Annotated in this window: 36 protein-coding genes; 26 read left to right on the top strand and 10 right to left on the bottom strand. The window is 71.4% G+C overall.

What is annotated here, in order from left to right:
- Nucleotides 1-206: 206 nt before the first annotated feature.
- Both ACWDS7_RS13500 and ACWDS7_RS13495 read right to left on the bottom strand, forming a co-directional pair.
- Nucleotides 207-1,922, bottom strand: a complete 1,716-nt coding sequence (locus tag ACWDS7_RS13500; RefSeq protein ID WP_451929511.1) for a PH domain-containing protein — start codon at nucleotides 1,920-1,922, stop codon at nucleotides 207-209.
- Between the two features lie 194 nt (nucleotides 1,923-2,116).
- Nucleotides 2,117-2,716 carry a PH domain-containing protein gene (locus ACWDS7_RS13495; RefSeq protein ID WP_370879709.1) on the bottom strand — a complete coding sequence of 200 codons (600 nt, stop codon included), beginning with the start codon at nucleotides 2,714-2,716 and terminating at the stop codon, nucleotides 2,117-2,119.
- A gap of 143 nt (nucleotides 2,717-2,859) precedes the next feature.
- On the opposite strand from ACWDS7_RS13495, the gene ACWDS7_RS13490 reads away from it, so the two are divergent.
- The 4 genes from ACWDS7_RS13490 (at nucleotide 2,860) to ACWDS7_RS13475 (ending at nucleotide 8,152) form a co-directional block, all read left to right on the top strand.
- Nucleotides 2,860-3,834 (top strand): ATP-binding cassette domain-containing protein, encoded by a 975-nt coding sequence (locus ACWDS7_RS13490; protein WP_306867529.1) that lies wholly within the window; start codon nucleotides 2,860-2,862, stop codon nucleotides 3,832-3,834.
- Nucleotides 3,831-4,637 (top strand): ABC transporter permease, encoded by an 807-nt coding sequence (locus tag ACWDS7_RS13485; protein WP_451929510.1) that lies wholly within the window; start codon nucleotides 3,831-3,833, stop codon nucleotides 4,635-4,637. Before ACWDS7_RS13490 ends, ACWDS7_RS13485 begins: the two co-directional genes overlap by 4 nt.
- A 76-nt stretch (nucleotides 4,638-4,713) precedes the next feature.
- Nucleotides 4,714-7,830 (top strand): DEAD/DEAH box helicase, encoded by a 3,117-nt coding sequence (locus tag ACWDS7_RS13480; protein WP_451929509.1) that lies wholly within the window; start codon nucleotides 4,714-4,716, stop codon nucleotides 7,828-7,830.
- Nucleotide 7,831: 1 nt separating this feature from the next.
- Entirely contained in the window at nucleotides 7,832-8,152 is a 321-nt protein-coding gene (locus ACWDS7_RS13475) for a hypothetical protein (RefSeq protein ID WP_451929508.1), read from the top strand.
- Between the two features lie 41 nt (nucleotides 8,153-8,193).
- On the opposite strand, the gene ACWDS7_RS13470 is transcribed toward ACWDS7_RS13475, so the two are convergent.
- The gene (locus tag ACWDS7_RS13470; RefSeq protein WP_451929507.1) at nucleotides 8,194-11,574 is read right to left on the bottom strand and encodes an AfsR/SARP family transcriptional regulator; all 3,381 of its coding nucleotides are present in this window, start codon (nucleotides 11,572-11,574) and stop codon (nucleotides 8,194-8,196) included.
- Between the two features lie 120 nt (nucleotides 11,575-11,694).
- Between ACWDS7_RS13470 and ACWDS7_RS13465 the strand changes: the two genes are divergently transcribed.
- From ACWDS7_RS13465 to ACWDS7_RS13435, 7 genes are all read left to right on the top strand, one after another.
- Nucleotides 11,695-12,261, top strand: coding sequence for a YbhB/YbcL family Raf kinase inhibitor-like protein (locus ACWDS7_RS13465; RefSeq protein ID WP_306867516.1), 567 nt, complete (start codon nucleotides 11,695-11,697; stop codon nucleotides 12,259-12,261).
- A 183-nt stretch (nucleotides 12,262-12,444) separates the two neighbouring features.
- Nucleotides 12,445-13,986, top strand: a complete 1,542-nt coding sequence (locus ACWDS7_RS13460) for a hypothetical protein (protein ID WP_451929506.1) — start codon at nucleotides 12,445-12,447, stop codon at nucleotides 13,984-13,986.
- Between the two features lie 72 nt (nucleotides 13,987-14,058).
- Complete coding sequence (locus ACWDS7_RS13455; RefSeq protein ID WP_451929505.1) at nucleotides 14,059-16,302, top strand: SulP family inorganic anion transporter; 2,244 nt, start codon at nucleotides 14,059-14,061, stop codon at nucleotides 16,300-16,302.
- A gap of 175 nt (nucleotides 16,303-16,477) precedes the next feature.
- Complete coding sequence (fxlM, locus tag ACWDS7_RS13450; protein ID WP_451929504.1) at nucleotides 16,478-17,671, top strand: methyltransferase, FxLD system; 1,194 nt, start codon at nucleotides 16,478-16,480, stop codon at nucleotides 17,669-17,671.
- A gap of 46 nt (nucleotides 17,672-17,717) precedes the next feature.
- Complete coding sequence (locus ACWDS7_RS13445; protein ID WP_451929503.1) at nucleotides 17,718-18,074, top strand: STAS domain-containing protein; 357 nt, start codon at nucleotides 17,718-17,720, stop codon at nucleotides 18,072-18,074.
- A 155-nt stretch (nucleotides 18,075-18,229) separates the two neighbouring features.
- The gene (locus tag ACWDS7_RS13440; RefSeq protein ID WP_306867504.1) at nucleotides 18,230-18,628 is read left to right on the top strand and encodes an STAS domain-containing protein; all 399 of its coding nucleotides are present in this window, start codon (nucleotides 18,230-18,232) and stop codon (nucleotides 18,626-18,628) included.
- 67 nt (nucleotides 18,629-18,695) lie between these two features.
- Nucleotides 18,696-19,475 carry an SDR family NAD(P)-dependent oxidoreductase gene (locus ACWDS7_RS13435; protein ID WP_451929502.1) on the top strand — a complete coding sequence of 260 codons (780 nt, stop codon included), beginning with the start codon at nucleotides 18,696-18,698 and terminating at the stop codon, nucleotides 19,473-19,475.
- Between the two features lie 61 nt (nucleotides 19,476-19,536).
- Here ACWDS7_RS13435 and ACWDS7_RS13430 read toward each other — a convergent pair whose 3' ends face one another.
- The gene (locus tag ACWDS7_RS13430) at nucleotides 19,537-20,157 is read right to left on the bottom strand and encodes an L-threonylcarbamoyladenylate synthase (protein WP_306867496.1); all 621 of its coding nucleotides are present in this window, start codon (nucleotides 20,155-20,157) and stop codon (nucleotides 19,537-19,539) included.
- A gap of 253 nt (nucleotides 20,158-20,410) precedes the next feature.
- On the opposite strand from ACWDS7_RS13430, the gene ACWDS7_RS13425 reads away from it, so the two are divergent.
- The 5 genes from ACWDS7_RS13425 (at nucleotide 20,411) to ACWDS7_RS13405 (ending at nucleotide 25,355) form a co-directional block, all read left to right on the top strand.
- Nucleotides 20,411-22,828: a sensor histidine kinase gene (locus ACWDS7_RS13425; RefSeq protein ID WP_451929501.1), complete on the top strand. Its 2,418-nt coding sequence runs from the start codon at nucleotides 20,411-20,413 to the stop codon at nucleotides 22,826-22,828.
- Complete coding sequence (locus ACWDS7_RS13420) at nucleotides 22,825-23,256, top strand: roadblock/LC7 domain-containing protein (RefSeq protein WP_306867492.1); 432 nt, start codon at nucleotides 22,825-22,827, stop codon at nucleotides 23,254-23,256. Before ACWDS7_RS13425 ends, ACWDS7_RS13420 begins: the two co-directional genes overlap by 4 nt.
- Nucleotides 23,253-23,651, top strand: a complete 399-nt coding sequence (locus tag ACWDS7_RS13415) for a DUF742 domain-containing protein (RefSeq protein WP_306867490.1) — start codon at nucleotides 23,253-23,255, stop codon at nucleotides 23,649-23,651. The genes ACWDS7_RS13420 and ACWDS7_RS13415 overlap by 4 nt, the downstream gene beginning before the upstream one ends.
- On the top strand, nucleotides 23,632-24,231 hold the full coding sequence (locus tag ACWDS7_RS13410) for a GTP-binding protein (protein WP_451929500.1): 600 nt from the start codon (nucleotides 23,632-23,634) through the stop codon (nucleotides 24,229-24,231). Before ACWDS7_RS13415 ends, ACWDS7_RS13410 begins: the two co-directional genes overlap by 20 nt.
- Before the next feature lie 140 nt (nucleotides 24,232-24,371).
- Complete coding sequence (locus ACWDS7_RS13405) at nucleotides 24,372-25,355, top strand: DUF1838 family protein (RefSeq protein ID WP_451929499.1); 984 nt, start codon at nucleotides 24,372-24,374, stop codon at nucleotides 25,353-25,355.
- Between the two features lie 50 nt (nucleotides 25,356-25,405).
- Here ACWDS7_RS13405 and ACWDS7_RS13400 read toward each other — a convergent pair whose 3' ends face one another.
- Complete coding sequence (locus ACWDS7_RS13400) at nucleotides 25,406-25,996, bottom strand: winged helix-turn-helix transcriptional regulator (RefSeq protein WP_451929498.1); 591 nt, start codon at nucleotides 25,994-25,996, stop codon at nucleotides 25,406-25,408.
- A gap of 193 nt (nucleotides 25,997-26,189) precedes the next feature.
- Between ACWDS7_RS13400 and ACWDS7_RS13395 the strand changes: the two genes are divergently transcribed.
- Entirely contained in the window at nucleotides 26,190-26,708 is a 519-nt protein-coding gene (locus tag ACWDS7_RS13395; protein WP_306867479.1) for a pyridoxamine 5'-phosphate oxidase family protein, read from the top strand.
- 202 nt (nucleotides 26,709-26,910) lie between these two features.
- Here the strand turns inward: ACWDS7_RS13395 and ACWDS7_RS13390 are convergent, their stop codons facing one another.
- On the bottom strand, nucleotides 26,911-29,373 hold the full coding sequence (locus tag ACWDS7_RS13390; protein WP_451929497.1) for an FtsX-like permease family protein: 2,463 nt from the start codon (nucleotides 29,371-29,373) through the stop codon (nucleotides 26,911-26,913).
- Nucleotides 29,367-30,104: an ABC transporter ATP-binding protein gene (locus tag ACWDS7_RS13385; protein WP_451929496.1), complete on the bottom strand. Its 738-nt coding sequence runs from the start codon at nucleotides 30,102-30,104 to the stop codon at nucleotides 29,367-29,369. Before ACWDS7_RS13385 ends, ACWDS7_RS13390 begins: the two co-directional genes overlap by 7 nt.
- 275 nt (nucleotides 30,105-30,379) lie before the next feature.
- On the opposite strand from ACWDS7_RS13385, the gene ACWDS7_RS13380 reads away from it, so the two are divergent.
- From ACWDS7_RS13380 to ACWDS7_RS13340, 9 genes are all read left to right on the top strand, one after another.
- Nucleotides 30,380-30,847 carry a hypothetical protein gene (locus ACWDS7_RS13380; RefSeq protein ID WP_451929495.1) on the top strand — a complete coding sequence of 156 codons (468 nt, stop codon included), beginning with the start codon at nucleotides 30,380-30,382 and terminating at the stop codon, nucleotides 30,845-30,847.
- Nucleotides 30,848-31,420: 573 nt separating this feature from the next.
- Nucleotides 31,421-32,764, top strand: coding sequence for an ABC transporter substrate-binding protein (locus tag ACWDS7_RS13375; protein WP_451929494.1), 1,344 nt, complete (start codon nucleotides 31,421-31,423; stop codon nucleotides 32,762-32,764).
- Nucleotides 32,765-32,886: 122 nt separating this feature from the next.
- Nucleotides 32,887-33,810 (top strand): carbohydrate ABC transporter permease, encoded by a 924-nt coding sequence (locus tag ACWDS7_RS13370; RefSeq protein WP_306867464.1) that lies wholly within the window; start codon nucleotides 32,887-32,889, stop codon nucleotides 33,808-33,810.
- On the top strand, nucleotides 33,807-34,634 hold the full coding sequence (locus ACWDS7_RS13365) for a carbohydrate ABC transporter permease (protein WP_451929493.1): 828 nt from the start codon (nucleotides 33,807-33,809) through the stop codon (nucleotides 34,632-34,634). Before ACWDS7_RS13370 ends, ACWDS7_RS13365 begins: the two co-directional genes overlap by 4 nt.
- Entirely contained in the window at nucleotides 34,631-36,379 is a 1,749-nt protein-coding gene (locus ACWDS7_RS13360; RefSeq protein ID WP_306867458.1) for a glycoside hydrolase family 36 protein, read from the top strand. The genes ACWDS7_RS13365 and ACWDS7_RS13360 overlap by 4 nt, the downstream gene beginning before the upstream one ends.
- A complete protein-coding gene (locus ACWDS7_RS13355) occupies nucleotides 36,376-37,371 on the top strand; it encodes a LacI family DNA-binding transcriptional regulator (protein ID WP_451929492.1) in 996 nt (331 codons plus the stop codon). Before ACWDS7_RS13360 ends, ACWDS7_RS13355 begins: the two co-directional genes overlap by 4 nt.
- A 77-nt stretch (nucleotides 37,372-37,448) precedes the next feature.
- Nucleotides 37,449-39,392 carry a hypothetical protein gene (locus ACWDS7_RS13350; RefSeq protein ID WP_451929491.1) on the top strand — a complete coding sequence of 648 codons (1,944 nt, stop codon included), beginning with the start codon at nucleotides 37,449-37,451 and terminating at the stop codon, nucleotides 39,390-39,392.
- 318 nt (nucleotides 39,393-39,710) lie between these two features.
- On the top strand, nucleotides 39,711-40,352 hold the full coding sequence (locus ACWDS7_RS13345) for a hypothetical protein (RefSeq protein ID WP_451929490.1): 642 nt from the start codon (nucleotides 39,711-39,713) through the stop codon (nucleotides 40,350-40,352).
- A 166-nt stretch (nucleotides 40,353-40,518) separates the two neighbouring features.
- Nucleotides 40,519-41,343 (top strand): hypothetical protein, encoded by an 825-nt coding sequence (locus tag ACWDS7_RS13340; RefSeq protein WP_451929489.1) that lies wholly within the window; start codon nucleotides 40,519-40,521, stop codon nucleotides 41,341-41,343.
- Nucleotides 41,344-41,921: 578 nt separating this feature from the next.
- Here the strand turns inward: ACWDS7_RS13340 and ACWDS7_RS13335 are convergent.
- From ACWDS7_RS13335 to ACWDS7_RS13325, 3 genes are all read right to left on the bottom strand, one after another.
- The gene (locus tag ACWDS7_RS13335; RefSeq protein WP_451929488.1) at nucleotides 41,922-42,167 is read right to left on the bottom strand and encodes a hypothetical protein; all 246 of its coding nucleotides are present in this window, start codon (nucleotides 42,165-42,167) and stop codon (nucleotides 41,922-41,924) included.
- Nucleotides 42,168-42,736: 569 nt separating this feature from the next.
- Complete coding sequence (locus ACWDS7_RS13330; protein WP_451929487.1) at nucleotides 42,737-43,303, bottom strand: DUF4291 domain-containing protein; 567 nt, start codon at nucleotides 43,301-43,303, stop codon at nucleotides 42,737-42,739.
- Nucleotides 43,304-43,378: 75 nt separating this feature from the next.
- A partial coding sequence (locus ACWDS7_RS13325) for a transposase (protein WP_451929486.1) occupies nucleotides 43,379-43,717 on the bottom strand: 339 nt, incomplete at its 5' end.

The following is a 43,717-nucleotide window of genomic DNA, read 5'->3' as shown; positions in this document are numbered from 1 at the left end:
GGCAGCCCACCGCACGGGCAGATCACAGTGCCCCGCCGTACACGTGGCAGTCACGACCGCCCACCGCACGGAGCGGTCACGGCCATCCACCGCACGGGCAGGTCACAGTGCCCCACCGTACGGAGGGATCATGACCGCCCACCGCACAGGCAGATCACAGTGCCCCGCCGTACGGAGGATCATGACCGCTCCGCCGGTCAGGCGGGTCAGGGCCGGGTGGTGGCTCCGTCAGTGCCGAACGGGGCGAGCCAGCCGGGCGTGACCTCGGCGGCGAAGGCCACGCCCTCGGCCTCGCCGACGTCGATCGCCTCGTAGCCGCCGGTGCCCGCGCCGACTCCGGCGACCACGGTCAGCACTCCGGCACGCCGCTGGAACCACGTCTGCCGGAGGGTCCAGCCGACCACGGCCCGCTCCTCCACCACGGCCTGGGAGCGGCGCAGCGACCCCGACCGGACCGACAGGCGGGCCCCGTCGTAGGTGTGGCCGAGAGAGCGGTAGCGGTCCAGGCCGAGCGGGACGCCCAGCGCCGCCAGGAGCAACGCCGGCAGCGCGAGCCCCCACCAGAGCGGGGACCACGTCACGGCGGCCGCCGCCGCGCAGGCGGCGACCACCAGCCACGGGAAGACCGCCCGGAACAGCCGGCGCCTGCGCGCCGCCGCCGGGTGGGGCCGCAGCCCGGTGGCGATCGGGCCGATCGCCTCGCCCACCACGTCGAGCACCATGGCCCGCGGCACCACCGGCATCAGCTGCCCCCGGGTCTCGGAGTCGCCGAGACCCGTCACGATCGCCCACGCGCGGGCGAGGCCCGCCCATCGTTCGGCCGGCCCCTCCACCAGCTCGAACCCGCGCACCCTGCGCCGCTCCAGCGACACGCTGCGGCGGGTGACCAGGCCACGCTCGGCGATGAGATAGCCCTCCCTGGCGCGCAGGGTGAAGTCCCAGTTGAACACGGCGTACATGATCGCGCCGACGACCGGCATGGCGAGCACCAGCAGCACCAGGGCGCCGACGAGGAGGGCGGGGTGCCCCCAGAGCCACTCCCCCGCGCTCACCACGGCCCGTCCGTCGATCTTGAGCTCCGAGCCCCACTGGAAGGCCAGGCCCACGGCACCGGCCACCAGCGCGAACGGGGTCAGCAGGTAGGCCCCCGACAGGGGGCCGTAGGCGAGCCACTTACGCGGCACCACGAAGAACACCCGCTCGGGAGTCGTCTCACCGATCTCGTGACGGACCGTGGCGGGGACGGCGGTCCCCGCGGGCACGCCGGAGTCCGTCACGGCATCGTCGGCCGGGCCGGGCCCCGGGAGCGCGGGATCCGGCCCCGCGGCCGCCCGGGCGGCCTCCTGCGCCTGGGCCCGCCGCGCCATCCGGGCGCGGGCGTGCCACAGGAGCACGGCCTTGAGCCGCTCGGCCTCCTCGACGGTCACCCCGTCGAGCTCGCCCTCCTGCTTCTCGTCACCGCCCGCCCCGGTGTCGATCCTCAGCACCGCGATGCCGAGCAGCCGGTGCAGGGGCGGGTTGCTGACGTCGACGCCCCTGATCCGCTCCAGCGGGATCGTCCGTACCGACCTGCTGACCAGCGCCCGGGTGAGCTCCAGCCGGTCGCCGACGACCTGGTAGGTGAAGGTGGCCCAGCGGACGGCGGCGTAGACGACCGAGCCGATGACGCCGAAGGCCGCCCACCCGAACGAGCCCGGCGAGAAGCCGCCGATGAACAGGACACCGGCCAGCGGCAGGAAGAGCGAGGGCAGCATCCGGATCGGATCCGTCAGCAGCACCTTGGGGCTGAGCCGCAGCCTGGGGCCGGTCGGCGGGCCGTACTCCCCGGCCTGCGGGCCTGGCGGCGGGCCACCGGGCACAGGGGGCGCGGCCTGCGGACCTGTCGACGGGTCACCGGGAACGGCCTGCGGACCGCCAGGCACGGAGGGCGGCTCCGGGCCGGAGTCACCCGGCACAGGGTACGGGGCCTGCGGGCCTGGCGGCGGGCCGCCGGGGGCGGCCTCGGAGCGGGCCTCGCCCCGCACACCCGGCTCCCCCGGAGGGCTCTGCCGCCCTGGAGGCGCCACGGGCTGCCCGGGAGGCGGCGCGGGAGGACTCTGCCGCTCGGGGGGTTCGGTCATGTGGCGTCGTCCCTCAGCTCCTCGGCCCGCCGGGCGAGCTCCTCGGCCAGGGCCGCGGCGACCTCGTAGTCGAGGCCCTGGATCGTGGACGACCCCGCGTGGGAGGCGGTGCGGATCTCGACCGTGGCCAGCCCGAGCGTCCGCTCCAGCGTGCCCTGCGTCTTGTCCACCGTCTGGATCCGGCTGACCGGGACGAAGGCCCACTCCCTGCTGATCCACCCGGACCGGGCGTAGACCACGTCCCCGCTGAGCTCCCACCGGTGCACGGCGTAGCGCCAGAAGGGCTCGACGATCGCGGCCGGCACGACGAGCACCGCCACCACGGCCGGCAGCCACCAGACGCCGTCCAGTGCCCAGCCGGGCAGCCAGGACCACCGGCCCCCGTCGGCCCACCGGGCCAGCAGGAAGGATCCGCCCACCAGCACGACGGCCCAGAACGCCTGTTCCAGCAGCCACAGCGTGACGGCCTTGCGGGAGACCGGGTTGGCCGGGGCGCGCAACGGGACGCGATCGCCTCCCGGGGGCCGCGCACCCGCCCCGCCTGCCGCCGGGGCGCCGTTCGTGACATCCCTGTGCTCATCGGCTCGGTCGCTCACGCTGTCAGCCTAGAGGGTCCCGGCCGACGGCCCCTCGTGTCAGCGATCTGTCAGCGGCACCCACCGGGGTCAGCGGGCGATCAGAGAAGTGTCAGTGGAGCCATGCACTCTGGTGGCCCGATCACTAGGAAGAGGTGCCGATCATGCGATACGCCATTCAGGCGGAGGGTCTGGTGAAGCGTTACGGGGAGACCCGCGCCCTCGACGGGGTCGATCTCCTCGTGCCGCAGGGACGGCTGCTCGGTGTCCTGGGGCCCAACGGGGCGGGCAAGACCACCGCCGTGCGGATCCTGGCGACGCTGCTCCGCCCCGACGGGGGCAGGGCGTCGGTCGGCGGGTTCGACGTGACGGAGCAGGCCCACCAGGTGCGGTCGCTGATCGGCCTCACGGGACAGTACGCCGGGGTCGACGAGACGCTCACCGGCGTGGAGAACCTGGTGATGCTCGGCCGCCTGCTCGACCTGTCGCGGGCCGACGCCCGGGCGAGGGCGGCCGAGCTGCTGGAGCGGTTCGAGCTGACGCACGCCGGGAGCCGGGCGGCCAAGACCTACTCGGGCGGCATGCGCCGCCGCCTCGACCTGGCGGCCAGCCTGGTGGGACGGCCCCAGGTGCTGTTCCTCGACGAGCCGACCACCGGCCTCGACCCGCGCAGCCGCACCGAGCTGTGGAGCGTGGTGCGCGACCTCATGGCCGACGGGGTGACGGTGCTGCTCACCACCCAGTATCTGGAGGAGGCCGACCAGCTCGCCGACGACATCGTGGTGTTCGACCACGGCAGGGTGATCGCCTCGGGCACCTCCGACGAACTGAAGGCGACCACCGGGGCGCAGGTCCTGGAGGTCCGGCCGCTCCGGCCCGACCAGCTCGACCTGGTCGTCCAGGTCGTCGCCGACGTCGTCGGCGACACCCCGGCACAGGCCGGCGGGAAGGTCGTGGCGTCGGTGCACGACCCCGCGGTGGTGCCCGCGATCGTGCGGCGGCTGGACGACCTCGGGGTCGTCGCCTCCGAGCTCGCCCTGCGCAAGTCCAGCCTCGACGAGGTCTTCCTGGCCCTGACCGGTCACCCCGCCGAGGACGAGCCCGCCGGAACCATGAAGGACGAAGAGGTGTTCGCATGACCACGACGACCGCACCGGTCCCGGCCGCGGCCAGGCGTCCCGGCCTGTCGGCCGGGTTCCGCCAGACGATGACGCTCACCTGGCGCAGCCTGGTGCAGATCAAGCACAACCCCATGGAGCTGCTCGACCTGAGCGTGCAGCCGGTGATGTTCCTGCTGCTGTTCACCTACGTGTTCGGCGGCGCCATCGCCGGGAGCACGGGAGACTACCTGCAGTTCGCGCTGCCCGGCCTGATCGTGCAGAACGCGCTGTTCGCCACGTTGACCACGGCGATCGGCCTCAACACCGACATCACCAAGGGCGTCTTCGACCGGCTGCGCAGTCTGCCGATCGCCCGCACCGCGCCGCTGGCCGGCCGGATCGTCGCCGACACCGCCAAGCAGCTCTGGGCGCTGTTCCTGTTCCTCGCGATCGGCACGATCCTGGGCTTCCGGATCCAGACCGGGGTGACCGGCGTGCTGGGCGCGGTGGCGCTGCTGCTGGTCTTCGCGCTGGCGATGTCCTGGATGTCGGTGCTCATCGGCCTCAAGGCGAAGGATCCGGAGAAGGTGCAGATCTTCGCGTTCTCCCTGATGATGCCGTTGACGTTCACCAGCAACGCGTTCGTGCCGACCGACACGATGCCCGGCTGGCTGCAGGTGTGGGTGAACGTCAACCCCGTGACGCAGCTCGCCGACGCCGTCCGCGGGCTGCTGCTCGGCGGCGAGGTCGCCGGACCGGCGGTCAGCTCGCTGCTGTGGGCCGCCGCGCTGGCGGTGGTCTTCGCTCCCCTGGCGATCCGCGCATTCCGCAGCCGGGCCTAATCTGTCGGGACGCCGCGGACAGCCGGAGGCGGCCCGACCGCCGCGGAGACATATCGAAGAGAACCGGAGTGATCGCGTGTTGGTGGTTCACGGCGCATGGGTGGACGGGCGGCTGGGGGTCTGGGCGGAGGACACCGCCCGGGCCCCCGGCCCCGCCTCCCGGGCCACGCTCCGCCCCCATCCGTTCGCGGCCCCCGCGGCCGTCCTGGCCACGGCTCTCGGCGTGACCGGCCCGGGCGCGACGGCCGCCGGGGAGACCTCCGCCGGAGGCGGGACCGGGACCGAGATGGGGCGCGGGGCCGAGGAGCGCGAGCTGACCATCCTGCTCCCCGGCTCCACCAGGGGCCCGCTGCCCTCGCCCGAGTCCGGGCTCACGGGCTCGGCGCGCAACCCGAGGATCTCCGCCTGGCGCGTCCCCGCGCTGCTGCTCCCCCCGGCCGGGGCGCTCCGCCTGCTCGGCTCCCTGTCCGGTCCGGAGGCGGGCGCGAGCCGGTCCGGCCTCGGCTCGGAGGAGACGGACGGGGGCGCGCAAGGGCTCGAATGGGGTCCCGGGCTCTCCCTGCGCTACTTCGCCGTGGTCGCCGAGCACGCGCGCGCCCTGGTGCGGCGCGGCCGGATCCTGCCCCAGCTCGTCCTGGAGGACGGCGGCCGGGCCGCCCGCTGGCGGCCCGTGCTCACCGGCGCCGACCCGGCGGCGCTCGGCGACCTCGCCGCGGCCATGCCGCCGGTCTGCAGGGCGGTGGCCGGGGAGCGCCCGGCCAAGGACGTGCTGCACGAGGCCCTGGGCGGCCTGGTGGACGGCGCGGCGCGCCTGGCGCTGCCCGACCGTCTCATCCTCGGCCACCGGCCGGGGGCCAAAGCCCCCCTGCCCGACCGCTGGCTGTACGCGCTGACCGGCGAGGACGCCGCGCTCCCCGGCGCCAGGCCCGCCGAGGTGACGCCGCTCGCCGACGCGCTCGACGCGTGGTACGCCTCGGCGCACGAGCTGGACGGGCCGGTCCGGGCCTGCTTCCGGCTCATCGAGCCCGCCGGGGAGGGCGCGTCCTGGAAGGTGGAGTTCGGCCTCGCCCCCAGCCCCGCCGGCCCCGGCGACGCGGACGGGACCGGGGAGGCGGCCGGTTACCTGTCCGCCGACCGGATCCGGGCCGGGGAGCGGGCCCCCTGGCTGCCCGAGCGGCCGCAGGAGGTCCTCCGCGCCGACCTGGCCCGGGCCGTCCGCCTCCACCCCGACCTCTACAGCGCGCTGCGCGACCCCGAGCCGTCCGGCCTGGCGGTCGAGACGGCCTGGGCGTTCTCGTTCCTGCGCAACGGCGCCCCCATGCTGAGGGCCGCCGGCTACGGCGTGCTGCTGCCGGCCTGGGCGGGGCGCCAGGGGCTGGGCCTGAAGCTGACCACGCGGACGGTCGCCGGCGAGGAGGGGACCGGCCTGGACCGGCGGGTGAGTTTCCGGCTGGACGTCGCCATCGGCGACCACACGATCACCGAGGAGGAGCTGGCCGGGCTGGCCCGGCTCAGGATCCCCCTGGTCCAGGTCAAGGGCCAGTGGATCGAGCTGGACGACCAGCAGCTCAAGGCGGCACTGAAGGTCGTCGAGCAGCGCGGCGCCGGCGAGCGGACCGTGGGCGAGGTGATCCGTGAGGTCGTGGAGGGCGGTGACGAGGACCTGCCGCTGGTCGCGGTGGACGCCGACGGCCTCCTCGGCGATCTCCTCTCCGGCGAGGCCGAACGCCGTCTCACCCCGGTCGGCGTGCCCAGGGGCCTGAAGGGGACGCTCCGCCCCTACCAGGAGCGCGGTCTGTCATGGCTGAGCTTCCTGTCGGATCTGGGACTGGGCGGCATCCTCGCCGACGACATGGGGCTCGGCAAGACCGTGTCCACCCTCTCCCTGCTCCTGTCCGAACGCGAGGGCGGCACGCCCCCTCCGACGCTGCTGATCTGCCCGATGTCACTTGTCGGCAACTGGCAGAAGGAGGCGGCCAGGTTCGCCCCCTCGCTGCGGGTCCAGGTCCACCACGGCGGCACGCGCAAGCGGGACGGCGAGCTGGCGGCGGCGGTGCGGGAGGCCGACCTGGTCGTCACCACCTACGGCACGGCACTGCGGGACCTGGGAGCGCTGGCGGCCCTGGAGTGGGGCAGGGTGGTCTGCGACGAGGCCCAGGCGATCAAGAACAGCGGGGCGCAGCAGTCGCGGGCGGTGCGGTCGATCCCGGCCCGCACCCGCCTGGCGCTGACCGGCACCCCGGTGGAGAACCGCCTGTCGGAGCTCTGGTCGATCATGGAGTTCTGCAACCCCGGGCTGCTCGGCCCGGCCAAGCGGTTCCGCAAGCGCTACCAGGAGCCGATCGAGACACGGCGCGACGAGCACGCCACCCGGGCGCTGAAGCGGGCCACCGGGCCGTTCGTGCTGCGGCGGCTCAAAACCGACCGGTCGATCATCTCCGACCTGCCGGAGAAGCTGGAGATGAAGGTCTGGTGCACGCTCACCCCGGAGCAGGCGGCGCTGTACAGGGCCGTGGTGAACGACATGCTGGACAGGATCGACGGCTCCCGGGGCATCGAGCGCCGGGGCAACGTGCTGGCCACGATGACCCGGCTCAAGCAGATCTGCAACCACCCCGCCCACCTGCTCAAGGACGGCTCGCGGCTGGCCGGCCGGTCGGGGAAGCTCGCCCGCCTGGAGGAGCTGGCGGAGGAGATCGTCGAGGAGGGGGACAAGGCTCTGGTGTTCACCCAATACACCGAGTTCGGCTCCCTCCTGCAGCCCTACCTGGCAGCCCACCTGGACCGGCCGGTGCTGTGGCTGCACGGCGGGCTGTCCAAGAACCGGCGGGAGGAGCTGGTGGAGCGCTTCCAGCGCGACGACGAACCGATGCTGTTCCTGCTGTCGTTGAAGGCGGCCGGCACCGGCCTCAACCTGACGGCCGCCAACCACGTGATCCACGTGGACCGCTGGTGGAATCCCGCGGTGGAGGACCAGGCGACCGACCGGGCCTTCCGGATCGGCCAGACGAGGAACGTCCAGGTCAGGAAGTTCGTCTGCGTGGACACACTTGAGGAGCGGATCGACGAGATGATCGAACGGAAAAAGGCGCTCGCCGAGAGCGTGGTCGGCACCGGCGAAGACTGGATCGCCGACCTGTCCACCGAGCAGCTGCGCGAGCTGTTCCAGCTCGGCCCCGGGGCGGTGAGCTGACATGACCGACGGCGACGACGCGCTCTCACCGGCCGCCCCCTGCGACGGTCCCGGCCCCACCGCCGGACCGGCGCCGGAGGCGCTCCCCGACGGACCCGGCCCCGTGACCGCCGGACCGACCTCGGAGGCGCCCTTCGACGGGCGGCTGGCCGGCTTCTACTCCCCCGGCGCCTCGCTGAGCCGGCTGCGGCCGCGGCCGGACGCCGCGGCGGCCCCCACGGACCTGCTGCTGCGGGCGCTGGAGCCGCCACCGGTCAAAGTACGGCACATCCCCCTCCTCGACCTGCTGCGGAGGCACTACCGGGAGCTGGGCGGCGAGTAGGGCGCCCCGCCGCCGCGCGCCTGACCCGCGCGGCGGCGCGTCTAGCCCGCGAAGGCGATGATCTCCTCCCGGGACAGCAGGCGGCCGCGCTCGTAGCAGCGGGAGTATTCCAGCCGGCCGAGCGCGGCGACCGTGCGCTCGGTGATCCGCACGTGGTCGAAGTCGACCACCGCGTCGATGCCCCGGACCGCCGCCGCGCCGCCCAGGAGCACGGCCGCGGTGGCCGGGGCGCCCTCCGACAGCACCAGTCCGGCGCAGCCGATCAGCACCAGGCCCAGCACGGCCACCTCCCGCGTCTCCGCGGCCTGCGCCAGCGCGGTGCCGAGCAGCCGCCGGCCGCGGACCAGGTCGCCCTCCTGCTCGGCCAGCAGGCCCAGCGCCGTGTTGATCGAGGCCCGGGCGTGCAGCGGGATGCTGGGGGTCTCGTCGATCATGCGCATGGCCTCGGCGTAGTAATGCCTGGCCTCGTTGAGCTTGCCGTCCTCGCGGGCGAAATCTCCCCGGGCGCTGAGCAGGTTCAGTGCGGCGATCCGGTCCCCGTTGCCGATGGCGGCGTGGAGGGTCTCCTCCAGGAGCTCCTCGGCCGCCGCCCGGTCTCCCGCGAGGTTGAGCCCGAGCGCCAGGCGCCCCCGCATGTAGGCGACCTCCTCGACCGCGCCGATCTCCTCCATCAGGGCGAGCGCCTCGTGGACCTCCTTCAGCGCCCGTTCGGGCTCGCCGTGCAGGAAGTCCAGATCCGACAGGGAGGCGAGCACGTTGGCGACGCCCCAGCGGTCCCCGATGGCCCGGAAGTCGCGCAGGGCGGCGGACAGCTCGGTCCTGCTCTCGGGGATACGGCCCGCGAACAGGTGCTCGAACCCCCGGAACAGCCGCGCCGAGGCGGTCACCCAGGGGTCGGGGTGGGCGAACATCTCGTCGAGATAGAGGCCGTTGTCCGTGTTCAGGCCTGAGAACAGCGCGAGGACCGGGCCCGCCATCACGACCAGGGGGTGCCACGGCCGGGGCAGCGTCTCGGGCGCCAGCCGTACGACCTCCTCCAGCTCGGCCCGCGCCGTGTCGAGCTCGATCCCCGCGCCCACCGCGTTGGACCCGTAGGAGGCCCGGGCCAGGGCCAGCGAGGCGGGGTCGGCGCCGTCCCCGGCCAGCCTGAGCACCTCCCGGGTGCGGTGGGCGCCCTCGACCCGGTAACCGCGCAGCCACCAGTACCATCCCAGGGCGCCGACCAGCCGCAGCGCCAGGTCGGTCCGGGTCGCCTCGACGGTCCAGCGCAGCGCGGCCGACAGGTTGTCGTGCTCGGCGGCCATCTGGGTGACGGCGGCGAGCTGCCGGTGATCGCGGAGGCCGGGATCCGAGGTCTCGGCCAGCTCGGTGAAGAACATCGCGTGGGCCAGCCGCACGCGGCCCTGCTCACCCGACTCGGCCAGCCGCTCGGCGGCGTAGGCGCGGATGGTCTCCAGCATCCGGTAGCGGACGACGGTGCCGTGGCTGTGGGCCACCACCAGGGACTTGTCCACCAGCCGGGCCAGCACGTCGAGCACGTCGGCCCGGTCCAGGCCCTCCCCCGAGCAGATCTCCTCGGCGCAGTCGAGAGCGGCGCCCCCGGCGAAGACGGACAGGCGGCGGGCCAGCACCCGCTCCTGCCCGTCCAGCAGGTCCCAGCTCCATCCGACCACCGCGCGGAGCGTCTGGTGGCGGGGCAGCGCCGTACGGCTGCCGCCGGTCAGCAGGCGGAAGCGGTCGTCGAGCCGGTGCGCGATCTGCTCGGCCGACAGCGAGCGGAGGCGGGCGGCCGCCAGCTCGATGGCGAGCGGCGTGCCGTCGAGCTCCCGGCAGATCCGCACCACCGCGTCGGCCTCGTCCTCGGGCCGGTAGCCGGGCCGGACGGCCGCGGCGCGCTCGGCGAACAGGCGGACGGCCGGGTAGCCGAGGGCCTCGCCCGGGTCCCCGCCGCTCGGCGGGAGTCCGAGCGGCGGCACCGGCCAGGTCAGCTCTCCGATGATGCCGAGGGGTTCGCGGCTGGTGGCCAGGATGCGTACCCCGGGACAGCTCGCCAGCACCCGGTCGGCGAGCTCCGCCGCCGCCTCGACCACGTGCTCGCAGTTGTCCAGGACGATCAGCAGCCGTTTCCCGGTGAGTCCCGAGACGAGGCGGGACAGCGGATCGCGGGGGGCGGGCACGGGGATCGCGCCGGGGCCGGCGGCGGACGTCGGCGGCGGAGGGTCGCGCAGCTCCAGCGCCGAGAACACGGTCTGCGGGACCTCCGACGGCTCGGCCACCGGGGCGAGCTCGACCAGCCACACCCCGTCGGGCATCCGGCCGGCGACCGCCTCGGCCGATTCGACGGCCAGCCTGGTCTTGCCCGCGCCGCCGGAGCCGAGCAGGGTGACCAGCCGGTTCTCGGCGAGGAGTCCGGCCGTCCGCGCCAGGTCGCGCTCGCGGCCGACGAAGCTGGTGAGCCTGGCCGGCAGGTTGCCCCGCCGCGGGGCCTCGCCGGGCGCTGGGAGCCCCGGACCGCTCCCGCCGGACGGCGGGGCCTCCGGGCCGCTCCGGACCGGTGAGCCGCCTCCCGCGGGCGGCGGGCGCCGGCCGTCCTCGCCGGGCGGCGGGATCTCCGGGCCGTCCTCGCCGGGCGGCGGGGCCTCCGGGCCGCTCCGGGCCGGAGGCCGGGGCCGCGGGCCGCTCTCGGCCCATTCGCGGCGCAGCATGGCGAGGTGGAGGCCGGCCAGCTCGGGTGAGGGGTCCACGCCGAGCTCGCCGGCGAAGACCAGCCGGGCGTCCTCGTAGGAGGCCAGAGCCTCGACATGGCGGCCCGAGCCGTACAGGGCGCGCATGAGCTGGCCGCGCAGCCGCTCGCGCAGCGGGTGGGCGGCGATCAGGGCGGGCAGCTCCGCGGCGGCCTCGGCCTGCCGTCCGAGCAGCAGGTCGGCCTCGAGGCGGTCCTCGACGGCGGCCAGGCGGAGGGTCTCCAGCCTGGTGATCGCGGCGGCGACGGCGTCGTTGCCCGCCAGGTCGGCCAGGGCGGGCCCGCGCCACAGCGCGAGCGCGGCCCGGAGCGCGGTCGCGGCGTCGGCCGGGGCGCCCGCCCCGAGGGCCGCGCGGCCCTCGGCGGCCAGCCGGGCGAACCGGTGGGCGTCCACCCGGTCGGGATCGACGGCCAGCCGGTAGCCGGCCGCGTCGGCCTCCACCAGCCCGCGCTGATCGCCCAGCGCGCCGCGCAGCCGGGAGATCAGGGCCTGCAGCGCGTTGCCCACCGCGTTCGGCGGGCGCTCCTCCCACACTCCGGCGACCAGCCGACCGACGGGCACGGTCCGGCCGGCGTCGAGAAGGAGCAGGGCGAGGAGGGTCCGCAGGCGCTGCCCGGCGATCTCCGCCGCCTCTCCTCGCCGGCGGATCTCCAGGGGGCCGAGGATGGCGAAGGTCATTTCCGCGTCCAACCTCACCCCCTCCATCCTTCGATTCTGTCCGATTCCCGGGCATTTCCGAGCCATGGAACCTCGCGATCCGGTCTGCGCATCTTCCAGACCCGCGTAGCATCATCGGGCATGGGGCAGCCGAATACGTCTACGCGCCGCCCGCGGCGGACCGTCGGAACGGTGCTCGCCGCGGCGTTCGTCGTCGTCTCCTCCGGCTGTGGGATGGTGGGCAGCTCCGCCTCGGCCGACAGGCTGCAGCTGGAGCCGATCAACGTCTCGAGTCCTCGGTTGAAGGACGGCGCTCCGCTGCCGTCCGACTACTCGTGCAACGGCTCGGTCGGCAACCCGCCGCTGCGCTGGTCGGGGGTGCCGGACAGCACGAAGTCCGTCGCGATCGTGGCCGACAACAACGCGCGCGCCGGTGGAGAGGTGAACTGGGTCGTGTTCGACATCGACCCGCGTACCAACGAACTGGCCGAGAACAGCGTCCCGGTGGGAGCTGTGGAAGGAAGCACGACAGGCGGCAAGGTGGGCTACTCCCCTCCATGTCGCGCCCGGGAGAACTATCGTTTCACTGTCTACGCGCTCGACGGCAAGGTCGACCTCAAAAAGGGCGCCTCCCTCGACAAGACCTTGAAGAGCATCGCGGACAAGACGATCGCCTGGGGACGGCTCACCACGGCGCACATCGAGTGACAGGCCAAACACCGGAGGTATTAATGGTTACCAATTCTTCACTTAGGGTGTGACAACGCTCATAGTGGTCCGACACAATCAGATCCAATGTCCGTGCGCAGGTGATGCAAGGGGGCAGGTCGCGTCGATGGCCGCGCGACCTCACCGGCGCCGCTGGAAGGCCATGGCCTTGAGGGTGGTGCAATGATCGCGGTCGTAGTAAGTCTGGTCGCCGTCGTGCTCCTCGTGCTCGTCGTCGTGGCACTGGGAATGCGGTCGATGAACCGCAGGGAGAGCGCGCTCCCTGCGGAACGCCTGCGCGAGATGGCGGAGAAGGAGGCGCAGACCCCCACCACGTCCATCGACGACTTCGCCACGCGTGAGCCGAAGATGAACCATTTCTCGCCCGACCTCACCCCGTTCGACGAGCCCAAGCCGCCGCGCCCGCCGCGCCCGGCGGGCTCGCGCGGCAAGCGAGGCGTGAACGAGTTCGGCCAGGCCGACGACTACGACGACGACTACTGGACGCGGCTCCAGGCTGACGAGGGCGGTTTCGGAGGGTCCTTGGCAGCTCGGATGGGCGCCAGCCGTCCCGTCGGCGAGGACGGCCCGCCCCGGGCGGACGCCGAGGCGACCATGCAGGTGCCGCTGCCGAACCGCTCCCAGACTCCCCGGGCGGACGCCGACGCGGTGACCGTGCAGGCCCCGCTGCCCAACCGGACGCCGCCGTCCCGCCCCCCGGCCGCGCCCGCGCCGGCCGTCGCCTCCTCCTCCCTGCCCTCGGGCCTGGCCGACCTGGTCGGTCCGGTCCAGCCGGAGCCGGCCCCCACGACCGCCGCGCTCGCCGAGCAGAAGACGGTGACCTTCGCGGCCCCCACGCCCGGCGCCTTCGGTGAGGGCCGCGCCCCGCGCCCGAACACCCCGCGCTCCCGCAGGAGCAGCCGCGGCTCCGCCTCGGGCGGCGCCCCCGGCAAAGGCACGCCCTCCCGGCCCGACCCGTTGAGCGACCCGCTGGGCGGCTCCTACCCGCGCGGCACCGGCCCGGTGACCTCCAGCGGCTCGATGCCCGCCCGCGGCGCGACCGGCGGGCCCCTCGGCCCCGAGGCCGGCGCCGGACCGCTCCCCCCGATGCCTCCGATGGGCCCCACGACCAGTGGCGGTTTCCCCGCGTCACCGAGCGCGGACCCGCTCGCGGCGCCGTACGGCGCGGCGCCCGAACCGCCCAGGCCCATCTCCGACAACCCCTGGGCCCAGGCCACCGCCCCGGGCTCCGGAGGATGGCCGGCCGCCAACACCGCCGACATCCTCGACGACCCGGCGCCGTCCTACAGCTCCTACCAGACGCCGGTCCACAGCGCTCCGCCCGCGGCCTCCTACGAGGTCAGCTCCGGCTGGGCCACCATCGACGACGACGCGCTCACCGGCCCCACCCCGGCGCTGTCGACCCCGACGGGACCCTCCCGCAGCGTCTCCCCCTACGACGACCGCACGGCCGAGGCGCGGCCGGGGCCGGGGCCGGGCTACGGCTACGATCCCGCCCAGCGCGCCACCCCGGCGGCCCCGGCCGCCTGGCCGGAGCCCGCCTCCGGCGGCGGTGACGGCGCCAACGCGGCCTGGCCCAGCTACGGCGATCTCTACGGCACCGGTCCCACCGGGAGCGCCGCCGTCCCCGAAGATCAGGGCCGCGGTTCCCGGGGCAACCACCACCGGGCACAGGAGCCGGACTACCCCGACTATTACCGCTGATTTCTCCCGCTCTATGTAAAGGCCGCTGATAACCGCCCAGGCGGAGGGGGCCGACACCATAAGGTCTGCCCCATGGGGACGGACACGAAGAGTTACACGCCGCTCACAAGCAGTGGCCTTGCATCCGTGCTACGGCACGACCTGCCCGCCTCCCTGGTGGTCTTCCTGGTGGCGGTGCCCCTCTCGCTGGGCATCGCGGTGGCCTCAGGAGCACCACTGGCGGCCGGGCTCATCGCGGCTGTGGTGGGTGGCGTGGTGGTGGGCGCCCTGGGCGGTTCGACCGTCCAGGTGAGCGGCCCCGCCGCCGGTCTCTCACTGGTGGTCGCCGAGCTGGTCATGAGGTACGGCTGGCGCGCCACCTGCATGATCACCTTGATGGCGGGCGCCCTGCAGCTCCTGCTGGGGCTGTTCCGGGTCGCCCGGGCGGCGCTGGCGGTCTCCCCCGCCGTGGTGCACGGCATGCTCGCCGGGGTCGGCGTGGTGATCGCCCTCTCCCAGCTGCACGTCGTGCTGGGCGGCAGCCCGCAGCGCTCGGCGGTCGGGAACCTGATCGAGCTGCCCCAGCAGATCGCCGACAACCACAGCCACGCGGTCTTCACCGGCCTGCTCACCATCGCGGTCCTGGTCGGCTGGGCCCGCCTGCCGCAGCGGCTGCGGATCGTCCCGGCGCCGCTGGCGGCCCTGTTCGCCGCCTCGGTGACCGCCGGGACGCTCGGCTGGGACGTCACCAGGGTCGACCTCTCCGAGAGCCTGAGCGGGTGGACCGCGCCGCTGTGGCCGCGGGACGACTGGCACGGGATCGTCGGAGCGGTGCTGCTGGTGGCGCTGCTGGCCGGGGTGGAGTCGCTGCTGTCGGCGGTGGCCGTCGACAAGCTGCACAGCGGCAGGCGGGCCGATCTGGACAAGGAGCTCACCGCCCAGGGCGTGGCCAACATGGTGACCGGCGCGCTGGGCGGGCTGCCCGTGGCCGGGGTCATCGTGCGCAGCACCACCAACGTCCGCGCGGGGGCGCGCAGCCGCTGGTCGACGGCCATGCACGGTCTCTGGATCCTGGTGTTCGCGCTCTGCCTGGGCTGGACGATCAAACTGATCCCCATGGAGGCACTGGCCGCGCTGCTGGTCTTCATCGGCGTCCAGATGGTCAACGTGGGGCATCTGCGCAACCTGCGCGGCCACGGCGAGGTCCCCGTCTACGTCGTCACCATGGCCGGGGTCGTGCTGATCGGTCTCGCCGAGGGCGTGCTGATCGGCCTCGGCCTCGCCGCCCTGTCGGCGCTGCGCCGCCTCACCTGGATCAGCGTGCGGGCCAGGCCCGAGTCCGACGGCCGCTGGCACGTGCTGATCGGCGGCTCGCTGACCTTCCTGGGCGTGCCGCGGCTCACCTCGGAGCTGCGCGCCGTACCGGCCGGAGCCGCGGTGGAGCTGGACCTGAACATCGACTTCATGGACAACGCGGCCTTCGAGGCCATCCACACCTGGCGGCAGGACCACGAGCGCGGCGGCGGCACCGTCGACATCGACGAGATCCACGACGAGTGGTACGCCATGGCCGCCAGCGGCGCCCGGATGTTCCCGGCCAAGACCCCGCCGCGGGCGCCGGAGCGCTGGTGGCTGCCCTGGGCCCACCGGCGGCGGAGGCGGCCCGTGCCCACGGGCCCGCTGGTCCCGGCCCTGCCCACGACGGCGGGGGACAGCCCCGCCGTGCCGGACCTGCTGGCCGGGGCGCGGGAGTTCCACCGGCGCACGGCTCCGCTGGTCCAGCCGTTCCTGTCGGCGATGGCCCGCAAGCAGGAGCCCTCGCACCTGTTCATCACCTGCGCGGACTCCCGGATCGTGCCGAATCTGATCACCGCCAGCGGCCCCGGCGACCTGTTCACCGTCCGCAACATCGGCAACCTGGTGCCGCGGCTGGGGTCGGCGCCGCCGGACGACTCGGTGGCGGCGGCGATCGAGTACGCGATGGGCGCGCTCGACATCCGGACCATCACGGTCTGCGGCCACTCCGGCTGCGGGGCCATGGCCGCGCTGCTGGAGGGCGGCGAGAAGATCCACGAGCTGCCCGCGCTCGGCCGCTGGCTCCGCCACGGCGACCACAGCCTGGCCCGGTGGGCCGCCTCCGGAGGCGACGACGACGGACCGCTGGACCGCCTGTGCAGGTCCAACGTGATCCAGCAGTTGGACAACCTGCGGACCTACCCCCAGGTGGACCGGCTCGTCCACGCCGGGCGCCTGCAGCTGGTGGGCCTCTACTTCGACATCGGCACGGCCCGGGTCCATGTCCTGCAGCAGCCCCCGCTCACGGCCAGCCCGCTGTGAGCGTACGGCTCACGCCAGGGGTGAAGGCGTGTGATCCCGGCCGGGACGGGACTCCGGCGCGCACGGCTCCGTCCGGGCGCGGCATGATCCGCCCGGTACGGGACCGTCCGCCCGGCCCGGTCCGGACGTAGGATCCGTCCGAGCGCGGGAAGGGCGAGGCTCCTGGAGGTCGGCGATGACTGACTGGCGTGAGCTGCGGGAGGAACTGGTCGCGCAGGTGTGCGAGCGCGGGATCAGCCGGGCCGTGGCCGGTGCGCTGCGGGCGGTGCCTCGGCACGTGTTCCTGCCGGAGGTCCCCCCGCACACCGCGTACCGGGATGACGCCATCGTGACCAAGCGCGATGCGGAGGGCAGGCCGATCAGCTCCTCCTCGCAGCCGGCGATCATGGCCTTGATGCTCGACCAGCTCGGCCTGGAGCCGGGACAGCGGGTGCTGGAGATCGGCGCGGGGACGGGCTACAACGCCGCGCTGCTGTCGCACCTGGTGGGACCGGAGGGCCGGGTCGTGAGCGTCGACATCGACGCCGACCTGGTCGCGCGGGCCCGGGAGCACCTGGACAGGGCCGGGTGCGCGGGGGTGAGCGTGGTGTGCGGGGACGGCGCGGAGGGGTACGCGCCGCAGGCGCCCTACGACCGGGTGATCGCCACCGTCGGGGTGTGGGACCTCGCCCCCGCCTGGCTGGAGCAGCTCGGGCCCGGCGGGCGCATCGTCGTCCCGCTGGACCTGCACGGCGTGCAGCGCTCGGTGGCGCTGGAACGGGCAGACGGGCACTGGACGAGCCGGTCGGTGGTGCCCTGCGGGTTCATGCGGATGCGGGGTCCCTTCGCCGGCCCGGAGACGGTCCGGGTGCTGGACCAGGGGTCCGACCTCACGATCTCGCTGCCGGAGGGAGGTGAGATCGGCGATGTCCTGGCGGCCCTCGACGGTCCGGTCACCGAGCTGCCCACCGGGGTGGACGCGGGCCACGCACAGCTCGTCGACGGGCTGAGCCTGTGGCTGGCGGTGCACGAACCCCGCTGGTGCGCGCTGTCCGAAACACAGCCGGGGCGGCTGGCGTCGGGCCTCCTCGACCGTCGGGGGTTCAAGACGGTCGTCGGGATCATCGAGGGCGACAGCCTCTGCGTGCTGGAGCCGGACACCTACGACGCGCCGGCCGTGCGGGCCTTCGGACCCGGCCGCGCGAGGCTCGGCGCCGATCTCGTCGCCCACGTCCAGGCGTGGGACGGAGCGGGACGGCCGATGACGGCCGGGCTGCGCGTCGACGCCCACGTCGCGACCGTGCCCGCCGGCGGGCTGCTCATCCCCAAGCGGCACACCACGCTCGCGCTGTCCTGGGACGCCGGCGGTTTCCGCCGGGGAGACGATTGATCCTCCGCGGGCGGGGAAGCGAGAGGGGAAGAGAAGGGGCTCCGCTATGACTGATGCTCTGCGCCTGCGGGTGAGGTCCGACGGCACGACGATGGTCCTGCGGCCCGAAGGGGAGCTGGACGTGAACACCTCGGCGCAGTTGCGGGTCTGGGTGGACGACTATCTCACCGGCGACTCCCGGCCCGCGACCCTGGTGGACCTCTCCGGGCTCACCTTCATCGACTCCCCCGGGCTGGCCGCGCTGCTGGCGATGCGCAGGCGGCTGGCCGACGGCGACGCGGTCGTCGTCTACGCCGATCCGACCCCGCAGCCGGCGCGGCTGCTGCGCATCACGGGCCTGGCGGCCCGGCTGCCGGTCTTCGGCACCCTGGACGAGGCGCTGCGGTCGCTGGCCGCCCGCTGACGGCCGGACCCCTCAGGGCCGGCGGGGACGGCCGGACCCCTCGGGACCGGCGGGGACGGCCGGACCCCTCGGGACCGGCGGGGACGGTCGGACCCCTCGGGACTGGTAGGAAGGTACACGCCTGCCCTGAAGCCCGCAGGCGTGAGGAGCTCATCATGTTGTTCGGGGCCGGACATGGCTCGGCATTCACCATCTCGTGCGACCTCCATGAGGGCGCGGCCGTCATCCGCGTCGGCGGAGAGCTCGGGTTCCACTCCGCCCCGCTCCTGCGAGAGCAGTTGCACCGCGTCTGGGACGGGCCCGGCACGCCCCTCCTCATCGTGGACCTGACCGAGGTCACCTTCTGCGACTCGGTGGGACTGAGCGAGCTGGTCTCGGCACTGCAGCACGGCGAGGCGACCGGCACCCGATTCGTGCTCAGCGGCGTCCACGGACCGCTGGCACGCGTGCTGACGATCACCGGCCTCCGCAAGGCCTTCGAGATCCACCCCACGGCCGACGACGCGCTCCGCCAGGCGGCCCCGGACCGGCGGGACCGGCCCGGCGGCGGGTGAGCCGGCCCGTGGGCCGACTCCCGGCCTCCCCCAACGGTCCGGAATCGATCCTCTAAAGTGTGCGGGCATGACCACACAGCCTTACCTGTCCGAACTGTTCTCCCTTGACGGCCGGGTCGCCATGGTGACCGGCGGAAGTTCCGGCATCGGCCGCGCCATAGCCGAGGCACTCGCGCGCGCGGGGGCGAGTGTCGTGGTCGTGGCGCGCAAGGAGGCGGACCTGATCGCCACGGTCGACGGCCTGACGGCCCACGGCTGCCGTGCGGCCTGGGTGAGCGCGGACCTGAGCACACGCGACGGTGTGCGCCTGGCGGCCGAGAAGGCGGTCGAGGCGTTCGGAGAGCCCGACATCCTCGTCAACAGCGCCGGGATCAACCTGCGTCCGCCGATGGGCGAGCTGGGCGAGGACGTGTGGGACGTCACGATGGCGGTGAATCTGGAGGCGCCCCACCTCCTGGGACAGCGGTTCGGCCCCCGTATGGCGGAGCGGGGGTTCGGGCGGATCATCCACATCAGCTCCCAGCAGGCGCACCGGGCGTTCGTGCAGAGCGGTGCCTACGGCGTCTCCAAGGGAGCGCTGGAGTCACTGGCGCGCTCGCAGGCCGAGGCGTGGTCGTCGAGCGGCGTCACCTGCAACACGCTCGTGCCGGGATTCGTGATGACGGCGCTCAACGCACGGCTGTCGTCCGACCCCGAGAAGGTGGCGGCGCTGGCCGCGCGCACGATGGTCGGACGCAACGGTCTGGCCGAGGACTTCGCGGGCGCGGCGGTGTTCCTGGCGAGCCGCGCCTCCAGTTACGTCACCGGGCAGTCGATCTTCGTCGACGGCGGATTCTCCGTCCACTGAGTCCACCGCGGGAGCATGGGTGAGGGCCGCAGCGGCGGCACCCTGGACGGCGACGGCCGTGCTACTCGAAGCGGGACGGGTCTCCGGCGCCCCTGCGGAGGATCTCGGGTCCGGCCTGTGAGAAGTCGACGACCGTCGTCGGCACGGCGCCGCACTCACCGGCGTCGATCACCGCGTCCACCACGGGGTCGAGCCTTTCCTTGATCTCCCAGCCCTGTGTCATGGGTTCGGTCTCGTCGGGCAGGAGCAGGGTGCTCGACAGCAGTGGTTCGCCGAGTTCGGCCAGCAACGCCTGCGTGACGGCATGATCGGGGATCCGGACACCGACGGTCTTCTTCCTGGGATGCAGCAGCCGTCGCGGTACCTCCTTCGTCGCCGGCAGGATGAACGTGTAGCTGCCGGGAGTCGCCGCCTTGATCGAGCGGAACAGCGCGTTGCTGACGTGGACGAACTGGCCGAGCTGCGCGAAATTCCGGCACACCAGGGTGAAGTGGTGGCCGCTGTCGAGACGGCGGATCTCCCTGATCCGGTCGATGCCCTCCTGGTTGCCCAGTCGGCACCCGAGCGCGAAGCACGAGTCCGTCGGGTAGGCGATCAGCCCGTCCGCGCGGACGAGGTCCGCCACCTGACGGAGGGCCCGAGGTTGCGGGTTGTCCGGATGCACGTCGAAGTACCTTGCCATGCATGGGAGCTTAGAAGCGGATGCTCCTCACCACGATCCGTGGGGCCGCGCGGTCCGTCCACAGCAGCCACCGGATGGCTGACGGGACGGCCTGGACGGTGGAACGGGGGCTTCCGCCCCAACTGCCGTATGGCTACTATCGGGCAACCAATCGCCTACTTTGGCGATTTTTGTCATAGACGTACCGATCGATGAGGAGAGTGTCCTGCACGTGGCCAGGTTGGGCAGGGTCGGGCGGCGAAGAACGGAAATCGTGGGCGACGGGGACGGGCTGCCGGGGGCGACCGGCGGCCGGCCGCGGCGGCTGGCCGGTGCCCGCCGACTGCCACTGCGCACCGTGCTGATCATCGTCGTTTTCGTACCGAGCATCACCTTCACCCCACTGCTGGGTTCGGGCATGTACCAGCTGTCCTCTCAGTGGCGGGCGGAGAAGGTCCAGCTGGACCTGGCCACCACGACTGTCGGCAGCCCCGCGGCCGACCTGTTCTTCAGCCTTGACAAGGAGCGGCAGCTCACCGCGGAGATGCAGGCCGGCCCCCGCAGCACCACCCGCGACAAGCTTGCCGAGCAGCGCGTACTGACCGACCAGGCCGTGAGCGCCTTCCGTCCGCTGACCGCCCTGGACACCACCGACGCGCAGGAGGGGCTCGCCGACGCCATCGCCCGTACCGGACGCGGCCTCGAACTCCTCGACCAGCAGCGCCAGGCGGTGGACGCCGGTTGGTCCAGCGAGCAGAAGGCGTTCGACTACTACAGCGGAGTCATCGAGTCGGACCTCAGCGTGTTCAGCGCCCTCAGCCAGACCGATCACGCCGAGGTGACCAGCAAGGCGCAGACGCTGGTCGACCTCTTCTGGGCCGTCGACATGATCGGCCGCCAACACGCCGTTCTGACCCGCGGCTGGGAGAAGGGGCGCCTGACGAGGGAGGAGTACGGCCTCGTCGCCGACGCCCTCGGCACCAGTAAGCACCTCCTGCGGTCCCGGGTGATCCCCAGTCTCACCGGCAACGAGAGCAAGTACGCAACGCTGACGGCCAGCAAGGCGTGGGAGACCATGACCGCCCTGGAGGGGCGGCTGGTCACCCCCGGGACCGGCGCCGAGAGCAGCCCGGTGACACTCCGCGAGGTCGGCCCCGTGTGGCGCGCCGCGGTTGACACGGTCACCGAGCAGCTGATGCAACTCCTCACCCTCCGGCTCGAGAACGTCGCCAGGATCGGCTACGGCCACGCCAACCAGCTCTTCGTGATCTTCATCAGCATCACCGCCGTGGGCGTGCTCGCCCTGGGCCTGGTCATCGTCACCAGCTGGCGTCTCACCGCCATTCTTCGCCGGCGCATCCTCCACCTGCGCGAGGAGGCCCACGAACTCCAGGAGCGGCTGCCCGATGTGGTCGCCCGGCTGGAGCGCGGCGAGGACGTCGACGTGGACGCGGAGGTGCACCTGGTCGAGCCCACCCCCGACGAGCTCGGCGAGCTCGGGCAGGCCCTCAATCTGGCCAGCCGCAGCGCTGTCCTCACCGCCGTGCGGCAGGCCGAACAGCACCGCGGCTTCCAACGCATGCTCCAGCGCATCGCCCGCCGTACCCAGATCCTCATCGGCCTTCAGCTGAAGAAGCTGGACGAGCTGGAGCGCAGGCACGAGGACCCCGAGGTGCTGGAGGGCCTGTTCGACCTGGACCACCTCACCGCCCGGCTGCGCCGCTACGAGGAGAACCTGGTGATCCTCGGCGGCGGCCAGCCTCAGCGCCGCTGGCGCAAGCCGGTACGCCTGCTCGACGTACTGCGCGCCGCGCAGGGTGAGGTCCAGGACTACCGACGGATCTCGATCGACGTCGAGGGCGACCCCTGGGTGGCCGAGCGCGGGGTGGGACCGCTGGTCCACGTCCTGGCGGAACTGATGGAGAACGCCACCGCCTTCTCCAAGCCGGTGACCCCCGTCGAGGTGCGGGCCGCACCGGTCAGCCGGGGCCTCGCCGTGGAGATCGAGGACCGCGGTCTGGGCATGGAACCCGAGCAGTACGCCGCCGCCAACGCCCTGATGCAGTCGCCGCCGCAGCTCGATGTGATGACCCAGGCCGACGATGTGCGTCTCGGCCTGTACGTGGTCGCCCGGCTCTCCGCGGGCCTGGGTCTCCAGGTGGAACTGCGGCCGTCGGCCTTCGGCGGCACCCGGGTCATCGTGCTGCTCCCGGAATCGCTGGTGGTGGACCGCCCCCGCGCGGTACCCGGGCCGGCCGCGGTCCCCGAGGACGTCCCCCGGGACCCCACCGGTCCGCGACCCCACCCGCAGCAGGACACGGCCGGTCCCCGCCCGCCCCACGAGGACGCGCAGTTGCCGACCCGCTCCAGGGGACGCGCGATGGCGTACGTGACCGCGCCCGCCGCCGGATCACCGGATCGGGACGCCGCGCCCCTGCCGTCCGGCCGCGACCCGCTGCCCCAGCGGGTGCGCCAGGCCAACCTGATCACCGAGCTCAGGGTCCCGGCGGACGGGGACGGGCAGGCCGGCCAGGAGGCCTGGGCCGTACGCGACCAGCCCGGCCGGTCCAGTGCCACGATCGGCGCGTTCCAGCGGCAGTCCCGCAGGCGCCGGACCGGTGACGACGCCTTCCAACCCCGGCCGGACGGATCCCCCGAGCCGAGCTCCCCTACGACGGAAGATCGAAGATGACGCAGCGAACCACCGCCACCGACACCGACCTGGACTGGCTCCTGGACGGTCTGGTCGATCAGGTCGCGGGCACCCGGCACGCCATCGTGCTGTCCGACGACGGTCTGTTGATCAGCCGGTCCCGGACCATCGAGCGCTCGGACGCCGAGCGCCTCGCCGCGATCGCCACCAGCCAGCAGAGCCTGGCCCGCGGTGTCGGGCAGCTCTTCAGCGGCGGACCGGTCCACCAGGTCATCATCGAGATGGCCGACCTGTGGCTGTTCGTCACGGCCGCGGGCCGCGGCACCCATCTGGCCGTGGTCGCCTCCCAGGAGGTCGACGCCGAACTGATGAGCGTCGCGATGCACACCCTGGTCCAGCAGGTGGGCCAGAAGCTGGGGACCGACGCGCGCACCCCGCAGACCGAGGACGCGGGGAGACACAGATGAAGCACTGGACGGAGGGATTCGACGACGACCACGCCGACGAATCCCTCGTCCGTCCCTACACGATCACCGGCGGACGGACCGCCCCCGAGCGGGACGATCTGACGCTGATCACCCTGGTGACGACGGTCTCCGCGGCCTCCGCGGAGACCGGACACGGCCTGCGGAGAATGCAGCCGGAGCACCGCACCATCCTCGCTGTGTGCAAGCGGCCCATGGCGGTGGCCGAGGTCGCCGCCGCGCTGAACCTCCCGGTGTCGGTGACCAAGATCCTCATCGGCGATCTGATCGAGGCCGGTCAGATGCGGGCCCGACCACCGCTGGCCTTCGCACAGGCAGGCGGCTTCCCCGGTATGACGATCCTTGAGGCGGTGAGGGATGGATTACGCAATCTCTGACCACGGGGACGCCGCTCCCCTGGCAGTGAAGATCCTTGTCGCCGGTGGTTTCGGCGTCGGGAAGACGACCCTGGTCGGCGCGGTGAGCGAGGTCGCCCCGCTGCGGACCGAGGAGTACCTGACCCATGCCAGCGTCGGCGTGGACAATCTGGAAGGGGTGGGCGGCAAGTCCACCACTACCGTCGCGCTGGACTTCGGGCGCATCACCATCAACAGCGAACTCGTGCTCTACCTGTTCGGCACCCCCGGGCAGGAACGCTTCTGGTTCATGTGGAACGACCTTGTCAACGGAGCGATGGGCGCGGTCGTCCTGGTCGACACCCGCCGGCTGGACGTGAGTTTCGCGTCGATCGACTTCTTCGAGAGCCGCGGCATCCCCTTCGTCATCGGCGTCAACTGCTTCCACGGTGTCCGGGACCGGACGCGGGAGGAGATCCGCAAGGCACTCGATCTCGATCCGCAGGTGCCGCTGGTGCTCTGTGACGCCCGCGACCGGACGGCGGTCCGCGACGTGCTGCTGGCGCTCATCGACCACCTGATGGCCGCTCAGTCCCGCACCGCACCGCACCCCGTGGCCTGACCGGGCCGTCCCAGGACCGGGCCGGGTCGTCGGCGGCAGGCCCGGTCGAGGCCGGGTCCCGTCGGCCGAAGTGATCAGAGTGCTCCCCGTCTGGAATGATCAGAATGGTCCCGTCGTCTCTCGGTATCGCAGGAGCACTCTTGTTCAAGCGTCGTGGTTTGACCCTGTCGGCAGCCCTCATCGCGGTGTCCGTGTGCGTCGCCGGCCCCGGGGCGGCGGCGGGCGAGACGGCTGATCCGACACATCCGGGGCCGGTTTACAAGACGGTCACCGACCGGAGCGGGCTGCTGTCGTTGCAGACCAATGGGCGTCCGGACGGGCAGGACATGGTCTTCCGGATCTCGGGAGCCGTTTACGCCAACATCGAGGGCAACGCTCACGACCCGCAGCTGCGCCATGGCCAGAAACTGTTCAACATCGAGGGCTACAACATCCGGCGGCTGTATCGGGTGCCCGGCACCACGCAGCTCTACCAGCTCTCCCGTGAGATCGTCTTCTACACCGACCCCGCCGACCCGACGAAGATCCTGCGGGAGTGGAAGAACCCGGTCGACCTCAAGACCTACCCCGTCATCCCCATCAACAACGACGCGGTGAACTTCGGCCCGTTCAACGTCACCTCCTCCTACGTCGGCCCGCCCCTGCGGCAGATGCACGACGAGACGGAGTGGACCAGCGACATCCCGGTGCGCACGGACCTCAAGGCCGCGTTGGGCGATCCGTTCGGGCTGGTGAACGGCGTCTACGCGGCCCAGGAGATGTTCGACTTCTACGTCGACGATCGCGAGGTCGCGACCCGCACGGTCGCGGGCACCGTCCCCAAGGGGGCGATGAAGACCAAGATCAGCTGGGCGAGGACGAGCCCGTGGGCGCCGTTCATGTGCCTGCCGGAGACCGACGTCCGCGGGCAGCTCACCTACCACGCCCGCAGCTGGTCGCTGCAGTCCTACAACGACCTTGAGCCGTGGCTGCGCGCGGAGGTCGACGCCGCCTACCCGCTCTTCGGAGCCGCTCCCACCGCGCCCGGCCCGAGCGAGAACTCCTGGACCTCCTTCTACAACAAGCAGCTGGGCAAGGGTGCCACCACGTGGGCCGGCTGGTGCGCCGCCAACGGGAAGGCCTGACGGCCACGCATGAGGTCGTCGCCGGCGGACAGGCCGGCTTGAGCGGCGGTTCAGGCCGAGGCCGCCTCGGTCCCGGGACCGGCTCCGGTTCCGGGACCTGGATCGGCTCCTGGACCCGGACCTGGACCGAGGTCGGGACCGGTTCCGGGACCTGGACCGGTCCCGGGACCGGGATCTGCTCCGGGACCGGCATCGGCTCCGGGGCCGGGCAGCACGTCGATGTCCGTGGCATGCATCGGCTTGTCGCATACCGAGCAGTGCAGTTCCACGTGGCCGATCTGGCCGCAGGCGTGGTGCCGGTAGAGCACGGGCGGGCCTGACGCCCCGGCGGTCCACCGGTCGCCCCAGCGCACCAGCACCAGCAGCACGTCACACAGCTCCCGGCCTTTGGCGGTGAGCGTGTACTCGTGGCGCGGCGGGCGGTGCGAGTATTCCCGGCGCTGCAGCACGCCGTTGTCGACCAGCCACTTCAGCCGCGCGGCGAGCACCTTGCTGGAGATGCCCAGGTCGTGCTGGAGGTGCTCGAAGCGGGTGATGCCGACGTAGACGTCGCGCAGGATCAGCGGAGACCACGGCTCGCCGATGACGTCCAGGGTGCGGGCGATGGAGCAGGCCATGTCGCCGAACCGGGTTCGCTGCATGCGGCCAGCCTACCCGAGTCCCTTCCCTCAAGAAAGTGACTCGGCTATGGTGCGGACTGACGCCCTACGGCCGAGAGCCTGTGAGGTCTCGCCCAGAGGGCGGCCGCGGACCCGGCCCTGCAGCCGGTGGCGGCCGCACGACGGATACAACGCCGGAACACCTGCCGTGACCCGACCGAAGGGAACACCCGACATGACCGATCCGATGCCTGTCGCCGAGCTGCTGTTCAGCGAGGCGGACGCGACACCGATGAGCACCGACACGGCGACGGTGAAGCCATGGAGCCAGGCGTCCGCGTGCTTGCAGGCGGCGTCGAAGGCGTGGCTGTCGACGGTGCGGCCCGACGGACGCCCGCACGCCATGCCGGTGATGCCGGGCTGGGCGGACGAGACGCCGTACATCGCCACCCGCCCGGCCTCCCGTAAGGCCAGGAATCTCGACGGCAACCCCAATTGCGTCCTCACCGTCGCCGGCGCGGACCTCGACCTCGTGGTCGAGGGCACCGCCACCCGGGTCCAGGACCCGGACCGGCTCCAGCAGGTGGCCGACGCCTTCATGGCGAAGTATCAGTGGCGGTTCACGATCCTTGACGGCTCCGTCTACGACGGCAGCCTTCCCGGCCCACCCGAGTACGCCTTCTACCGGGTGACGCCCGTGCGCGCCTTCGGGTACGGCCCGGACGGCCTGACCGCGACCCGCTGGCGCTTCTGACGGACCGGGCGCCACACCGGCCGGCCTCGCCTGCCGCGGTGGCGGTGGTCCAGCGGACCGGCAGGAGGAGCGCCGCCACCGCGGCGCCGGCCCTCCTGCCGGTCGCTCAAGCCTGCCGGTCACTCAAGCCTGCCGGTCACTCAAGCCTGCCGGTCACTCAAGCCTGCCGGTCGCTCAAGGCTGTCCGGCATCGAGTGTGAGCTCACCCGCGGATCTGCTCGGCGGGCCGGCCCAGCAGCACGGTCCGGGCCGGCGTCAGGGTCGCCACGTACGCCAGCCCCATCGTGGCCACCACCATCGCCGCATAGGCGACGGACGGCACGTGCGGCAGCGGCGAGCCGGTCACCCCGTAGCTGAGCGCCATCAGCGTCGGCGCCGCGATCAGGGTCCCCGTGATCACCGCGAGCCCGCCGACCAGCAGCGCCTCCCAGCGCACCATGCCGCGCACCTGCCGCCGGGTGCCGCCGATCAGGCGCAGCAGCGCGAACTCCCGAGTCCTCGCGCCGGTGGCCGTCACCAGCGTGTTGACCACCGAGATCGCGATGAACACGATGATCAGCCCGAGCACCAGGAGGTTGATCCAGTCACTGAACTCCTGCGCCGCGTTGACCGCCGCGCCGGCGCCCGCCCGGTCCAGGACCGTCAGGCCGGGGGCCAGCGCGGTGAGCCGTTCCGCCGTGCCGCCCGTGACGTACACCCGGCCGGCCATCCCGGCCTCCGAGTGGTCGCGCACCAGCGGGTACGGCAGGGCGACGTCGCCGTACCCGAGACCGCGCTCGTAGAGGGCCACCACGGTCAGCTTGACGGGTGTGCCGTCGCCCAGACGCAGCCGGACCGTGTCTCCCACCGAGGCGCCGAGGCTGCCGGCGGTCAGCGTGCTCAGCGCCACCCTGTCGCCGCGCAGCCGGTCCAGCGAGCCGGACGTGACGCCGAGGTCGATCCCGTGCGCGGGGACGGTCAGGCCGATCGCGTCCAGCGGCTTCAGCGTGCGTGATCCCATTTCGTCCGTGTCGGCGATCACCGTGGTGCCGATCGTCTCGGTCACCCCCTTGACGCCGGGCAGGTCCCGTGCGGCCCGGACGACGTCGGGAGGCAGGCCCGGTCCGGCCGACTCCAGGACGTAGTCGGCGCGGTTGCCCTCCAGCGCCTGCTGGGTGGCCGCGTGGCCCAGGGTGGACTGGGCGAAAAGGGTGGTCGAGGCGAAGGCGAACATCAGGATGAGCGGGCTGGCGACGGCCGCCAGCCGCTTGGCCGCCGTCCTGGTGTTCGCCACGGCCAGGTAGCCGCTGACCGGCGAGGTGCGGCCGACCACGCCGCCTGCCAGGCGCACGGCCAGTTGCACCAGCCAGGGGCCCAGGAGGGCGGCCGCGGTGATGAGGAGGAGCACGATCGCGCCGGCGCTCGCCGCGGCCGTCTCCCCGGCCGCGACCACGGACAGGCCCGAGGCGGACGCGCCCAGGGCGAGGAAGACCAGGCCGGCGATCATCCGGCCGCGGCCGAGCTCCCTGCGTTCGACCGCGGCCTCGCCCAGCGCCTCGGTCGGCTTGATACCGGCGGCACGCCGTACGGCGCCGCGGGCGGCCAGCCAGGCCGTGACCAGCCCGACCCCGGCCGCGACCAGCATCGGGACGGGACCCACCACCGGCGTGAACCCCTCCGGCACCATGCCCCGCGCGACGAACTGGTCGAACAACCACCGCCCCACCGCGACTCCCAGCGGCAGCCCCGGCACGGCGGCCACGGTCCCGACGGCCAGCGCCTCCCGCCCGATCATGGCGCGGACCTGCTTGGGCGTCGCCCCGATCGCCCGCAGCAGCGCGATCTCCCGGTCCCGCTGCCGGACGGCGAGCCCGAACGCGCCGGAGACCACCAGCACCGCCACCATGACGATCACGCCGCCGAGGCTGGCGCTGAGCGCGATGAGCATCTCCCGGCCCTCCCGCGCCGAGGCGTTCTCAGCCAGCCCGCGCTGGTCTCCCGCGTACACCGCCACGGAGTCGCCGAGCGCCCGCTCGACCCGCTCCGCCAGCCGCTCGCCCTCGCCGAACACCCCGAACGCCGACACCTTGCCGGGGCGGGCGAACAGCTCCTCGGCGCGCTCCCCGGTGAAGAACACCGACGCCTGCCGGGCCAGGCCGGGCCCGGCGACCCCGGTCACGGTGTATTCCCGGACACCGTCCCGGCCGGCGACGCGCGCCTTCTCACCCACCTTCCGGCCCAGCGCGACGTCCACGACGATCTCCCCCGCCGTGGCGGGCGCCCGGCCCTCCCGCAGGGTGTACGGCGTGAGCCCCGCCGACCCCCAGGAGCGCCCGATCACACGCCCGTCGGCGCCCGTCAGCCCGACCGGGAAGCTGGTCTCGGGCACGACCCGGGTGACACCGGGCACCTTGGCGATCTTCCTGGCCAGGGCGGCCGGGATCGCGACCGGCTCGGACAGCGACTGCCCCAGGTCAGGCTCCTCCGTGTCGAGGGTGACCTGCTGCTGTCCCGCCACCACGACCGGGGCCGCGCCGTACCGCTCGGCGGGAACGCGGGCGCGCAGGCCGCTGTCCATGAGCAGTCCGCACGAGGCGACCAGGGCCACGGCGAACAGCAGCGCGACGAACGGGCCCGCGAGCGAGAGCAGGCGGCCACGCGAGGTGGCCAGGGCGAGCCTCAGCATCGCACGGCCTCCGGGCGTCCGAGCACGGCCATCCGCCGCGCGATCGTCTCCGGCCCGGCCGCGTACACCTCGTCCACCAGCGCGCCTCCGGCCAGGAACAGCACCCGGTCGGCGTAGGAGGCGGCCACCGGATCGTGGGTCACCATCACCACGGTCTGGCCCGTCGTGTCCACCACCTGGCGGAGCAGGGCGAGCACCTCGGCGGCGGTCTGGGTGTCCAGCGCGCCCGTCGGCTCGTCGGCGAAGACCACCTCCGGCCTGGTCACCAGCGCGCGGGCGATCGCCACCCGCTGCTGCTGCCCGCCGGACAGCTGGGACGGCCGGTGCCGCGCGCGCTCGCCCAGTCCGACCCGCTCGATCACCTCGGCCAGCCAGGCGTGATCGGGCCGCGTGCCCGCGAGCCGGAACGGCAGCAGGACGTTGTCGACCACGCTGAGCGAGGGGATCAGGTTGAACGCCTGGAAGACGAAGCCCGCCTTCTCCCGGCGCAGCTCGGTGAGCTGGGTCTCGTTCATCCGCGACAGCTCCGTGTCGCCTATGTGGACCGTTCCCGAGGTGGGCGTGTCCAGCCCCGCGGCGCAGTGCAGGAAGGTGCTCTTACCGGAACCCGACGGGCCCATGACGGCGGTGAAGCCGCCGCGGGGCAGGTCGACCGTGACTCCGCGTAGCGCGTACACCTCCTTCCCGTAAGTCTTGGTCACCGCGTTGAGGCGCACCGCGTGCGTCGCCACCTGTCGTCCCCCGTTTCAGGATCCACTGTTTGCTCGGATCCCACGCTAGAGACTCGGACATTCCGGGCGCGAGCCAGTAAGCCCCCATCCGTTGGTAGGGCTAGCTGTACCGGAGGGGCTCGATGATCTCCGATGCGTGATCAGGCCGCCTGCGGAAACAGCTCGATCATGAGGATGGGCAGAGATTACGCTTACGGGCATCTCACATCACTTCTCGCCGTTTTCGGTGCCCCTACGGAACAGCGACGGAACAGAGCAGAAGCTTGGAGGCGCCCATGACGATGCCCAGAAAGGGCTCACGGCCCATCACCGTCGACGGCACCGCCTTCCGCTGGCGTATCGGGCACAGGCCCACCTACTCCCAGGGCAACGGCTGGACTCCCCTCACCGTCGCCGTCGAGCGGGCCGAGGCGCCGGGGCGTGTTCTCGTGGTGTCGCTCCCCTGTGCCCGGCCGGACAACTGGGACGGGGAGCGCACGATCGCGGTCCGGCCCGTCCTCGTCGCCGGCTGTATCCGGCGGGCCCTCGAACAGGGCTGGGACCCCGGGCAGCGGGGCCCGGCATTCGCCCTCGCCGTCACCGAGAACGAACTGGCCGTGCTTCTGGGCGGACCACCCCGATACCTGATCCCCTTCCTCTGGGGCATGATCCCCGAAGGCGGAGGCATCGAAGACCTCCCCCGATGCACCGAAATCTGGAGCCGCGACAGACAGGACACCAGCCGGCCACCTGCTCGCCCCTGACCAGCAGGAAAGGACAGGCGCCCGATCAGCGCCCCTCCGTCCCGGCCGGCCGACAGGCCGGCGAGCGTGTCGGCCGCCCGCCGTACCTTCACCGCATCGAGACCCCGGGCCGCCTCCCCACCCGTACGTAGCAGCCCCGGAGCAGGTGGACGCCGAGCCCGCTGCGCTTCAGGCGACAGATGCCGCTGACGGCACCCGCCCTCGGAACCAAAGATCGGAAGCGAGCCGCGGCGGTACCGGAACGTACGCCGACGCCTCCGCGCACGCCTTGTCCGGTGCCCCACTCCGGCCTGCGGGAATGCGCTTACCGTACGGAACGGTCCCGTTGCGGGTCCGCCCCCGCCTCCCCCTCGCGGGTGTCCATTGCACTCGTCCGAACGGAGCGACCGGCGAGTGTTCGACCCCCCTCAGGCCTCAGGGGAGCCGGTTCCGCCACTCGCGGTCCCACAGAAGTTGCAGGAGTGCACTCACAGCCTACTGAAATCTTTCATCCAATTATTGCAATCGCCCAAAACATGGGGGTAACGTTCCAGCGCGTCAGGCCAATCGCACGCACCCCCCAGGAGGCCGCACATGGCCCACCTCGACCGCCGCCGTTTCCTCCAGCTCGGCGCCTTGGCCGCCGGGAGCACGGTCCTCACCGCCTGTGGCGCGGGCTCCACGGCCGCCCCCGCGCCCGTCGGCCCGACCGGCACCGCCGCCACCGGTGAAATCACCGTGTGGAGCTGGCAGGGCCCCGCCGCGATGATGAAGGCGCTGGTGCCCGAGTTCACGAAGGAGTTCCCCGGTATCAAGGTCGACGTCCAGGACATCGGCAACCCGGCCATCTGGGACAAGATCACTGCGGGCCTCGCGGCCGGTGGCCAGGGGCTGGGCGACGTGCTTCACATCGGCGTCGACTACCTGCCCGCCTACGTCGAGAAGTTCCCGGGCGGCCTGGCCGACCTCGTGCCGCTCGGCGCGGACAAGCACAAGGGCAAGTTCGCCCAGGGCATGTGGGAGACGGTGAGCCGTGACGGCAAGGTCTACGCCCTGCCGTGGGAGGCGAACTCGGCCGGTTTCTACTACCGGGCCGACCTGTTCGAGAAGGCCGGTGTCGACGTCGAGGCCCTGCGGACCTGGGACGAGGTCATCGAGGCGGGCATCAAGCTCAAGGAGAAGACCGGCGTCCAGCTGATCGGCATCGACAAGCCGGCCTCGGTGGGCGACTCGGCCGGCTTCTTCCAGACGCTCCTGCAGCTCCAGGACAGCTTCTACTTCGACATGCAGGGCAACATCACGCTCGACACCCCCCAGGCGATCACCGCCATGACGATCATCAAGAAGCTGAACGACGCGGGCCTGGTGGCCGACACCGCGGGCGGCTGGAACGCGATGATCAGCTCGATCAAGAAGGGCGCCGTCGCGGTGCAGGCGATGCCGACCTGGTTCGGCGGCATCATCGAGGAGACCGTGCCCGGCGAGAAGGGCAAGTGGAAGGTCCGTCTCCCTCCGGCGGTCACTCCCGGCGGCAAGGTCTCCGCGACCGTCAACTCCACCCACCTGGCCGTCGCCAACACCAGCAAGGCCAAGGCCGCCGCGTTCGCCTTCGCGGAGTACGTGCTGACCAGGCCGGAGTCGCAGGTGAAGATCTACAAGGAGAAGGGCATCGCGCCCGCTCTCCTGGCCGCCTACGACAACCCGGTCTTCCACGAGGAGTCGGCGTTCTTCAGCGGCCAGAAGAAGGGTGAGATCTTCCTCGACGCCCTCAAGCAGCCGTCCTACGTGACGAACTACACCGCCGACTACTCCCGCGCGCTGAAGGCCGTCACCGACGCGCAGAGCAAGGTGCTGCTCAAGGGCGCGGACCCGGCCACGGTCCTCAAGGAGGCGGCGGACCTGATCGCCCAGCAGACCGGCCGCACGGTCCTGCGATGACGGCGGGGAAGCCAGGGTGGGTGAGCGGCTGATGAGTACGGAGCGGACCTGGCGCAGTGAGCGCGGTGGCCGGCCGAGGGACGGGGCCGTCCGCGGAGCGGATGAGGAGTGGTGAGCGACTGATGAGCACAGTGGTCTCCGAGCGGGCCACCGCCGGGGCGTCCGCCAAGACGCCCCGGCGGGTGCGCCGCCCGGGAACGAAGGCCGCCCCCTACCTGTTCGTGCTGCCCGCGCTCGCCCTGTTCGCGGTCTTCAAGCTGTACCCGATCGCGTGGTCGTTCTGGCTGAGCCTCTTCCGGACCGACGGGGCGCTGCAGAGCTTCGCCGGGACGGCCAACTACGAGCGGCTCCTCAGAGATCCGCTGTTCTGGACCGCGTTGCGCAACACCGGCGTCATCCTCGTCGTCCAGGTGCCGCTGATGCTGGCCATCGCGATCGGACTGGCTGTGGCGTTCGGTTCGGCGCTGCTGAGGTTCCGCGCCTTCATACGGCTCGGCTTCTTCCTTCCGATGGTGACGGGGCTCGTGGCATACGGCGTCCTCTTCGCCGTCCTGCTCAACCCGCAGTCCGGACTGGTCAACTGGTTCCTCGGGCTCGCCGGCATCCCGGCGGTGCCGTGGCTGGCCGACACGCTCTGGGCGCGGATCGCCCTGGGCCTGGCCCTCACCTGGCACTACACCGGCTACAACGCGGTGATCTTCCTGTCGAGGCTGCAGGCGCTGCCCAGGGACCACTACGACGCGGCTGCCGTGGACGGGGCGAACGCGTGGAAGAGGTTCAGGCACGTGACCCTGCCGGGGTTGCGCCCGGTCGTCCTGCTCACGCTGGTCATGTCCACGATCGGCACGTTGCAGCTGTTCGACGAGCCGTACGTCCTCACCAACGGCGGCCCCGACAACAGCACGCTGACCCTGGGTCTCTACCTCTACAACAACGGTTTCAAGTTCTTCGACTTCGGCTACGCCTCGGCCATCGCCTACGCACTCGCCGTGATCATCGGGTTCCTCGGCATCGTGCAGTTCCGCTTCCTGGGAGACAAGTCGTGAACCGCAGAAACGCGGTGGGCGGCGTCATGCTGACGTCGTCGCTGCTGATCGCCGTCACCGTGGTGCTGGTGCCGTTCTACTGGCTGGTCGTGGGCAGCACGCACAGCACGGCCGAGGTCTTCGACAGCCCGCCGCCGTTGCTGCCGGGTGGGCACCTGCTGGAGAACCTCGCCAATCTGGAGGCCAGCATCGGCTTCAGCCGGGTGGTGCTCAACTCGGTGCTGATCTCCACGATCTACACGGTACTGGCCGGCCTGGTGTGCACGATGGCGGGGTACGGCTTCGCCAAGTACGACTTCCGCGGCAAGGAGTTCCTCTTCGGCCTGCTGATGCTCGGCCTCGTCATCCCCAGCCAGGTCACGCTCGTACCACTGTTCAAGATGATGCTGGCGCTCGACTGGCTCAACACATACCAGGCGATCGTGCTGCCCAACCTCGCGCTGCCGTTCGGCATCTTCCTGATGCGGCAGTCGATGTCCGCGCTGCCCGACGAGCTGCTGGCCGCGGGCCGGATCGACGGCTGCGGGGAACTGCGGCTGTTCGTCCGCGTGGTGCTGCCGCCGATGCGACCGGCTCTCGCCGCTCTGGGCATCTACCTGTTCCTCTACCAGTGGAACGACTTCGTCTGGCCCTTGATCGCGCTGCGGACCCGGGACGCCTACACGATCCCGCTCGCGATCGCCTCCCTGCAGGGCGCCACCGAGACCGACTACGGCCAGATCCTCGCCGGAACGGCCGTCGCCGCGCTCCCGATGGCCCTGCTCTTCCTTCTACTTCAACGACACTTCGTGTCCGGACTTCTCGCAGGAGCGGTGAAAGAGTGAGCGTCACGACCGCCGGGCTCGCGCCCGCGCCAACCGAGCACCTGCTCGACGACGTACGGCTGGCCGTCCTGACGCATACGCCGGGCGCGTCGGCGAGCTGGGAGCTGACCGCGCAGCAGGACGGCCCCGACCTGCTGGAGGTCCGCTCCGACGGGGAGACGGAGATCCGGCTCTCGGTCCCGCTGGGCGACACGGTGGGGTTCTGGCACCCCACCCGCTCCTGGAGCCGCCCGCTCGTCGCCGACTGGGCGGGCCTGGCGCACGTGTCGCTGGTCGAGGGGGCCGCCGCGGGCTGCCTGTACGACAGCGCCGGCCGCACGCTGCTCGCCTTCGCCGCCGTCGATCCGGTTCCGGAGACCGTGATGCGCTTCGGCGTCTCCGAGGAGAACAAGACCTTCGTCGTGCACCTGACCGTGCCCGCGAGCGCCTCGCCGTACAAGATGGTCTTCGCCAGGACGGCTCCGTCGGTCGCGGCTGCGATGCGCGGGCTGCGGACCTGGCTGGGGGCGGGGCCGGCGCCCGTGCCCGAGGCCGCGCGGCTGCCGGTCTACTCCACCTGGTACAGCTTCACCCAGGACGTCGAGGAGTCGGCCATCGAGGCCGAGGCGGCGCTGGCGGCGGAACTGGGCTGCGGCGTGATCATCATCGACGACGGATGGCAGGAGCTGGGGAACGGGCGAGGCTATCCGGGCGTAGGGGACTGGCGTCCGGACAAGACGAAGTTCCCAGACCTCGCGGGACACGTCGCCCGAGTTCGGGAGTTCGGGCTGAAGTATCTCCTCTGGGTCGCCCCGCTGCTCCTGGGCCCGGAAGCCGAATGCTTCCCAGAACTGTCGCCCTACGCTCCGGCTCCGGCCGGTGTGCCGGGCGCGCAGGTGCTCGACCCGCGTAGGCCCGAGGTCAGGCGGCACGTGGTCGAGCTGTGCGCCTCGCTGGTCGCCGACCACGGGCTCGACGGACTCAAGATCGACTTCTTGGACGAGGTCATGGTCTACGCGGGCGCGCCCGCGCACGGCGCGGACATCCCCGACGTCGGCACCGCCATGAACGTGCTGCTGACCGAGCTTCAGGCCGCGCTCGAGGCCATCCGGCCCGACGTGCTCATCGAGCTGCGCCAGCCGTACGTCGGGCCGGGCATGGCGCCCTTCGGCAACATGCTCCGGGCCGACGACTGCCCGGCCGACGCGACCGCCAACCGGGTCCGTACGATCGACGTCGGCCTGCTCTCCGTGCGCGGGGCCGTCCACGCCGACATGCTGATGTGGGACCCTGAGGGGGAGGCGCGGAGCGCCGCGCGCCAGCTCATCGGCCCGCTGCACGCCGTGCCCCAGATCTCCGTGAGACTCGCCGGGCTCAGCGAGGAGCACCGGCGGATGGTGGCGTTCTGGCTCGGCCAGTGGCGCAGGCTGCGGCCTCTCCTGCTCGACGGTGAGGTGGAGCCGGGCCGCCCCGACGAGCTGTACCCGGTCATCACGGCGTCGCGAGGAGAAGACTGCGTGATCACTGTCAGCGCCGACCGGGTGGCCACGCTGGACACCGCGCGGCACCGGCGGATCACGCTCGTCAACGGCACCGCCGCGGAACGCCTCGTCCTCGACGTCACAGGACCGGGAATCACGGTAGAGCTGATCGTCTACGGTGCGGCTGGATCTATGATCGAGCGGGTGGAGCGGCGGCTTGAGCCCGGCCTGTGCGCGCTGGCCGTCCCGCCCTCGGGCCTGGCGACTCTGGAGGAGACCCAGTGAAGATCGGCATCACCGAGGTGGCGGCGCGGGCTGACGTGAGCGAGGCCACGGTCAGCCGGGTCATCAACCGCCGCTCCGGTGTCTCCGCCAAGACCCGCGAGGCCGTCGAGCGGGCCATGGCGGAGCTGGGCTACGAGCGCTCCACCCGGGGGCAGATCGTCGCGGTGATAACGCCGTGGCTGTCCAACCCGTTCTTCGCCGACGTCGCCGAGCTGATCGAGGCCGCGCTGGCACCGCACGGGCTCAAGGGCGTGCTCTGCCCCGCCCTGCCCGGCGGCATCCAGGAACGCGAGTTCGTGACCGCGCTGGCCGACCACGGTGTCGCCGGGGTGGTGTTCCTGTCGGCCAGCAACACCATCGAGAACGCCGATCCCGAGACATACAACGTGCTGGCCGCGAGGCGGATCCCGTTCGTGGGGGTCAACGGCGGCTTCGAGGGGCACGACGCGCCGGTCTTCTCCACGGACGACCACCTCGCCGCCGAGCTGGCCGTGGAGCACCTGTTCTCGCTGGGGCACCGCAGGGTCGGCATGGCCGCCGGTCCCGTCGGCAACCGGCCCGCCGATCGCCGGGTCGAGGGATTCCTCGCCGCGCTGGAGCGGCGCGGGGTGGAGGACCCGGACCAGTGGGTGGTCCGGCAGTACTACACGATCGAGGGCGGCCAGTCGGCCACGTCCACCCTGCTCAGGCAGGATGTCACCGCGATCGTCGCGGCCAGCGACTTCATGGCGCTGGGCGCTATACGGGGCGTGCGCAGGGAGGGGCTGTCCGTGCCCGGCGACGTCTCGGTCGTGGGCTACGACGGCTCGATGATCATGGAGTTCGTCGATCCGCCGCTGACCACGGTCCGGCAGCCCGTCGACCGCCTGGCCAAGGAAGTGGCCCGTAGCGTGGTCGCCCTGGTGAGCAACCGCGAGGTGCCGCCGGGCGAGCTTCTGTTCAGTCCGGAGCTGGTGGTGCGGGCGTCGACGGCGCCGCCGCGCTCCGTCTGATTTTCTCGAATTTTCACCTCATCTCACCGTTGATCGCCTGAGATTCATCCGATCACCCCCTGAATCGGGAGACACCCATGAGGTACATCGCGTTATCCGTCCTGCTCGGCTCCTCCCTTCTCGCCGCCGCGGCCCTGACCCCGGCCCAGGCGGCGGCGGGCGGCCCGCTCGTCGTGGTCAACCCCGGCTTCGAGAAGGGCGTCGAAGGCTGGACGTTCACCTCCGGCACCGGAGTCGCCACCAACCTGCCGCACGGCGGCACCAAGCTGATCTACCTCGACTCCGGTGAGGACAGGAGCGTCAGCCAGACCGTCGTCGCCCCCGCCGCGGGCCGCTACTCCGTATCCGCCTGGATCGCCACCGGCGGCGCGGGCGGCACCTTCACCGTGCTGCGCAACGGCGCCGCCGCCGGCTCCGTGACCCTGCCGGCCCGCTCCACCTACACCCGCTACACCGTCTCCGACGTGGAACTCGCCGAGGGCGACCGTCTGGGGATCGTGTTCGGCTCCGGCTCCGGCTGGGTGAACGCCGACGACGTGATGGTCTCGCCCGGCGCGACCGCCGGGCCCCGCGTGAGCTCGTCCAACGCCGAGATCGTGGAGATGTTCGGCTGGGCCAAGGCCAAGGCGGGCAGCTGGGTGCATCAGAACGGCGTCCCCGGCCCGCTCAACGTCGACGAGCGCAAGCCCGCCGGCACCGGCGAGGGCAGCTACGCCTCCTCCTACTGGGCCGGATACGCCCACCGCAGCGGCTACTACTCCCGCGACTTCGCCCACCAGCTGGCCGGAGCGCACATCCTCGGCCTGGCGGCCGAGAACAAGGCGATGCTCCGCTCGTTCGCCGCCTCGGCCACCGAGGAGCACAAGTACTACCCGGTGTGGGCCCTCAACTTCGACGCCTCCACCTACCTCGACATCGACTACAGGAGCCCGACCAACTTCGTGCGCGAGGTGCCGGCCACGTTCGAGCTGGTCGAGAAGGCCAACCACGCGTTCCGCTGGAGCGGCGACCGCTCCTACATCGACGACCCGGTGTTCTGGGACTACTACCGGCACGCCACCAAGGAGTTCGTCGAGCTGCACGACGGCACCGTCCCCAACGGCTCCGTCAAGGTCGCCGAGGGCACCGGCAAGGGCATCTTCCAGGGCACGGCCAGCTACAACGAGGACGGCGAGCCGCTGATCGAGGCCGGTGACGGGATCGGCGCCCAGTACCAGGCGTACAAGGCGCTGGCGGACCTCGCCGTCGACAAGCGCGACCTGAAGCTGGCGGCGGAGTACGCGGCCAAGGCGCGCGAGCTCAAGCGCTACTTCAACGACACCTGGAGCCGGAAGGAGGGCAGCACCGACTTCGTCCGCGCCTACAACGTCTCCGGCGAGCCGGTGACCGGCTTCGGCAAGGAGAACAGCTGGTTCATGCCGATGAAGGGGATCATCGACGCCGGCCCGCGCAACGACGCCTACCTCGACTTCATCGACACCCAGGCCTCCGGCCCGGAGGGGCCGGTCAACATCGAGGCGTTCACCTACCTGCCCGACACGTTCTTCAGGCACAACCGCAACGAGACCGCCTGGAAGTGGATGCAGAGCGTCTACGACAGGCGTGAGAACAGGCACGTCGTCGGGCGCCAGGGGCTCAACGGCGACTACCCCGAAGTGTCGTTCACCCTGGTCAGCCAGACGGTCGAGGGCTTGATGGGCATCCAGCCCGATGCCCCGCGGCGCACCGTGGCCACCCAGTCGCGGCTGCCCGCCGACATCGGCTGGCTGGAGGTGGCCGACGTGCCGGTCGGGGACGGCAAGGTGACGGTCCGGCACGACGGCCAGACCTCGACCACGCTCACGAACGGTTCCGACCGTCAGACCTTCTGGGAGGCACGCTTCCCGGGCAAGCACCGCTGGCTGGAGGTCGACGGGCACCGCATGATCGGCATGCCCAAGGTGATCGACGGCGTCGGCTACACCGTCGCCCTGGTGCCCGTGCGCGCCGGCCGGACCGCCACGGTCAAGGTCTCCGGCTGACCCACGTCCGCCACCGCCCCGCCGTACCGGCTCCCCGCCTTCCGGGATCGGTACGGGGCTTGAGCAACAACGGAACGGCCAGTGGCGGTAGCGGGCTGAAGACCGCCGGACTGCCGCCGCTGGCCGTTCGAATGTCGTTCATTTACGTCATGTCCGTCCATCAATCGCCGGTGCCCTCCGGAACTTCCATGATCGTCTCACGGCACGGCGGCCGTCGGGCAGAGGATTCGAGCGTCCCTCTTCAGAGCCGCAGACCAAGTACGGGGGAAAGGGGCAACCCCCTGGTCATCGAGCAGTGCACCCAGCCCCGGCAGGTCGGTGTCGGCTCCGATCATCCAGCTCGCATCGGTCACGCCCTGCTCACCCGCGGCGCGTCGCGCGCAGGGTCATGTCCGGCTCCGGGTCCACGCCGACGACCGCACGCACCCGCTCGGCGATCGGCAGGGCCGGCCGGCCGATCCCTCGACCGAGGTCAACCACGATGTCGTCCCGGGTCAGCTCGAACGCCTCCACCAGCGGATCGATGACGGCTCGCGGGTAACCGCGCCGACACCGGTGACAGAAGTCGGCCGCTTCACCGCGGAAACCCAGATCCATGGCCATAACCTGCCCGCGTGTCGCCTGTCATCGTCCGTGAAGAGATCCGCGAACTCGTCCTTCAAGGCGTGGCCGGCCCGCCATCCCCGCTTCCACACGCACTTCACTCCGACCGGGTCCTCGTGGATCAACCAGGTCGAGCGGTGGTCCGGCTATCTGACCGACCAGCTGATCCGTCGAGGGGTCCACAAGAGCGTCCAAGCTCCGGAGAAGGACATCCGCGACTGGATGGATCGGTGGAACGACGGGCCCAAGCCATTCGTGTGGACCAAGACCGCCGAAGAGATCCTCGAATCCCTCGCTAAATATTGCCGACGAATTTCAGGCGTATCACACCAGGATGGCCACCTCTGCCGGCCCTGACCCGAAAATACGGGAGAAGGCAAGGATTACCCGCCCGTCTTCATCAAGGGCTATCACCATTTGAGGTCATCGGTCTACACAGGATCGTTACAAGAGATCCATTATCTCGACAACACCGCCTCTTACTCTTTTCTTTCCCTGCCATATCCCCCGAGCAAGGACGCTGATGAAGCTCTTCTTCGCAGGCCTGGTGGCAACGGCCGCGGCCGTGTCCGCGGTGGCCGTACCCGCTCAGGCGGCATCCGTCGCATCCGTGCAGGCCGCTCCAGTGGACCCGGTGAAAGCCCTGAAGGCCCAGCTGGTCCCGGGCAGAGGCGTAAAGATCATCGAATCAAGCGGCATCATCCTCGATTTCACCGCCGAGGACCGGGCTATGCAGATACGGGTGAACACCCGCACGGTCGGCACCCTGGCTTTCGGCAAGGGCAATGCAGCGGCTGCCGACCTCCGTGTCCGCATGTCCTCACCCCAGAAAGGGTCCAACCTTCCCTACCGGGTCATCGCCGAAGGCAGAAACGCCTACGTGACCAACGCCGGCATCGCCAAGGCGCTGCCTTCCGGTCGTTCCTGGATCCAGTCGAAGGCCAGTGGGCACAGAAACGCCGTCCCCGACATCGTCACTCCTGCCGAACTGAAGTTCATGCTGGACAACGCATCAGAAGTGGCGACCGGCGAGTATCAGGGCACCGCCACACTCGCCGACTTCCAGCACGACAGATCCGCCGGGGAAGGCGGCGTCGAGTTCCACCTGTACTTCGATGAGCACAACCTGCTCACCCGCACGGTCGTCGACACGACAACCTACCCGGACGACGACACCATGGCCTATGACCAGATGGTCTTCCACACCGATACCAAGTATTCGGACTGGGGCACCAAGGCGAAGATCGCCGCACCGGCGGCCAACAAGGTCATCAGTGAGAAGAAACTCAACGCGAAGACCCGCAAGGCCGTCATAAAGGCCGGCTATCCGGAGAGCGGCCCCTTCTGATCTGCGCCAAGAAGGAATCGACATCGGCGGGCGAGCCCATGTACATCTTTCCCGCCTGAGCAGCGTCCCTTCAGAGGGCATGGGAGCCAGTCAGGAGGCACCGAGCCCTTATGGGGGTCAAGGCGAGATCGCCAAGCGGCGAACCAGCGAGGTCCTGAGCTCCGGAGTGTGGGGCCGTACTGGGGACGACCAGCCGACATCGCCCGACAACCGCCGGATGCCGAAACATGATCCACAAGCGAAAAGCCCTGGTCATCGCTGAGATGACCAGGGCTTCCGTTAGGCGCGGGCGAGAGGATTCGAACCCCTGACCTTCTGATCCGTAGGGAAGGGCGGACGCCTTGTCAGTGCTCTTTCGCTCTGGTGGAGCGGTGGACGCGGGCCCGTACTGTGTGATCGCGTAAGACGGTGTTGCTGTACGCGCTGCTGTACTGATCGAGAAAAGTGGGCGTGACGAGTTCGCCTCTCACCCGTCAGGTCATTTCCACAGGTGTCGTCCGCCATGCCAGAAGGAGGGTCCGCCATCCCTGCTGAGCTGGAGCGGGCGGTGATGGTCGGGGCGGGACATCGATGTGCGATCAGGGATGGATCTGCTTGTGATGAACCTGGTCAACGACGGGCATCTCATCCCAGGGAAGGTCTGGCACACCAAAAGCCTCCTTGAGCCAGCATCTTTCGCCCTGACAGTCACACGGGAATGCCTGATAGCGCGAGATGTCCGTGAGCTCGTGCAACGCCGGAAAGATGCTCAGCCGCTCGATCAGCGAAGGCTCCACCGGATCCGGGGATTGGCGGAAAATGTAGTTAGTTGTAACGCCTGGCATTCTTTATCCTGGTCAAGGGCCCAGATACTGGCTGCTACGGTGCACGACCGTTAGAAGCTGTTTCCTGGATCGGGTCGGAGCCAGATAACCGGTGCGGCGACGGTGAGGTTCCCAGGCGTACGGCACCGCCCCTCGGCCGACACGTGGATCTCCGTGGTGAACCCGCCGCGTGAGCGCCCTGAGCACTCCCCGGTCGGATCACCTCCGCCAGCCGGGCCGCCAGGGTTGGCAGCACCGGATCGCCCAGATTTGTCCCCGCCCGGTCCCCCTTTCGCCGACTCGGCGACGGCGGGCGGGCAAGGGCCGCGCGGAGCGCGCCGGCTACGTGCTGGTGCGCTCGCACGGTCGTCGAATCCATCGACACGTCCCGGTCCACCCGCCCCTGCTCGTCTTGAGCCGCCTGAACCGCCGTCAGCGGCCGGGCATCGGTCGGATCTCCACGACCCATACGTCAAGAGCGGCAAGCCAGACACAGGCCGCCAGCGGATCTGACAACAACTCTTCGGGCCTGTTGCGAAAGGACTCGTAGTGTCTCAGGCGCGGGCAACTTATCCCTCGCCAGTCGGCCGTCAGCTACCCGGGGGAAGGAGGCTTTCCAGCGTCCGTGGCAGTGGATACACCCTCTCTGCGGGAAATAGCCGCTGGGCTTTGGTAGCGTGCCCGGTTTGTGTCAATACCGCGGCCTTGCGGACCTGGGGGGTGAGGTCGGTGAGGCTGACGATCCAGTCGTCGGTGAATGTGCGGATCAGATTGCGGCCGATGCCGACCTGGATGCTGTAGTGGTTCAGCGCCGCTCCGCGCAACGAGCGTTCCGGGTCCCACTGGACATGTACGGCCGCCTGGGTCACAGCTGCCGGATCCGCGGTCGTGAGCACGGCCTGGGACAGAGCTTCCTCCCAGCCCTGCCGGGTTATCCGCACTGCGAGAACGCGCTCTTGGCCAGGTTTGCGGGCCCAGTTGCTGCGATGCATGAGCCACAGGAATGAGGGCTTGATCCATGTCATCCTGTGGAATGAGAACGGCGCAACGAAGCGGCCCGCTCGCAGCGCTGCGTCGGCTATGGCAGGCGCGTATGCCTGGTAGACCACGATCGTGTCAGCGTCGTAGTCTGCGCGAATCTGGTACTGGGGTGCCATGCGTTGCACCCTGCCATCCGGTGCACTCGCATCGCGAAGCATTTTCCCCGCCCCCTGCCGGAGCGAATGTGCTGGTCATAGCCACTCGTTGATGGCCGCTACGAGGACGGTCGCCTCGTAGCGGACCGCGAGCTTGTCGTATCTGGCGGCCACGGCACGGTGCCTTTCGAGGCGGTTGATGCCGCACTCCACCGCCTGCCGAGCCTTGTAATCCTCCGGATCGAACTTCGGCGGACGACCGCCCCTGGATCCGAGTTTCTTGCGGTTGCGGGCCTGGTCGGCCTTGTCCGGGATCGTGCAGCGGATGCCGCGTCGGCGCAGGTAAGCACGGTTCTTACGGGAAGCGTATGCCTTGTCGGCACGCACCCGCCCGGGCCGGCACCACAAGGAGGCCCGGGCCGCGTTCGACCGGGC

It is taken from the genome of Streptosporangium sp. NPDC003464, assembly GCF_053588315.1.
This window is presented reverse-complemented; position numbering and strand designations above follow the sequence as displayed.

What these genes read in the sequence shown, in the direction of transcription:
- ACWDS7_RS13490 (WP_306867529.1), top strand. Translation starts at nt 2,860, where the DNA reads ATGCGATACGCCATTCAGGCGGAGGGTCTGGTGAAGCGTTACGGGGAG.
- ACWDS7_RS13485 (WP_451929510.1), top strand. Translation starts at nt 3,831, where the DNA reads ATGACCACGACGACCGCACCGGTCCCGGCCGCGGCCAGGCGTCCCGGC.
- ACWDS7_RS13475 (WP_451929508.1), top strand. Translation starts at nt 7,832, where the DNA reads ATGACCGACGGCGACGACGCGCTCTCACCGGCCGCCCCCTGCGACGGT.
- ACWDS7_RS13470 (WP_451929507.1), bottom strand. Translation starts at nt 11,574, where the DNA reads ATGACCTTCGCCATCCTCGGCCCCCTGGAGATCCGCCGGCGAGGAGAG.
- ACWDS7_RS13465 (WP_306867516.1), top strand. Translation starts at nt 11,695, where the DNA reads ATGGGGCAGCCGAATACGTCTACGCGCCGCCCGCGGCGGACCGTCGGA.
- ACWDS7_RS13460 (WP_451929506.1), top strand. Translation starts at nt 12,445, where the DNA reads ATGATCGCGGTCGTAGTAAGTCTGGTCGCCGTCGTGCTCCTCGTGCTC.
- ACWDS7_RS13455 (WP_451929505.1), top strand. Translation starts at nt 14,059, where the DNA reads ATGGGGACGGACACGAAGAGTTACACGCCGCTCACAAGCAGTGGCCTT.
- fxlM (WP_451929504.1), top strand. Translation starts at nt 16,478, where the DNA reads ATGACTGACTGGCGTGAGCTGCGGGAGGAACTGGTCGCGCAGGTGTGC.
- ACWDS7_RS13445 (WP_451929503.1), top strand. Translation starts at nt 17,718, where the DNA reads ATGACTGATGCTCTGCGCCTGCGGGTGAGGTCCGACGGCACGACGATG.
- ACWDS7_RS13440 (WP_306867504.1), top strand. Translation starts at nt 18,230, where the DNA reads ATGTTGTTCGGGGCCGGACATGGCTCGGCATTCACCATCTCGTGCGAC.
- ACWDS7_RS13435 (WP_451929502.1), top strand. Translation starts at nt 18,696, where the DNA reads ATGACCACACAGCCTTACCTGTCCGAACTGTTCTCCCTTGACGGCCGG.
- ACWDS7_RS13430 (WP_306867496.1), bottom strand. Translation starts at nt 20,157, where the DNA reads ATGGCAAGGTACTTCGACGTGCATCCGGACAACCCGCAACCTCGGGCC.
- ACWDS7_RS13420 (WP_306867492.1), top strand. Translation starts at nt 22,825, where the DNA reads ATGACGCAGCGAACCACCGCCACCGACACCGACCTGGACTGGCTCCTG.
- ACWDS7_RS13415 (WP_306867490.1), top strand. Translation starts at nt 23,253, where the DNA reads ATGAAGCACTGGACGGAGGGATTCGACGACGACCACGCCGACGAATCC.
- ACWDS7_RS13410 (WP_451929500.1), top strand. Translation starts at nt 23,632, where the DNA reads ATGGATTACGCAATCTCTGACCACGGGGACGCCGCTCCCCTGGCAGTG.
- ACWDS7_RS13400 (WP_451929498.1), bottom strand. Translation starts at nt 25,996, where the DNA reads ATGCAGCGAACCCGGTTCGGCGACATGGCCTGCTCCATCGCCCGCACC.
- ACWDS7_RS13395 (WP_306867479.1), top strand. Translation starts at nt 26,190, where the DNA reads ATGACCGATCCGATGCCTGTCGCCGAGCTGCTGTTCAGCGAGGCGGAC.
- ACWDS7_RS13390 (WP_451929497.1), bottom strand. Translation starts at nt 29,373, where the DNA reads ATGCTGAGGCTCGCCCTGGCCACCTCGCGTGGCCGCCTGCTCTCGCTC.
- ACWDS7_RS13380 (WP_451929495.1), top strand. Translation starts at nt 30,380, where the DNA reads ATGACGATGCCCAGAAAGGGCTCACGGCCCATCACCGTCGACGGCACC.
- ACWDS7_RS13375 (WP_451929494.1), top strand. Translation starts at nt 31,421, where the DNA reads ATGGCCCACCTCGACCGCCGCCGTTTCCTCCAGCTCGGCGCCTTGGCC.
- ACWDS7_RS13370 (WP_306867464.1), top strand. Translation starts at nt 32,887, where the DNA reads ATGAGCACAGTGGTCTCCGAGCGGGCCACCGCCGGGGCGTCCGCCAAG.
- ACWDS7_RS13350 (WP_451929491.1), top strand. Translation starts at nt 37,449, where the DNA reads ATGAGGTACATCGCGTTATCCGTCCTGCTCGGCTCCTCCCTTCTCGCC.
- ACWDS7_RS13340 (WP_451929489.1), top strand. Translation starts at nt 40,519, where the DNA reads ATGAAGCTCTTCTTCGCAGGCCTGGTGGCAACGGCCGCGGCCGTGTCC.
- ACWDS7_RS13335 (WP_451929488.1), bottom strand. Translation starts at nt 42,167, where the DNA reads ATGCCAGGCGTTACAACTAACTACATTTTCCGCCAATCCCCGGATCCG.
- ACWDS7_RS13330 (WP_451929487.1), bottom strand. Translation starts at nt 43,303, where the DNA reads ATGGCACCCCAGTACCAGATTCGCGCAGACTACGACGCTGACACGATC.